General features: G+C 66.6%; 51 protein-coding genes and 1 tRNA gene (1 of these 52 running past the window's edge). 35 read left to right on the top strand and 17 right to left on the bottom strand.

The window, feature by feature from the left end:
- Positions 1–377: 377 nt before the first annotated feature.
- The 8 genes from rpmJ (at position 378) to QH196_RS09610 (ending at position 6,271) form a co-directional block, all read left to right on the top strand.
- Positions 378–491 (top strand): 50S ribosomal protein L36, encoded by a 114-nt coding sequence (gene rpmJ, locus QH196_RS09575; protein ID WP_025347279.1) that lies wholly within the window; start codon positions 378–380, stop codon positions 489–491.
- A gap of 188 nt (positions 492–679) precedes the next feature.
- Positions 680–1,051, top strand: coding sequence for a 30S ribosomal protein S13 (gene rpsM, locus QH196_RS09580; protein ID WP_062977203.1), 372 nt, complete (start codon positions 680–682; stop codon positions 1,049–1,051).
- Positions 1,052–1,061: 10 nt separating this feature from the next.
- Positions 1,062–1,475 (top strand): 30S ribosomal protein S11, encoded by a 414-nt coding sequence (gene rpsK, locus QH196_RS09585; protein WP_033244291.1) that lies wholly within the window; start codon positions 1,062–1,064, stop codon positions 1,473–1,475.
- A 22-nt stretch (positions 1,476–1,497) separates the two neighbouring features.
- Positions 1,498–2,103, top strand: a complete 606-nt coding sequence (gene rpsD, locus QH196_RS09590; protein WP_280415409.1) for a 30S ribosomal protein S4 — start codon at positions 1,498–1,500, stop codon at positions 2,101–2,103.
- A 99-nt stretch (positions 2,104–2,202) separates the two neighbouring features.
- Positions 2,203–3,261: a DNA-directed RNA polymerase subunit alpha gene (locus QH196_RS09595; RefSeq protein ID WP_033244293.1), complete on the top strand. Its 1,059-nt coding sequence runs from the start codon at positions 2,203–2,205 to the stop codon at positions 3,259–3,261.
- A gap of 51 nt (positions 3,262–3,312) precedes the next feature.
- Positions 3,313–3,807 (top strand): 50S ribosomal protein L17, encoded by a 495-nt coding sequence (gene rplQ, locus QH196_RS09600; protein ID WP_280415410.1) that lies wholly within the window; start codon positions 3,313–3,315, stop codon positions 3,805–3,807.
- A 337-nt stretch (positions 3,808–4,144) separates the two neighbouring features.
- Positions 4,145–4,993, top strand: a complete 849-nt coding sequence (gene truA, locus QH196_RS09605; RefSeq protein WP_280415452.1) for a tRNA pseudouridine(38-40) synthase TruA — start codon at positions 4,145–4,147, stop codon at positions 4,991–4,993.
- Between the two features lie 450 nt (positions 4,994–5,443).
- Complete coding sequence (locus QH196_RS09610; protein WP_280415411.1) at positions 5,444–6,271, top strand: LLM class F420-dependent oxidoreductase; 828 nt, start codon at positions 5,444–5,446, stop codon at positions 6,269–6,271.
- A gap of 29 nt (positions 6,272–6,300) precedes the next feature.
- Here the strand turns inward: QH196_RS09610 and QH196_RS09615 are convergent, their stop codons facing one another.
- Together QH196_RS09615 and QH196_RS09620 are read right to left on the bottom strand one after the other, a co-directional pair.
- Positions 6,301–7,173 (bottom strand): hypothetical protein, encoded by an 873-nt coding sequence (locus QH196_RS09615; protein ID WP_280415412.1) that lies wholly within the window; start codon positions 7,171–7,173, stop codon positions 6,301–6,303.
- 142 nt (positions 7,174–7,315) lie between these two features.
- Positions 7,316–7,651 carry a metal-sensitive transcriptional regulator gene (locus QH196_RS09620; RefSeq protein WP_280415413.1) on the bottom strand — a complete coding sequence of 112 codons (336 nt, stop codon included), beginning with the start codon at positions 7,649–7,651 and terminating at the stop codon, positions 7,316–7,318.
- Between the two features lie 117 nt (positions 7,652–7,768).
- Here QH196_RS09620 and QH196_RS09625 point away from each other — a divergent pair, with 117 nt between their 5' ends.
- From QH196_RS09625 to QH196_RS09635, 3 genes are all read left to right on the top strand, one after another.
- On the top strand, positions 7,769–8,578 hold the full coding sequence (locus QH196_RS09625) for an S-methyl-5'-thioadenosine phosphorylase (RefSeq protein WP_280415414.1): 810 nt from the start codon (positions 7,769–7,771) through the stop codon (positions 8,576–8,578).
- A 53-nt stretch (positions 8,579–8,631) separates the two neighbouring features.
- Positions 8,632–9,165: an NADPH-dependent FMN reductase gene (locus QH196_RS09630; protein WP_280415453.1), complete on the top strand. Its 534-nt coding sequence runs from the start codon at positions 8,632–8,634 to the stop codon at positions 9,163–9,165.
- A 144-nt stretch (positions 9,166–9,309) separates the two neighbouring features.
- Positions 9,310–10,110, top strand: coding sequence for a hypothetical protein (locus QH196_RS09635; protein WP_280415415.1), 801 nt, complete (start codon positions 9,310–9,312; stop codon positions 10,108–10,110).
- Positions 10,111–10,136: 26 nt separating this feature from the next.
- Here QH196_RS09635 and eccE read toward each other — a convergent pair whose 3' ends face one another.
- A complete protein-coding gene (eccE, locus tag QH196_RS09640) occupies positions 10,137–11,819 on the bottom strand; it encodes a type VII secretion protein EccE (protein ID WP_280415416.1) in 1,683 nt (560 codons plus the stop codon).
- A 111-nt stretch (positions 11,820–11,930) separates the two neighbouring features.
- Between eccE and eccB the strand changes: the two genes are divergently transcribed.
- Positions 11,931–13,397 (top strand): type VII secretion protein EccB, encoded by a 1,467-nt coding sequence (gene eccB, locus QH196_RS09645; RefSeq protein WP_280415417.1) that lies wholly within the window; start codon positions 11,931–11,933, stop codon positions 13,395–13,397.
- 345 nt (positions 13,398–13,742) lie between these two features.
- On the opposite strand, the gene mycP is transcribed toward eccB, so the two are convergent.
- A complete protein-coding gene (gene mycP, locus QH196_RS09650; protein WP_280415418.1) occupies positions 13,743–15,149 on the bottom strand; it encodes a type VII secretion-associated serine protease mycosin in 1,407 nt (468 codons plus the stop codon).
- On the bottom strand, positions 15,146–16,612 hold the full coding sequence (gene eccD, locus QH196_RS09655; protein WP_280415419.1) for a type VII secretion integral membrane protein EccD: 1,467 nt from the start codon (positions 16,610–16,612) through the stop codon (positions 15,146–15,148). Before eccD ends, mycP begins: the two co-directional genes overlap by 4 nt.
- Positions 16,613–16,781: 169 nt before the next feature.
- Between eccD and eccCa the strand changes: the two genes are divergently transcribed.
- The 4 genes from eccCa to QH196_RS09675 all read left to right on the top strand — a co-directional run bounded on the left by eccCa (position 16,782) and on the right by QH196_RS09675 (position 23,052).
- The gene (gene eccCa, locus QH196_RS09660; RefSeq protein WP_280415420.1) at positions 16,782–20,813 is read left to right on the top strand and encodes a type VII secretion protein EccCa; all 4,032 of its coding nucleotides are present in this window, start codon (positions 16,782–16,784) and stop codon (positions 20,811–20,813) included.
- The gene (locus tag QH196_RS09665) at positions 20,813–22,246 is read left to right on the top strand and encodes a type VII secretion-associated protein (RefSeq protein WP_280415421.1); all 1,434 of its coding nucleotides are present in this window, start codon (positions 20,813–20,815) and stop codon (positions 22,244–22,246) included. The genes eccCa and QH196_RS09665 overlap by 1 nt, the downstream gene beginning before the upstream one ends.
- Before the next feature lie 132 nt (positions 22,247–22,378).
- The gene (locus QH196_RS09670) at positions 22,379–22,714 is read left to right on the top strand and encodes a WXG100 family type VII secretion target (protein ID WP_280415422.1); all 336 of its coding nucleotides are present in this window, start codon (positions 22,379–22,381) and stop codon (positions 22,712–22,714) included.
- 32 nt (positions 22,715–22,746) lie between these two features.
- Positions 22,747–23,052 carry a WXG100 family type VII secretion target gene (locus tag QH196_RS09675; protein ID WP_280415423.1) on the top strand — a complete coding sequence of 102 codons (306 nt, stop codon included), beginning with the start codon at positions 22,747–22,749 and terminating at the stop codon, positions 23,050–23,052.
- 121 nt (positions 23,053–23,173) lie between these two features.
- Here the strand turns inward: QH196_RS09675 and QH196_RS09680 are convergent, their stop codons facing one another.
- The 5 genes from QH196_RS09680 to QH196_RS09700 form a co-directional block, all read right to left on the bottom strand.
- Positions 23,174–24,394, bottom strand: coding sequence for a DUF7373 family lipoprotein (locus QH196_RS09680; protein WP_280415424.1), 1,221 nt, complete (start codon positions 24,392–24,394; stop codon positions 23,174–23,176).
- A gap of 76 nt (positions 24,395–24,470) precedes the next feature.
- Entirely contained in the window at positions 24,471–25,634 is a 1,164-nt protein-coding gene (locus QH196_RS09685) for a DUF7373 family lipoprotein (protein ID WP_280415425.1), read from the bottom strand.
- Between the two features lie 18 nt (positions 25,635–25,652).
- Positions 25,653–27,215 (bottom strand): serine/threonine-protein kinase, encoded by a 1,563-nt coding sequence (locus QH196_RS09690; RefSeq protein ID WP_280415426.1) that lies wholly within the window; start codon positions 27,213–27,215, stop codon positions 25,653–25,655.
- Between the two features lie 27 nt (positions 27,216–27,242).
- Positions 27,243–28,469 carry a DUF7373 family lipoprotein gene (locus QH196_RS09695; protein ID WP_280415427.1) on the bottom strand — a complete coding sequence of 409 codons (1,227 nt, stop codon included), beginning with the start codon at positions 28,467–28,469 and terminating at the stop codon, positions 27,243–27,245.
- 8 nt (positions 28,470–28,477) lie between these two features.
- Positions 28,478–29,668, bottom strand: coding sequence for a DUF7373 family lipoprotein (locus tag QH196_RS09700; RefSeq protein WP_280415428.1), 1,191 nt, complete (start codon positions 29,666–29,668; stop codon positions 28,478–28,480).
- A 281-nt stretch (positions 29,669–29,949) separates the two neighbouring features.
- On the opposite strand from QH196_RS09700, the gene QH196_RS09705 reads away from it, so the two are divergent.
- From QH196_RS09705 to QH196_RS09745, 9 genes are all read left to right on the top strand, one after another.
- Positions 29,950–30,684 carry a lytic transglycosylase domain-containing protein gene (locus QH196_RS09705; protein WP_280415454.1) on the top strand — a complete coding sequence of 245 codons (735 nt, stop codon included), beginning with the start codon at positions 29,950–29,952 and terminating at the stop codon, positions 30,682–30,684.
- A 477-nt stretch (positions 30,685–31,161) separates the two neighbouring features.
- The gene (gene eno / locus QH196_RS09710; RefSeq protein WP_280415429.1) at positions 31,162–32,445 is read left to right on the top strand and encodes a phosphopyruvate hydratase; all 1,284 of its coding nucleotides are present in this window, start codon (positions 31,162–31,164) and stop codon (positions 32,443–32,445) included.
- An 8-nt stretch (positions 32,446–32,453) separates the two neighbouring features.
- Positions 32,454–33,047, top strand: coding sequence for an FtsB family cell division protein (locus tag QH196_RS09715; protein ID WP_280415430.1), 594 nt, complete (start codon positions 32,454–32,456; stop codon positions 33,045–33,047).
- Positions 33,044–33,565 carry a DUF501 domain-containing protein gene (locus tag QH196_RS09720; protein ID WP_280415431.1) on the top strand — a complete coding sequence of 174 codons (522 nt, stop codon included), beginning with the start codon at positions 33,044–33,046 and terminating at the stop codon, positions 33,563–33,565. The genes QH196_RS09715 and QH196_RS09720 overlap by 4 nt, the downstream gene beginning before the upstream one ends.
- A gap of 52 nt (positions 33,566–33,617) precedes the next feature.
- Complete coding sequence (locus tag QH196_RS09725; RefSeq protein ID WP_280415432.1) at positions 33,618–34,565, top strand: Ppx/GppA phosphatase family protein; 948 nt, start codon at positions 33,618–33,620, stop codon at positions 34,563–34,565.
- Positions 34,566–34,646: 81 nt separating this feature from the next.
- Complete coding sequence (locus QH196_RS09730) at positions 34,647–36,107, top strand: peptide MFS transporter (protein ID WP_280415433.1); 1,461 nt, start codon at positions 34,647–34,649, stop codon at positions 36,105–36,107.
- Between the two features lie 37 nt (positions 36,108–36,144).
- Positions 36,145–37,623 carry an amino acid permease gene (locus QH196_RS09735; protein ID WP_280415434.1) on the top strand — a complete coding sequence of 493 codons (1,479 nt, stop codon included), beginning with the start codon at positions 36,145–36,147 and terminating at the stop codon, positions 37,621–37,623.
- Positions 37,623–38,183 carry a hypothetical protein gene (locus QH196_RS09740; RefSeq protein ID WP_280415435.1) on the top strand — a complete coding sequence of 187 codons (561 nt, stop codon included), beginning with the start codon at positions 37,623–37,625 and terminating at the stop codon, positions 38,181–38,183. The genes QH196_RS09735 and QH196_RS09740 overlap by 1 nt, the downstream gene beginning before the upstream one ends.
- Before the next feature lie 58 nt (positions 38,184–38,241).
- A tRNA-Leu gene (locus tag QH196_RS09745) sits at positions 38,242–38,315 on the top strand.
- A 129-nt stretch (positions 38,316–38,444) separates the two neighbouring features.
- On the opposite strand, the gene QH196_RS09750 is transcribed toward QH196_RS09745, so the two are convergent.
- Complete coding sequence (locus QH196_RS09750; RefSeq protein WP_280415436.1) at positions 38,445–39,056, bottom strand: TetR/AcrR family transcriptional regulator; 612 nt, start codon at positions 39,054–39,056, stop codon at positions 38,445–38,447.
- A gap of 90 nt (positions 39,057–39,146) precedes the next feature.
- On the opposite strand from QH196_RS09750, the gene QH196_RS09755 reads away from it, so the two are divergent.
- Both QH196_RS09755 and QH196_RS09760 read left to right on the top strand, forming a co-directional pair.
- Positions 39,147–39,602, top strand: coding sequence for a nuclear transport factor 2 family protein (locus tag QH196_RS09755; RefSeq protein WP_280415437.1), 456 nt, complete (start codon positions 39,147–39,149; stop codon positions 39,600–39,602).
- The gene (locus QH196_RS09760; RefSeq protein WP_280415438.1) at positions 39,599–40,444 is read left to right on the top strand and encodes an NAD(P)H-binding protein; all 846 of its coding nucleotides are present in this window, start codon (positions 39,599–39,601) and stop codon (positions 40,442–40,444) included. Before QH196_RS09755 ends, QH196_RS09760 begins: the two co-directional genes overlap by 4 nt.
- A 40-nt stretch (positions 40,445–40,484) precedes the next feature.
- On the opposite strand, the gene QH196_RS09765 is transcribed toward QH196_RS09760, so the two are convergent.
- Positions 40,485–41,402: an SDR family NAD(P)-dependent oxidoreductase gene (locus QH196_RS09765; protein ID WP_348538058.1), complete on the bottom strand. Its 918-nt coding sequence runs from the start codon at positions 41,400–41,402 to the stop codon at positions 40,485–40,487.
- Between the two features lie 9 nt (positions 41,403–41,411).
- Here QH196_RS09765 and QH196_RS09770 point away from each other — a divergent pair, with 9 nt between their 5' ends.
- Positions 41,412–42,329: a D-isomer specific 2-hydroxyacid dehydrogenase family protein gene (locus tag QH196_RS09770; protein WP_432279463.1), complete on the top strand. Its 918-nt coding sequence runs from the start codon at positions 41,412–41,414 to the stop codon at positions 42,327–42,329.
- A gap of 156 nt (positions 42,330–42,485) precedes the next feature.
- Positions 42,486–43,034: a DUF6069 family protein gene (locus QH196_RS09775; protein ID WP_033244317.1), complete on the top strand. Its 549-nt coding sequence runs from the start codon at positions 42,486–42,488 to the stop codon at positions 43,032–43,034.
- Positions 43,035–43,104: 70 nt separating this feature from the next.
- Here the strand turns inward: QH196_RS09775 and QH196_RS09780 are convergent, their stop codons facing one another.
- Both QH196_RS09780 and QH196_RS09785 read right to left on the bottom strand, forming a co-directional pair.
- Complete coding sequence (locus QH196_RS09780) at positions 43,105–45,366, bottom strand: hypothetical protein (RefSeq protein WP_280415439.1); 2,262 nt, start codon at positions 45,364–45,366, stop codon at positions 43,105–43,107.
- 124 nt (positions 45,367–45,490) lie between these two features.
- Positions 45,491–46,516, bottom strand: a complete 1,026-nt coding sequence (locus QH196_RS09785) for an NADP-dependent oxidoreductase (RefSeq protein ID WP_280415440.1) — start codon at positions 46,514–46,516, stop codon at positions 45,491–45,493.
- A 172-nt stretch (positions 46,517–46,688) separates the two neighbouring features.
- Between QH196_RS09785 and QH196_RS09790 the strand changes: the two genes are divergently transcribed.
- Positions 46,689–47,711, top strand: coding sequence for a sulfite exporter TauE/SafE family protein (locus QH196_RS09790; RefSeq protein ID WP_280415441.1), 1,023 nt, complete (start codon positions 46,689–46,691; stop codon positions 47,709–47,711).
- 179 nt (positions 47,712–47,890) lie between these two features.
- On the opposite strand, the gene QH196_RS09795 is transcribed toward QH196_RS09790, so the two are convergent.
- Positions 47,891–49,438: an MFS transporter gene (locus QH196_RS09795; protein ID WP_280415457.1), complete on the bottom strand. Its 1,548-nt coding sequence runs from the start codon at positions 49,436–49,438 to the stop codon at positions 47,891–47,893.
- A gap of 219 nt (positions 49,439–49,657) precedes the next feature.
- On the opposite strand from QH196_RS09795, the gene QH196_RS09800 reads away from it, so the two are divergent.
- Positions 49,658–50,914, top strand: a complete 1,257-nt coding sequence (locus QH196_RS09800) for a serine hydrolase (RefSeq protein WP_280415442.1) — start codon at positions 49,658–49,660, stop codon at positions 50,912–50,914.
- A 141-nt stretch (positions 50,915–51,055) separates the two neighbouring features.
- Here QH196_RS09800 and QH196_RS09805 read toward each other — a convergent pair whose 3' ends face one another.
- On the bottom strand, positions 51,056–52,066 hold the full coding sequence (locus tag QH196_RS09805; RefSeq protein WP_280415443.1) for an SDR family NAD(P)-dependent oxidoreductase: 1,011 nt from the start codon (positions 52,064–52,066) through the stop codon (positions 51,056–51,058).
- Between the two features lie 135 nt (positions 52,067–52,201).
- Between QH196_RS09805 and QH196_RS09810 the strand changes: the two genes are divergently transcribed.
- From QH196_RS09810 to QH196_RS09825, 4 genes are all read left to right on the top strand, one after another.
- On the top strand, positions 52,202–52,654 hold the full coding sequence (locus tag QH196_RS09810; RefSeq protein WP_280415444.1) for a hypothetical protein: 453 nt from the start codon (positions 52,202–52,204) through the stop codon (positions 52,652–52,654).
- Positions 52,655–52,662: 8 nt separating this feature from the next.
- Positions 52,663–56,085, top strand: coding sequence for an error-prone DNA polymerase (locus QH196_RS09815; RefSeq protein ID WP_280415445.1), 3,423 nt, complete (start codon positions 52,663–52,665; stop codon positions 56,083–56,085).
- A gap of 66 nt (positions 56,086–56,151) precedes the next feature.
- The gene (locus QH196_RS09820) at positions 56,152–57,240 is read left to right on the top strand and encodes a DUF4349 domain-containing protein (RefSeq protein WP_280415446.1); all 1,089 of its coding nucleotides are present in this window, start codon (positions 56,152–56,154) and stop codon (positions 57,238–57,240) included.
- A 6-nt stretch (positions 57,241–57,246) separates the two neighbouring features.
- Positions 57,247–57,474, top strand: coding sequence for a DUF167 domain-containing protein (locus tag QH196_RS09825; protein ID WP_280415447.1), 228 nt, complete (start codon positions 57,247–57,249; stop codon positions 57,472–57,474).
- A gap of 103 nt (positions 57,475–57,577) precedes the next feature.
- Here QH196_RS09825 and QH196_RS09830 read toward each other — a convergent pair whose 3' ends face one another.
- Positions 57,578–57,671: the end of a tRNA (cytidine(34)-2'-O)-methyltransferase gene (locus QH196_RS09830; RefSeq protein ID WP_280415448.1), read on the bottom strand. The gene runs 371 nt beyond the window's last position; only the last 94 of its 465 coding nucleotides appear in the window; the start codon falls outside the window, past its right edge; it ends in the stop codon at positions 57,578–57,580.

A 57,671-nucleotide genomic window follows, 5' to 3' on the forward strand; every position in this document is an offset into this window, starting at 1 on the left:
TGGTGGTAGCGATCCGGTCCAGGGCCGCGATACCGGGATCTCGCCGGATCGAAACCCGTAAGGCGGCGGCCGTCAGTCGCCGGTTCGGTGGGCTTCGATCGCGCCGGCGGCGCGGTGGTGGGTGGCGTGGTGGGTCGCCTCAACCAAAAAATTTCTGGGGGGGGTCGGGGGGCGCGGGGCGCGCGCCCCCATTCCCCTAATCTTGGTGTTTTTGGGGGGGCCCAACCCCCCCCACCCCGCCCGGATGGCTTCGCCCCCGGACCCCCGCCCGGATGGCAACCGGCGCCAGGCGGTGACAAAAGACTTCCCCGGCCGGTTGGCCGGGGAAAAACTGTGTTCACACCCCGGTGTGGACCGCAACGAAAGATTGGACGGACGTGAAGGTTCAGCCGAGCGTCAAGAAGATCTGCGAGAAGTGCAAGGTGATCCGGCGTAACGGCCGGGTCATGGTGATCTGCGACAACCTGCGGCACAAGCAGCGGCAGGGCTGACGCCGGCGCCGAGCACCGAACGCGGTTCGGATTGGCACACAGAAGAACTCCCAGCGCCAGCCGCACACTGAGGTTTTCCGGAATTTTCCGGAGGGTGTGCGTGCCTACCCCCGGTACGGAGGCCGGGGCCCCACCAGACGAGGGGACGGACAGGGAGCAGACCTCCGCAACAGTGAAGGAACTGCCAGATGGCACGTCTCATGGGCGTCGATCTCCCGCGCGAGAAGCGCATGGAGATCGCACTGACCTACATCTACGGCATCGGTCGTACCCGCTCCAAGGAGATCTTGGCGGCCACGGGCGTCAGCCCGGACCTGCGCTCGAAGGATCTCACCGACGAGCAGGTCACGCAGCTGCGTGACTACATCGAGGGCTCGTCGCTCAAGGTCGAAGGTGACCTCCGCCGCGAGGTCCAGGCCGATATCCGTCGCAAGATCGAGATCGGCTGCTACCAGGGCCTGCGTCACCGCCGTGGCCTCCCTGTGCACGGCCAGCGCACCAAGACCAACGCGCGCACCCGCAAGGGCCCGAAGCGCACCGTCGCCGGCAAGAAGAAGTAGGGGATAACAGATGCCTCCGAAGTCCCGGGCCTCCGGCCCGAAGAAGAGCCAGAAGTCGCGTCGCAGGGAAAAGAAGAACGTTCCCCACGGCCACGCGCATATCAAGAGCACGTTCAACAACACGATCGTGTCCATCACCGACCCCACGGGCAACGTCATCTCCTGGGCGTCCTCGGGTCACGTCGGGTTCAAGGGTTCGCGCAAGTCGACCCCGTTCGCCGCGCAGCTGGCCGCCGAGAACGCGGCCCGCAAGGCGCAGGAGAACGGCGTCAAGAAGGTCGACGTGTTCGTCAAGGGCCCCGGTTCGGGCCGCGAGACCGCGATCCGTTCGCTGCAGGCCGCCGGCCTGGAGGTCGGAACGATCTCCGATGTCACTCCGCAGCCGCACAACGGTTGCCGTCCGCCCAAGCGGCGTCGCGTCTAAGCGGGAAGGAAGGTAGAGCACAATGGCCCGTTACACCGGACCCATCACCCGCAAATCGCGTCGCCTGCGCGTCGACCTGATCGGCGGTGACCAGGCTTTCGAGCGTCGCCCCTACCCGCCCGGCCAGCACGGCCGCGCGCGGATCAAGGAGAGCGAATACCTGCTGCAGCTGCAGGAGAAGCAGAAGGCCCGCTTCTCCTACGGCGTTATGGAAAAGCAGTTCCGCCGGTACTACGAAGAGGCCAACCGCCTCAAGGGCAAGACCGGTGACAACCTGCTGCGTCTGCTGGAGACCCGGCTGGACAACGTCGTGTACCGCGCCGGTCTGGCCCGGACCCGTCGTCAGGCCCGCCAGCTGGTCAGCCACGGCCACTTCCTGGTGAACAACAAGAAGGTCAACGTTCCTTCTTTCCAGGTCACCCAGTACGACATCATCGATGTCAAGGAGAAGTCGCTGGCGACCCTGCCGTTCCAGGTGGCCCGTGAGACCCTCGGTGACCGTCCGGTCCCCGGCTGGCTCCAGGTCGTCCCGGGCCGGCTGCGGATCCTGGTGCACTCCATGCCGGAGCGCGCCCAGATCGATGTGCCGCTGCAGGAACAGCTGATCGTCGAGTACTACTCGAAGTAATCAGCTGTGCTGCTGGTGCGGGCCGGGCTGCTATCCGGCCCGCACAACCCCTAAACGAGGCGTCAAATAGCGGGCGCCCAACACAGGAGGATTGATCCCATGCTGATTTCCCAGCGTCCGACCCTGACCGAAGAGGTCATCGCCGACAACCGGTCGAAGTTCACCATCGAACCGCTCGAGCCGGGTTTCGGGTACACCCTCGGTAACTCGCTGCGGCGCACCCTGCTGTCCTCGATCCCGGGGGCCGCGGTGACCAGCATCCGCATCGACGGCGTTCTGCACGAGTTCACCACCGTGCCCGGTGTGAAGGAGGATGTCACCGACATCATCCTGAATCTCAAGGGCCTGGTCGTGTCCTCCGAAGAGGACGAGCCGGTCACCATGTACCTGCGCAAGCAGGGCCCGGGGACCGTTACCGCCGATGACATCGTGCCGCCGTCGGGTGTGGTCGTGCACAACCCGGATATGCATATCGCCACCCTGAACGACAAGGGCAAGCTCGAGATCGAGCTGGTCGTCGAGCGTGGTCGCGGTTATGTCCCGGCGGTGCAGAACAAGGCGACCGGTGCGGAAATCGGCCGGATCCCGGTGGATTCGATCTACTCGCCGGTGCTCAAGGTGACCTACAAGGTCGAGGCCACCCGTGTCGAGCAGCGCACCGACTTCGACCGGCTCATCCTCGACGTGGAGACCAAGAACTCCATCAGCGCGCGGGACGCGCTCGCCTCGGCGGGCAAGACCCTGGTCGAACTGTTCGGCCTGGCCCGTGAACTGAACGTCGAAGCCGAAGGTATCGAGATCGGCCCCTCCCCGGCCGAGGCGGATCACATCGCCTCCTTCGGGCTGCCGATCGAGGATCTGGATCTCACCGTCCGGTCCTACAACTGCCTGAAGCGCGAGGGTGTGCACACCGTCGGCGAGCTGGTCGCGCGGACCGAATCGGATCTGCTGGATATCCGCAACTTCGGCCAGAAGTCCATCGACGAGGTCAAGGTCAAGCTGCACGCGCTGGGCCTGTCCCTCAAGGACAGCCCCGCGTCCTTCGACCCGTCCAGCGTGGTCGGCTACGACGCGGCCACCGGCACCTGGTCCGACAGCGGCACTTTCAGCGACGACAACGGCGGCGAGCAGGACTACGCCGAAACCGAACAGCTCTAGGCCTTCGCGGGGCGGGCGCCCCGGAACGGTCTTTACCAAGGAGAACCCACAATGCCCAAGCCCAAGAAGGGTGCTCGCTTCGGCGGGTCGGCGTCGCACCAGAAGGCGATCTTCGCCAATCTGGCCACCGCGCTCTTCGAGCACGGTCGGATCACGACCACCGAGGCCAAGGCCAAGGCGCTGCGCCCCTACGCCGAAAAACTGGTCACCAAGGCCAAGGCCGGTACGCTGGCCGACCGCCGCGAGGTGCTCAAGGTGATCCGGAACAAGGACGTCGTGCACGATCTCTTCGCCGAGATCGGTCCGTCGTTCGAGGGCCGCAACGGCGGCTACACCCGGATCATCAAGACCCTGCCGCGTAAGGGTGACAACGCCCCCATGGCGATCATCGAGCTGGTCCGGGAACAGACCGTGACCAACGAGGCCGATCGTGCCCGCCGGGTGGCCGCGTCGAAGAAGACCGAGGAGCAGGCTCCTGAAGCCGAGGCCACCGAGGCTCCGGCCGAGGAAGCCGCGGCCGAGGAGAAGGCCGACGACAAGGCGTAATTCGTCTGCCGTGGATACGTACCGCGCGTCCACGGTTCGTCGATGAGCCCGCCGCCCCGTAACGGGCGGCGGGCTCGTCCCGTTTCCGGAGGATGATCTGGTGCGCGAACACGAGCCGGAACCGCAGGCTCGCCCCCGAACCACGGCCACCGGCCGCAAGGCTGCGATCGGTGACGCGGTTGCGGCCGGCGCCGCAGACCACACCGATACACCGGTGCTCGGTCGCGCCGGTGAGCGGCCGGTAGCCGACTCCACCGATCCGTCGTCGGCGGCCGATGAGCCCGCACGGCCCAGGCCGGTGCATGACCGCGTGCGGGCGCGTGCCGGTGCCGATCCGGTGACGACGGAAAGGTGGGAAGAGGCCGCAACAGGTGTGGTGCGGTTCCGGTTGGATATCTCCTACGACGGCACGGATTTCACCGGGTGGGCACGGCAGCCCGGACTGCGGACCGTGCAGGGTGAGCTCGAGGAATCACTGGGCAAGGTGCTGCGGGAGCCCGTCCAGTTGACGGTGGCCGGGCGGACCGACTCCGGTGTGCACGCCGAAGGGCAGGTCGCGCATTTCGATACCGCGGCGGACGTGGACGCGGACAAGCTGATCCACCGGATGGCGAAATTCCTGCCCCGGGACGTGCGGATCACCGGAATCCGCCCGGTATCCGCCGAATTCGACGCCCGGTTCTCGGCGATCCGCCGCCACTACGTCTACCGCCTCACCACCGCGCCCTACGGTGCCGACCCACTGTCCGCGCGCAGTGTGGTCGGGTGCCGACCGGTCGACCTGGAAGCGATGCGCGCCGCGTCCCGCGCTCTTCTCGGCCTGCACGATTTCGCCGCCTTCTGCCGGCGCCGGGAAGGCGCCACCACGATCCGGGAGTTGCAGCGCTACCAGTGGGTGCGCGACGGCCACCGGCTCGACGCCTACGTGAGCGCGGACGCCTTCTGCTGGTCGATGGTGCGCAGCCTGGTGGGTGCGGTCCTCGCGGTGGGAGAGGGGCGGCGCACGCCGGAATGGGTCGCCGGGTTGCTGGAGGAACGGCAGCGTTCGAGTTCGGTAACGGTGGCGCCCGCGCACGGGCTCAGCCTGGTCGCGGTCGACTACCCGGCGGAATCCGAGCTCGCGGCCCGCAACGCGCAGACCCGGGAAGTCCGCTCGATTGCACCGGGTGGCTGCTGCGGGGGCTGATCGGCATAGCCCTCCGATAGGCATGGCCATCGCGCTTGTCAGGAGGGTAGGCGTACACCCCGGGCACAGTTGCCGCAAAGCGAGACGGCAGGCGGCCGGTCAGTCGGAGTCACTACCGGAGGAGCTGTGATGCGGCCCCCGGCCGCGGCCCGGTGTGGCCCGGTGCGGTGGTGTGTGCCCTGATCGGTATGGCTCGGTGCAGTGTGGGTGTGCACCGGTATGGTGCGGTCCGGCGTCGTGCGGCACGGCTGATTCGGGGAGTTTCGATGCCGGGATCCCCGGCGCGCCTGCAGTTGCCGGAGCGCGTGAAAACGGTATCGCGACAGTAGGATTCGGGTACTCGATGACGTCTATCGGTGGAGGACGGGCGGCGGGCGACGTCAGGGCGGTGGGAAACGGCGATAGGGTCGGTGACGGAATTGTCCGGTCGACGACAAGGTTGCGGTAGACATGACGATTGATCTCGGACGTTACGGCGTATGGCGTTACTACAAACTGTTCACCCCGGAAGCAGCGGCCGAGCTGGAGGGCCTCGGCTACGGGGCGCTGTGGCTGGGTGGCTCGCCGACCCCCGATCTGCCGGTGGTGGAGGACCTGCTCGCGGCGACCGAAACGCTGAAGGTGGGCACCAGCATCGTCAATATCTGGACCGCGCCCGCCGGTGCGGTCGCCGAATCCTTCCACCGGATCGAGCAGCGGTTCCCGGGCCGCTTCGTGCTCGGTATCGGCTGCGGTCATCCCGAAGCCGATAAACCCTACCGATCCCCGTACGAGGCCCTGGTCGAGTACCTGGACGAACTGGACGCCGCGAAGGTACCGGTTTCCGGTCGCATGCTCGCCGCGCTCGGCCCCAAGGTGCTGAAACTGGCTGCCGATCGCACCGCCGGCGCCCTGCCCTACCTCACCACACCGGAACACACAGCGCAGGCGCGGACGATCGTCGGCGACGCGCTTCTGGTTCCCGAGCAGAAATTGGTCCTCGACACCGACCCGGTACGTGCCCACGCTACCGGTCGCACCGTCGTCGAGATGTACCTCGGGTTGCGTAACTACACCACCAACCTCCAGCGGCTGGGATACACCGACGAAGATATCGCGAAGCCGGGGAGCGACCGCCTGCTCGACGTGCTGGCCGTCCACGGGAGCACCGAACAGATCGCCGAACAGGTGCGCGCGCATATCGAAGCGGGCGCCGACCACCTGGCGCTGCAGGCGCTGGGCGAGGACTACCTCGCCACCCTGCGCGCCCTTGCCCCGTTGCTCCAGGACGGCAGCTAGCGCCGCCGCCGCGCACGGCCACCCGATCCCTACCGCTGCTGGTGTCCGAGGTCACTCACATCGATGATTCCGACCAGGAACTCCGGCGGGACCATTCCGGGCGCGCTGCGTATATCGGTGTGCTGGACAAGGTCTTGCACGGGCACGTCCATGACGATCGCAGTTGATCCCGGGCCGCTGAACCGAGGATCTTCGTTTCCGTCGAACCGTGCGTCTTCGGCCCGCGAGAATATCCGGGACGTGCCGTTCAGCACACCCTGCTGCCGGTAGCAAAGGCCGTTGTCGATGATCCCGGTGATCGCCGCAGGGCTTCTCGTGATGTGTACAACCCGTCCGTAGCCCGTCGGCAGGGCAGGCAGGGAATCCAGAGTGGTGGCGTACCGGTCGAGTTCGCCGGGCCGCAGAGATCTTTCCGACGGTATGGGCAGCAAGGAGTCCTCTGCCGGCCCTGATGGCTGATCACGTAGGTCGGTCCATCCGGGCAGGTCAGGGCCGAGACGGGAGCTGTTCGCCCGGTCGGAACGGGTGCCGTCATCGTTGCCGACGTCGTCCCAGACCAGTTCATCGTCGTCGAGATCGGCTGCCGTGACACCATGCCGTCCCGGTAGCTCGCGCGCCTGCCGGTCCGACTCGGCCGCTATCGCATGCCGTATCGGCGACAGCGGGTCGCCCCGGGTGTTCGTCGTGGCTGTGGGACCAAGAGTTTTTTCCTTCGGCGCAAACGCACTTTCGGCGAGTTGTTCAACCGCACCGTCCTCCGCCCGGTTGAGGTGTTGTGGTGCACGGACGAGTCCGTTGGAGAATTTGCCGTAGTTTTTCGCTATGGGCGGGCCGGCCGTGATGAGGGCGTCACATACCCTTTTCAAAGCCGCCCATAGTTCCCGGGGAAGGTCGTTCGCCATTCGACCAGCTCGTATCCTCTGAAGATCGGTTCCTTATTTCCGACGTTGCGGCAGCTCGATGCCTTGCCGAGGTAAGGGTGCCACGGTGTGGGGATGGCGGGCCGTAACTGGACCTGTGGGTCAGTTCGTCCGGGTGGTCGGTTCAGGAGCGGACGAGGCGGGCGATGGCGTCGGTGGCTTCTTTGATCTTGGCCTCGGCCTCCGGCCCCCCGGCGACCGCCGCATCGACCACGCAGTGACTTATATGGTCCTCGAGCAGCCCCATCGCGACAGCCTGCAGCGCCTTGGTCATCGCGGAGACCTGCGTGAGGATATCGATGCAGTACTTCTCCTCCTCGACCATCCGCTGCAGGCCCCGTGACTGGCCCTCGATCCGGCGTAACCGCTTCAGATAGTCTTCTTTGCTGGTGATGTAGCCGTGGTGGGCGTGCCCAGGGGTGGCCGCCGTATCGGTGGTGGGGGTGGGATCGGAACTCACCGGTATCTCCTCTGTGCCGGCCGGAAGACCGTGTATACCCCCATAGGGTACATCTACCGGCGAATTCTGTCAGGTGCCGCCGTGCGTTCGCGGGCCGGGCGCGCGAGAATCGACACTATGACATCCCACGATCGGCCTGCGCTGGCGGTTATCGGCGGTAGCGGATTCTACGACTTTTTCGACGGCGCCATGGAACCGGTTACGGTACGCACCCCGTACGGGGACCCGAGCGCACCGATAACGGTCGGCACCGTCGAGGGGCGTCCGGTCGCATTCCTGCCCCGCCACGGCACTCGGCACGAGTACTCCCCGCACACGGTGCCCTATCAGGCGAATATGTGGGCGCTGCGTTCGCTGGGTGTACGGCGGATCTTCGCCCCGTGCGCGGTCGGCAGCCTGCGCCCGGACTGGGGGCCGGGCACCGTGGTGATCCCGGACCAGCTGGTCGACCGGACCTCCGGCCGGGCCCAGACCTATTTCGATGCCAACGGCATCCACGTATCGTTCGCCGACCCGTACTGCCCCGACCTGCGCGCGGTCGCGGTGAAATCCGCCGACAGCGCCGTCCACGTGCAACCACACGGAACCATGGCCGTGATCCAGGGCCCGCGTTTCTCCACCCGCGCCGAAAGCCGGTGGTATGCGGCGCAGGGCTGGGAACTGGTCAATATGACCGGCTATCCCGAAGCCGTCCTCGCCCGCGAGCTGGAAATGTGTTACGCCGCCCTGGCCCTGGTCACAGATCTCGATGCCGGGCTCACCGAAGGCGACGGGGTGCATGCGGCGGATGTCTTCGCCGAATTCGAACGCAATATCGGGCCCTTCAAGAAGCTCGTCCACGACGCGGTCGCTGCCATCGCCGATACCGGCACTTGCGAACACTGCCGGGTACACGCGGGCGTCGCACTCCCGTTCGAGCTGCCGTGAACCGAGTAGGGGGACAGCCACCTGCCGTGGACGGTCCGCTCCGCTTGGAGGTGATGGTCGCCAGTATCCGGCCGCAACGTTTCGCGCCCGTGGTCGCCGACTGGTTCGTCCGCACGGCCCGCGCCCGGCCCGAGTTCGATACCGGGGTCATCGATCTGCTCCATGCACCGCTTCCGCCGGACCTGTCCGAATCGCCGGAAACCGAGGATTTCCGGCAACGACTCGCCGCCGCCGACGCCTTCGTCGCGGTGACCTCGGAGTACAACCACGGCTACCCGGCCTCCCTGAAAACCGCGCTCGACAGCGTCAAACACGAGTGGCGGGCCAAACCGATCGGATTCGTCTCCTACGGCGGTTTATCGGGTGGCCTGCGGGCGGTGGAGCAGCTGCGCCAGGTCGTCGCGGAAATCCATATGGTCTCGGTCCGGGAGACGGTGAGCTTCCACCGCGCACGTAAACAGTTCGACGCCGACGGAAATACCGGCGACGGTGCCGCCATCGACGCGGCCGAGCGGATGCTCTCTCAGCTGGTCTGGTGGGGGAGGGCCCTGTCCGCGGCTCGGGCGAGCGGCCCGTATCCGGGGTGAAGGCGAGCGACCCGCATCCGGGATGAACCGGTCCACGAGTGCCGTCGGATCGGTATTGCCGCAGTCTCGATGCGTGCCGCCGCCGGGTTTCCTGTGCGAGTTGTCGCAGCAGAGTGCGATGATGGCGTGCGGGAGGAGGATTCGATGAAATCGGCAGATTCACCGGAGCCGCAGCGGCCGGTATCGATCGGGGAATGGGTGGCGCGGGCCGTCGCGGTGGTGCTGCTCGTTCCGGTGCGGCTCGTCTGGGAGGGACTGAAGCTGTGCGGGCGGGCCATCGTGGCGGCGGGTGTCTTCATCCAGGAAAGGTTGCTGGTACCGGCGAGCCGGTTCGTCTGGTACTGGCTGATCCGGCCGCCGTGGCTGTTCCTGAAGGATGTGGTGTGGGGCTGGGCCTTACAGCATGTGCTGTGGGGAATGGTGCTCACGCCGCTGGGTGCGTTCGTGCTGGACTGGGTGCTGCGCCCGCTCCGGTATGCCGTAGAGCAATGGCTCTGGCGGCGCGCAATACGACCCGTGCTCGTCATGGTGTGGCGGTGGGTGCTCCGCCCGGTGCTGTATGCGATCGCGGCAACCGCCGAATGGATCTGGCGGTGGCTGCTGCGGCCGGTGCTGTACGCGGGGGCGGTCGCCGGCCGGTGGTTGTGGCAGTGGTGCGTCGTATGGCCGCTGCGCATGGTGCAGCGATGGCTGCTGCGGCCGTTCGGGATTCTGCTCGCGGCCGTCGCCACATACGGCTGGCGGGTCGCCACCGCGGTGGTACGCGTGCTGGTCGTCGTGCCGTGTGTATTCGTCTACCGCTATGCGTTGCGCCCGGTACTGCGGGCACTGGCGGTGGCCGGTGAGGTGGTTGTGGTGCGCCCGATCGCCTGGGTGCACCGGCGGGTGGTGGCGCCGATGAACCGGATCGTGGCCGACCTGTGGAAGACCGTATTCGGCCGCTGAAACCCGGTGCCGCGGTGCGGCTTTCCTCAGCGGCGCTGCGGCTGGCGTGCGGGCGCCGGCCGGGGCCGGTCCGCCGGCTGGCGGGTACGGGGTTCGCCGATATAGGTGTGCTCGCGCGGGATCGAGACCAGGTTCAACGGGATCTGAGTGGTCGCGGTGCGCAGAACCACCCGGCTGCCGATCGCGCCGGGCTGCTGGATCGACAGATCCGGTTTGGTGGCGGGCCAACCCATCGGGTCGCCGGTGACGTAGATCGTGGTGATACCGGCGTGCGGGGCCGGTGCCATCACACCGTCGACGACCGTCGCGGTGAACCCGGCATCGGACTGGTGGGTTTCCACCGCCAGCATCAGGCGTTCGGGGTTTCCGATCGTCTCGATCAGCTGATACCAGGCATGCGGCCGGTTCGTACGGACCAGGACCCGCTCGCCGACAGCCAGCGCGCGGAAGACCAGCTGCTGGGCCAGATACAGTTCGCCGGCGACGTACACCGCCGAGATACCGGCACCGATGATGCGCAGCGCCACCCCGTTACCCTCGTCGTCCGAGCCGATCAGCTGACCGCAACCCGACGACGGCAGGGCGAGCGCGTCCAGGACCTCGACAGGGTATTCGGCGGTCGGCACCACATCTTCCAGATCGGGGATACCGATCGGCAGATGCGCGAGCAGGCTGTCACGATGCCGGCCGTTCACCGACACCATGCCCTTCGATTTCGTCTTCTCCGGCATCTCCCGCAGCGTCGACCGCCAGGCCGCCCCCACATACACGGTGTCCGCGGTCGTCCCCGGGCGCAACCGCACCGCCACCGTGGTACCGCGCGACTCCGCGACCCACAACTGCGAGAGGATCTCCGACCCCAGCTGTTTCGGGTCGATCGCCGCCCCGATGTTCACGCTGTTGCCGAGTTCGGCGTAACGCCACCGATGGGTGAGATCGCGCGCATCCTCACCGTGGATGACCTGCCGCACAGCCGACCGGATCTCCGAAGCGGTCAGCAGGCGCGACGCGCAGCCCGCGTCTTCCAGCGTGCGCACGATCCGCTGGGTCGCGATGGTCACCGACCGTGCGGCTCCCTCGTCGCCACCGCCCCGCCGGGACGCGGCGCCGGGGCAGTCGACCATATCGAAACCGATCGCCAGCCAGACGGTGCGATGCGCCGTGGCGGGCAGTGGGCCCAGCAGCGATTCGTAGATGGCACCCGCCGGTGTGCCGGAGCGGCTGCGGTGGCCGTGACTGATGATGTCGATACCGCTGAGCAGGATGTCGTGCTGGGCGAGGCAGGTCGCCAGTTCGGCCATCGGCAGCAGATGCGAGGCGTGGACCGCGGTGCGGTCGATCCGGGTCAAGCCACCGGGTGGGGGCAGTACCTCGACGACGGCGACAACTCGGCTCTCGTCCCAGTACAGGCCCAGGGAACGATCGTCGGGGCCACGGAAATCGTCGCTGTCGCCGATCCGGTATTCCCGGTGCGCGCGGTAGTTCCACCAGGTGGCGATCCAATCCAGCAGTACCCGGCGGCCGATCGGGATCAACGGGATCAACCCGGTGACCACCGCGACTCCGAGGGCGATCCACGGACTCGGTCCAACCAGCAGCACGACGGTCGCCGCGCCGAGCGCGAGTACCTGCGCGATGAGCAGATTCGGCATCGAAATACGCCCGAACAGCAGGTTGCGCCTGCGTCCCGATGTGGCTGGCACGGCCATAAGAGTCCCCCAGGTACCCGGTGTCGGCCGATTATCGGGCGGCCGAGCTGAACTACGTCCCCGGGAACTGTACTGTGTTCCGCGAGCACGAGCACAGTTCGGGGGAAGACGATGCCTTCAAAGCCCACAACTCGGTGGCAGATCAGCGGCTACAACTTTCTGGTTCGCCGGATGGAGCATGCACTGGTGCGACGTGACGTGCGAATGCTGCACGATCCCATGCGTTCCCAGGTGCGTGCCTATGTGGTGGGCCTGGTCCTGGCCGTGGTGGTGCTGGCGGGGTGCGGTGTGCTGGCGCTGCTCCGCCCGCAGGACAAGGTCGGCGACAACAAGCTCCTCATCGGTAAGGAATCCGGCGCCGTCTACGTGGTGCTCAACGATGTGGTGCATCCGGCGCTGAATCTGGCCTCGGCCCGGCTGGCCGCCGGTGATGCCCCCAAGGCGGTGATCGTCAAGGAATCGGAGGTCGGCAAGAAGGCGCGCGGGCCGCTGATCGGTATCCCCGGTGCGCCCGGCGCGATCCACTTCGATTCCGAAGGCAAAGGCCGGCAGTGGACCATCTGTGACGTGCTGAAGAACGACGGCAGCCAGGACCGCACGACCTCGGTGCTCGCGGGCGGTCTGGAACTGGGCGCGAAGGCCTCGGCCGTGGAACCCGGTAAAGCGCTGCTCGTGCAGGGGGAGAAGCACACCTACCTGGTGTACGACAACAAACGCGCCCGGGTCGATATGAACGATCGCCCGGTCACCGACGCCTTGAACATCACCGGTGCCACGCCGCGCCCGGTGAGTGAGGGCCTGATCAACGCGATCCCCGAGGTACTGCCGCTCATCGCTCCGCCGATCGCCGATCCCGGTGGTGTCCCCGATTACGAGATCGGCGATCACCGGATCGGTGAGGTGGTGCAGGTGGGCACTTCGCAGGAGTTCTATGTGGTGCTCGCCGACGGTCTGCAGCAGGTTTCGCCGCTGACCGCGGACATCATCCGCAACGCCAACCCGCAGACCTCCAGCGAATTCATCATCGACCAGGCCCAGCGCACCCGCGCCGCGGTTTCCTCGGCGCTGCAGGTCCAGACCTACCCGGCGACGGCGCCGAGCATCCTCGAGGCCATGGACCGGCCGGTGAGCTGCCTGTCCTGGAAACCGGTCCCGGAGGCAGGCGAGAACACCGGCACCCGAGCCGAACTGCAGCTGATCACCGGAGTGAGCCTGCCGATGAAGGACAGCGCCAAACTGGTTCCGCTCGCGCAGGCCGACGGTTCGGGTCAGAACGTCGACTCGACCTATATCGCCCCGGGCACCGGCGCCTACGTCCAGACCACCGGTATCGAACCGGACAGCAGGCGTAAGGACAGCATCTTCTATATCGCCGACACCGGTGTGCGGTTCGGGATCAAGAACGCCGACGCCGTGAAGGCACTCGGTATGCCGGACAAGGCCGAACCCGCGCCCTGGCCGATTGTGGGGCTGCTGGCGTCCGGGCCGACCCTGGGCCGGGAAGAGGCGCTGGTCGCACACGACGGTGTCGCACCGGATCCCGAGCCGGCGGACCAGCCGGTCGCTTCCACGAAATAGTCCGCGCTCCGGCTCCCCGGACGAGCAGGGGAGCCGGAGCTGCACCTACCCGCTCGGTCGGGCGAGCCTGCCGAGTTCGGCCCTCGGCCCGGTCGGCGATCTGTTCCCGAGTCGGCCGGTGAGATGCCGATCGGGCCGGCGCACCTGACGATTTGCGACCCGGACCAACCGCCGCCGGGTATCCCGGGGCCAGCTTGCACAGTCCTTCCTCGGTGACTCACCTCGTCACATCGATGCCGGGCCGGCAGAGCGGAATCGGCCCTGGCGCACATCCTTTCACCGACCCGGACTCCGAACCGAAGATGTGGAAGGGGCGGATGGTCCCGGACGCTGTACCGGACGGTTTCAGGCGTCGTCTTCGCCGACTCCGAACCGGCGCCGCGTGGGGAACGACGCCAGGTAGCCGATGATCAGGCTGCCGCCGATGATTCCGCTGCCGATCAGCGCCACATTGCGGGCCGTATGGTCCGGTGGGTCGGGGGGTGCCGGTACCGCCAGTTGTTTGCTCATCGGCGGATTCGGTTCTTTGGGCCGGAGTTCGCCGGTGACCTCGTTGGTCAGGGCGGCGACCGGGTCGACCGCGCCGTAGCCCACGTACGGATTCCAGCCTTCGGCCGGGGCGTGCGCGGTGGCCTGGATCCGTTTCATCACGTCCACGGCCGAAAGTTCCGGGAAGCGTGAGCGAACCAGTGCGACCACACCGGAAACATACGGAGCAGCGAAGCTGGTTCCGTTGATGCTCTGCTGGCCTTGGGCGCCGACAGTGCCGTTGATGACTCCGGTGCCGACCGCATCCAGTGACACGACGTTCTCTCCGGGAGCGGCGACGCTCAACCACGGTCCGGGAACGGTGAATTCGGAGGGTGCACCGTCGGCATTGATGGAGCCGACCGAGAGCACCAGATCGTCATAGCGGGCCGGCGTGACATTGACGGTTGTTTTGCTCCACGGATCCGCAGCGGGATCGAGTGGATCCAGAATGTTGGTGTTGCCCTTGCAGTTGTCGTTGTCGGTATTACCGGCGGAGGTGACGACCACGGCGTTCTTCGTGTGCACCGCGTAGTGCAGTGCCGCGCCCAGCGAACCGTCGGAGATGGGGCTGGAACTGCAGGCGACCTCGGAGATGTTGATCACTGTGGCGCCCATATCCGCAGCGCGCCGGATGGCCTGTGCCATGGTCGCGACATTGCCGTATCCCTCTCGGGAGAGGTCCTCGGGGGATTTGGTGGCATTACTGCCCGCCTTCACGTATTTATCGCTCGTCTGGCGAATCGCCAGGATGGTAGACGCGGGTGCCACACCGGAAAAGCCTTGACCCGGAACTTGACTGGCGGCGATGATGCCGGCCACCAGGGTGCCGTGCGCATCGCAATCCTCGGTGCCGTCGCCGCTGTTCGATACGAAATCCCCGCCGGCGCGCAGGCCCGGCAGCCGCGGATGGCGGGCGACGCCGGTATCGATCACCGCCACCACCTGACCTTCTCCTTTGGAGAACTGCCACGCGTGCGGGAGGTCCAGCGCCGCCTGCGCGGCGGGCACGGTCGGGCCCTCGCCACCGGCCACCGTGCTGGTGCACGGGGCATTGGCCTTGCGTTCGGTCGGTTCACTCGGTTTCGCCGGATCACCGGAAGGCAGCCGGCCCGGGTCCACCGCCGGTGGCCGGTCGGCGTAGGCGATCGGTTGCGCGAACCCCAGCGATGCGCTCACCCCCAGGACCGCGGCCACGGCCGCGGTGCGGATCCCCCGGCTCACAGTCCGCGGACGAGGGAGTAGAAGTCGGCCACCCAGAACACGAGCGGCAGCACCGCGGCCACGAACCCGTATTCGATCAGTTCGGCCGCGCGCCGCATCGGCGGTGTCGCCGACTGGTTGGGGACGATGATGCCCAGGATCAGGGCGGCGATCACCATCACCAGCGCCGCCCCGAACGCCGCCAGCGGCAGATCGGCCACGAATGCCATGGCCGCCAGCATGACCAGCAGGATGGCGGCACCGGCGACGATCAGGATGACGGCCTGCTCCGCGCCGGCGTAGGTGCGGCTGCGGAACATGAGAACTGCCGCGCAGACGAGCGCGAGGGCGATGCCCTGCCAGTAGAAGCCGCCGTAGTCGGGATCGGTGGCCACCAGGGCGCCGACGACCGTCACCAGTGCGGTCGCGGTGACCAGTCCGCTCAGATAGATGCGCGCCCGCATGGATTTCGCGTGCAGGATATCGAGGGTGGGCAGGGCACGATGATCGTCGGGATCGTCTTCGGTGGGGTCGATGGGGGTCCCCGGGGCCGGAACCGGCGGCAGCGGTAGTTTCGCCAGCGCCATCGAGATCCGCGGGGCCAGCGACAACGCGCCCAGCCCGACCGCCGCCACCACGGCGCCGACCGCCTCGAGCCGCTGCGCGGTGAGCAGCCCGACCAGCGCCGAGGGCACCAGGAAGATCGCGACGGTACCGGCGCCGATGAATACCCCGAGCCCGACACCGGTTACTCGCCAGGCCAGGATCGCGGTGGCCCCGAACAGTGTGGACCCGAGCAGCAGATGCGCCCAGCCGTAGTGGTCCGGGACGATGAGCATGCCGCCGGTGAAGGCCAGTGGCAGGGCGCAGGCGCCGAGTACCAGCGCCGTTTTCGAATCCCCGTAGACGCGGCTCAGGATCATCGCCGCCGCCACCAGCAGTACGGTCACACCCAGCGCGATCGCGCCGGTGATCCAGCCCGGCATCGCCTCGGGCGCGGCAAGCAGGCCCGTACAACCGGCCAGCATGGCGAGAACGGCCAGGATCGAGCCGGTGGTCCGCGCGGTCTTCGGGTTCCAGCCGCGGAAATGTTCGGCGTCGGCGACGGCAACGTTGTACATGATGTCGTCGAACAGGGGAGTGGGCGCGGTGTTCGCGGAGCTCTCCAGCATCAGCAACTCACCGTCGCGGATGCCCTGTTCGCCCAGGCTCAACGAGTTCGACAGTGGTGGCTGACCGATCCGCGCCAGCACCCAATCGGCCGGTTCGAACCGTTCGCCCTGATTGTCGAACTCATTGGTGCGGCTGTGCGCGGCGACCATATCGACGACGCTGGGAATGACCAGGGCCACGGGCACATCTACCGGGATGGCCATATCGACCTGTGTGTGTTTGGCCAGAATGGTGACCCTGGTGAGATCCGGTGCGCGGACTATACCCCGCGAGGAATCTTCCTCCATATGGTCGAGTCGCGCATGCGTCACGCTTCCCCCAAGTTGTTCGCTACCCTGCCGTTTTCACATTCTCCCAGCAGGCGGCGCGGGTTGCGTGCCCCCGTCGCGGCCAGCAGAATGCAGGTCGAACTGTACGACATGTTCGCGCCTGCCTCTACACTGAGCCCGAACATCGCATTGCCAAGGGGGATCTCGCTCGATGACCACGGTTCGGTTTCAGCGGCGTGCGCGCCGGGAGGTTCCACGAACCCCGGGTGGCGAAGTGACACTGCAACCGCCCCCCGAGATTCCCCGGGTAACGCCCGGAAACCTGCTGATGAAGCTCATGCCGGTGGTGATGATCATCGGCATGGTCGGGATGATGGCGTTGATGTTCACGCAGGGCGGCGGTATCGCGTCCAACCCGATGTCGCTGATGTTCCCGATGATGATGATGGTCTCGATGATCGGCATGTTCGCCGGTCAGGGGAACGGCAAAGGCGCCAAGGCGGCCGAGGCCAACGAGGACCGCAAGGATTATCTGCGTTATCTCGACCAGGTCCGCAAGGATGTCGACGTAACCGCCACCGAACAGCGGGCGGCGGTCGAATGGAGCCACCCCGAACCCGGTCTGGTCTGGATGCTCGCGGGCACCTCCCGGATGTGGGAACGCCGTCCCAGCGACAAGGACTTCTGTCATGTGCGCATCGGGATCGGTGGCCAGCGGCTGGCCACCCGCCTGGTAGCGCCGGAGACCGGCCCGGTGGAGGAACTCGAACCCATCGCCGCGGTATCGCTGCGACGTTTCGTCCGGGCCCATTCCACGGTCCCGGATCTGCCGACCGCGGTCGCGGTGAAGGGTTTTGCCACCATCGCGCTCGACGGCGACCGCGCCCAGGCCCGCGATATGGTGCGCGCGATGCTGGTCCAGCTGGCGATGTTCCACGGCCCCGACCAGGTGCTCACCGCGGTGGTCTGCGGACCCGACACCAGCGCGGAATGGGAATGGACCAAATGGCTGCCGCATACCCAGCATCCGGATGCCCAGGACGGTATCGGCAGCCAGCGCATGTTCTACGGCTCGATCCGGGAGATGATGGCCGGTTTGGCGCCGGTCCTGGCCAACCGCGTCCGCTACTCCCGTAACCAGCCCACCAACTCGGCCATGGTGCATGTGGTGATCCTGGTGGACGGGGGCCTGCTCGAAGCCGAGGAGGATCAGCTGCGCGAGGCCGGGTACGAAGGCGTCACCGTTATCGACCTCTGCGGCTACGCCCCACGGCTCGCCGTCTCCCGCGGGATCACCCTGACCATCCGCAACGGCGAATGCCTGGGTCGCGGTGCCACCGGTAACCAGGAACGTTTCGCGATGATCGACCGGCTCAGTCCGGAGCAGGCTCAGCAGGTGGCCCGCCGGCTGGCCCCCTACCGGGCCGCGACCCAGCGCAGCAGCGATGTCGAGGTCACCGAGGGCGAAACCATCGACACCTGGGCCCAGCTCATGGGCCTCGGCGACCTCGGTTCCTTCAACCCGGAGAGCGCCTGGCGTCCCCGCTACGGCCGGGAACGCCTGCGGGTGCCGTTCGGTGTCGGCGCCGACGGGCTGCCGGTCGTTCTCGATATCAAGGAAGCCGCCGAATCGGGTATGGGCCCGCACGGCCTGTGTATCGGTGCCACCGGTTCCGGTAAATCGGAGTTCCTGCGCACCCTGGTGCTGAGCCTGCTCGCCACCCATTCGCCCGATCAGCTGAACCTGGTCCTGGTCGACTTCAAGGGTGGTGCGACCTTCCTCGGCCTCGACCAGGTCCCACATGTCGCGGCCGTGATCACCAACCTCGAAGAAGAGGCCGACCTCGTCGACCGTATGCGCGACGCCCTGGCCGGTGAGATGAACCGCCGGCAGGAAGTGCTGCGTCAGGCCGGTAACTTCGCCAATGTTTCCGACTACGAGAAGGCCCGTGCCGCCGGCGCCGACCTGGATCCGCTGCCCGCGCTGTTCGTGGTGCTCGACGAATTCTCCGAACTGCTCACCCAGCACCCGGATTTCGCCGAACTGTTCGTGATGATCGGTCGTCTGGGCCGCTCGTTGCATGTGCACCTCCTGCTCGCCTCTCAGCGGCTGGAAGAAGGCAAACTCAAGGGCCTCGAATCCCACCTGTCCTACCGGATCGGCCTGAAAACCTTCTCCGCCAACGAATCCCGTCAGGTACTGGGCGTTCCCGATGCGTACAACCTGCCCGGCGTCCCCGGCGGCGGTTATCTGAAATCCGATTCGGGCGAGATCCAGCGTTTCCAGGCCTCCTACGTTTCGGGCCCGTATGTGGGTGGCGGCCCGCAGCGCGATATCTCGGTCGCCACCAGCGCCGGTGAAATCGATATCACCGCGCGGCCGTTCCTGGCCAAACATGTCGAATTCCGTGCCGCGGACCGCGTTCCGCTGGCCCCGGAGCCGGTCGACGAGCCGGAACCCCTGGTCGAGGACGGCGAACAGATCTCCAACCTGGGCATGATCGCCGCCCGGATCCGCGGGCACGGCCGCCCCGCGCACGCCATCTGGCTGCCGCCGCTCGACGCCGCCCCGCCGCTCGACGAGCTCAACGAGCGTTCGATCCTCACCGGCGAATACAACGCCGTCGCAAGCCTGCGCGCACCCATCGGCATCGTCGACCGCCCCTACGACCAGCGGCGTGATCCGCTGGTCGTGGACCTGTCCGGTGCCCGCGGCAATGTCGCCGTGGTCGGCGGTCCGCAGTCCGGTAAATCGACGATGCTGCGTGCGCTGATCATGTCGATGTCGATGACCCACACCGCCGAACAGGTGCAGTTCTACTGCCTCGACTTCGGCGGCGGCACCCTCGCCAGCCTCGAGGGCCTACCCCATGTCGGTTCGGTCGCGGCCCGCCTGGACCAGGACAAGGTCCGCCGCACAGTTGCGGAGATGACCACCATCGTGCGCAACCGTGAACTGCGGTTCCGCCAGCTCGGCATCGAATCGATGTCGGAATTCCGCCGCCTGCGTGCCAGCGACCCTTCCAGCAGCCAGGCCGCCGCCGGCGCCCACGAGGACCCCTTCGGCGACGCCTTCCTGGTGATCGACGGTTACGGCTCCATCCGCCAGGATTTCGAGCCCCTGGAACAGGCCATCATGAACCTCGCCGTCCAGGGCCTCTCCTACGGTGTGCACGTGGTGATCGCCCTGTCCCGCTGGATGGAGGCCCGCCCCCAGCTCAAGGACCAGATCGGCACCCGCCTCGAACTACGTCTCGGCGATCCGGCCGACTCCGAATTCGGCCGCAAGGTCGCGGCGCTCGTGCCGCAGGGCCGCCCGGGACGCGGTATGACCCCGGAGAGCCTACATATGATCACCGCGCTCCCGCGGGTCGACGGTTCCTCCGATCCGGACGACATCAGCCGCGGTGTGGCCGACGCCGTCGCCCGCCTGCAGCAGGCGACGCCGGGACGCCCGGCGCCCCAGGTCCGGATGCTGCCCGAACAGCTCGACCGCGAGCAGTTCGTGCGCGCAATCGGTCCGTGGCAGGGTCCGCCGGACCGGCGCAATGCCGCGATCCCGATCGGTATCAACGAATCCGAGCTGGCCCCGGTATTCCTCAACTTCGACGAGAATCCGCATTTCCTCATCTTCGGCGACACCGAATGCGGGAAGTCGACCCTGCTGCGCAATATCGTCAGCGGGATCATCGAATCCAACGCGCAGAACCAGGCCGCACTCATCCTGGTCGATTTCCGCCGCACCATGCTGGGTGCGTTCCCGCAGGAGAGGCTGGCCGCCTACGCGACCGGCGCCGAGGGCCTCAAGACCAATATGCGCGACCTCGCCGGGCTCCTGCAGACGCGTCTGCCCGGCCCGAACATCACGCCGCAGGAATTGCGGGACCGTTCCTGGTGGTCCGGCCCCGACCTCTACGTGGTCGTCGACGACTACGACCTGGTGTCCAGCGGCTCCGCCGGTAACCCGATCGCGCAGATCGTGGACTACCTCGCCCACGCCAAGGACATCGGCCTGCATCTGATCATCGCGCGGCGTTCCGGTGGCGCGGGCCGGGCGATGTACGAAGCGGTGATCTCGCGAATGCGGGATCTGGCCACACCGGGCCTGGTCATGAGTGGTAGCCGAGAAGAAGGCAACCTGATGGGCAATGTGCGTCCGAGCGCAATGCCGCCCGGCCGGGGGACCCTGGCCGGCCGGTCCGGCGCCGAGCTCATCCAGACCTCGTGGATGCCGGGCCTGTAATGCCCGCCGTCGAGATCGCGCTGACCGAAACCCGGTTGTGGGCATGGAGTGCGAACACCCACGCCGACTTCGTGCCCTCGGTCGTCCCGGGCAGCGACGGTCGTACTCTCGTGGTCGGCGAGCCGCTGGCACCGCCGTCCATCGCGGTATCGCCGGCCCAGCTCATCACCGCCGACCGCATCGCCTACGACCCCGGTATGCCGAAACCGGTGGACGCGCTGGCCACCGTTTTCGGCCACACCCTCACCCAACTGCGTATCAATTCACCCTGCGAGCGTTTGACGGTCGTGCACCCCAGCGAATGGGATCCGCACCGCCTGACCGTCCTGCATTCCGCGGCCACCCGGCATGCCGGCCACGTAGAGCTACAGCCGGCGGCTCTCCGTGCCGTAATCGCCACACAGCGGATCCGGGACGTGCGCACCGTGGTCCTGGAATTCGGGCCGTTGTCGACCACCGCATCGACGGTGGTGCCGAGTGACAGTGGCCCGCGGCTCGAATTCTGTGAGCACGAACCACTTCTCGCCGCAGTCGAGATCAGCGCCGACGAACACGGCCGCACCTCCTTCCGTTCGATGATCGAACGCCTTATCCACGGCTGCCAGGTCGATTCCGTGGTCATCGTCGGCCGGACGGACGCCGATTTCCTCAATCTCGTCGCCGAGGTGATCGGCGAACTGTGCCGCGCCGAACTACTCGTTCTCGGCGGAGCCGACCTGGTGCGGGCCCGCAACACCGACCCCATCGACCAGCGGCCCAGCCTCCCACCGGCCGCCGCCGACGCCGAATGGCTGCAACCATTGCGCGAACGAGCGGCTGCCACCAGGCCACCCCGCTCGAAAACCCCGCTCTATGTCGGCGCTGCCGCGGTAACGGCGCTCGCGGTGTTGGTAGCCGGCGGAGTCTTCCTCGGTATGTCCACAGGAGGAGATTCCGAAGCGGTAGCCTCCACCCCGACGACCACCAGCGGCCCCGTCGACTCGCAAGAACCCGAACCCGGCTCCGGCTCCATGACCGTAGGGCCCATCGCGTTCACCGTTCCCGATGGCTGGCGGGTCACCAACCCCGCCACCGCATCGACCGACCGCGTGGTCCTGGAGCCGACCGAGGGGCTGAAGGCGCGCATCACGGTCATCCAGGAACAGCTGCAGGTCCCCGGTGCCGGCTACGAACAGGTCGCCGCCGACCTCGAAGCCAAAAGAGCCTCGGCCGCAGCGGGTTTGTACTCGCCGATCCGCCGCGACGTGGTCTTCGGCGGCCGCTCCGGACTCGCCTATTCCGAGCATCCGGAGGGCGGATCCACCGTTGACTGGCATGTTATCGTCGAGCACAGCATCCAGATCAGCATCGGATGCCAGTATCAGACAGGGGGGCAGGACTCGATTACACCTATCTGTGAAGACCTCGCATCCTCGCTGGACATCACCCGATGACACCGGCCGGGATTTTTTCCGAAATTCGTTGGAACCGATTGGGTGGGCACTCCGTCCAATCATCATGAAGGCAAGTTCGGACCGTTTGCGGACGCAGGGGGTCCGGATCCGAACTCGTAACGAGGAGGAATCATGTCGGTAGTTGCCGATTTGGCCGCAATGGAGACTGCTGCCAAGCACGTCGAAACCGTGAACGGGCAGATGCAGACCGAGATCGCCAGGGTCCGTGACATTGTCGCCGGTTCGCAAGGCAACTGGAAAGGCGCGGCCGCCGGTGCCTTCATGAAGATCATGGCGGATTACGACCAGAAGGCGCGCCAGCTGAACGATGTGCTCGCCGAGATCGCGGTTCAGATTCGCGAGAACGGGCGGGGCTACGACGCACAGGAACAGGCAAACTTGGCCGCTATGAATGCTGCAGGTGCCTCGGGTGATCTCGGTGGCGTTGCTTCCAGCCTGAATATCTGAACCTAGTCCCACATCAGTCTCGAGGAGTTTCCATGTCAGAAGTGAAGTATTCGTCAGAGCAGTTGCATGCTATGTCGGATGACCTGCTCGCCGCGAAGGGCCGGTTGGCCGAAGCGCACCAAGAGCTGCAGGGGTATGTCAACGGCCTGGTTTCCACCTGGGAATCCGGTGCCCGGGATGCCTATCTCCAGAAGCAGCAGCGGTGGAACGATGCCATCGAAAGCCCTGATCAAACCACCGGATTGCTGCCGATCATCCAGGCTGTTTCGAAGGTGGTCAAAGACGGTGCCGTCGATATGGCGACAACCGATGCGCAGAACGCTGCCAAGTGGATGTGACGTATTCTTGTCGATAGAACTGTGCCCCAGGTGCAACTGCCCTGGGGCACAGTTCTATCCCGTCATGTGGATTACTGCATGGTGTGTAGCTGAGTTTTCCTTCTGGACTGTTCCGGCGCTGTCAACGGCTATTCACGAGAATCGCGTACTGGGCGGCAGTTGTCTGGTGAAGTTCCGGTGAAGGGAGGTCGCCCAACCCAAAAGCATCCACCAGTGCGACGTAACGGTCGTAGACGGCCACGCAATAGAATCTCTCGAATAAACCGAACGTGTAGCTACGCTGGACGCAGCGGGCATCGGCCAGTCCGGCCGGCCCGCGAATCTCTTCATCGTATCTGCCCGGACGAGCAAGGGCCGCTTGTAGTGCGAACGCCTGTTCGTTTGTGCCGGTGCGATAGACAATGCCCCCGTTTCGCGCGACCAGGTCGACCCCGTAAGCGGTGTAGTCCGGGAACGGCTCGGCGTCGTACTCGAAGTGAATATGAGCCTCCGGCGGGTAGACGCCCTGGAACGCGCCATACATCCCGTTGCCACCGTGTTCTTCCGGCAGAACCATATTCATGATCCCCTCGGGATTGAGCGGAAGATCCAGGATGTCGTCGGCCGGGGTAGGAGTCAGGTCTGCCATGGCGTCCAGTTGGATATCCAGAAGCCGCTTCATCCTGTTTCCCATTTCACCGAACTGGTCCGGCGGCGCAGAAAATGATCCCACTATGACGTACGGTCCTTTGACGGCAAAAACATTTCCGCGGTCGCGAGTGGGTGGGGCTCCCGCGTGGATGTCGGTGTATCCCGGAACCGGCACATTCTCTCGGCCGGGGTGCAACACATCCAATTCGGCGTCGAACTCGTTTGCTGCTGTACGCGCGTAATGGTCGTTCCCGAACCGCAGAACGGCAACCGCCGTGCTCTTTTCAGTTCGGGAACTACCGTTACTCCGTTGGGTTCCCGCACCTGCTACGAGATAGTTCCTGCTCGCGATTGCTGCGAATGTATCCGGAAAGATGGATCCGAACGTCAAGGCGCCGTCCATGATCAGTGACGTGTCGCTCAGATACCGTAGATCCGGGTCCATCTTGTGTGGTGACGCCAAGTAGGCCAGCATGCGTCTCGCCTCGATGGCGTAGATATCGGCCGTCACCACCAGGTCTGGATCGAATGCAGACGGTTCGGTGGGGGCCAGACCATAGTCTAGTTCCGCCAGGTCTACCTGCGTCATCCCAGGAACTGCTCGTCCGGCGACAGCATCACCGCATCCGGTGGTGACTGCTGCGGCAACGATGCCGACAATCGCGAGTTTCAGCCCGATCCAGGGACGTGCACTTTTACCTGCGGCGTTCAATTATCCCCCTGTGTACTCGTGAACAATGTTGCACTGTGTGGTGCCACAGCACGCGGCCTTCCATCGCCCCGTGCCGTTACCCGTCTGCTTTGTCGAGGAGAAGGTACTGCGCCGCCACTTGTTGGTGTAGATCCTGAATTTGATTCGAGTCGCCGACTACAACGGTGTACCGGCCGGTCGTGAAAATGCAGGAGTATGAACTGGTCTCCTCGGGATTTTCCGAACAGGACGCCGCCGGCAAACCTGGCGGCGAATCGACCGGTTGAAGCGCGGAGTCTTGTTGCGATACGAAGAAGGCCTTCAAACGATCGGCTGCGGCGGGATCCCCTGCTCGATAAATTGTGGTCGCGCCGAATACCGTGAGATCGACATGAGCGTCTTCGAACGCTCGCTTTGCCAGGTCCGGTCGTTGCAGGAAATTCAGCGCGACGTCGGGATCCATCACTGCTTCCGCAGTGGGCTCGGGGCCCACCAGTGTGTACTGAAGTAATCCGTCCCGGTCGACCGGTAACTCGTCGATCCTGTCGGGCGGTGTCGGCTCGTAGCTTTGCAGAGCGCTGAACTGCCTGTCCAAGACATGTTTGAAGAGTTCGGCCAAAGCGGCGGGATCCGGGGGGATGTCAACGCCGGATCCGACCCATGCCTGGACCATGAACGATCCCTGGGCGACCCATACCGATATACCGCCGTACTTGCTGACCTGTCCGAAAGCGCCCGGATAGCCGGGGACAGCGATCGGTCCGATCGGCGGATACTTTCCGCGCAAATTGGCATCCGACAGGTATTTCGCGGCATGTTCTGCCTGTTGCGGTTCTGCGAACCGCAACACTGTCAACTCGACCACCCTTCCGTGGACACTGTTTTCTCGGCGCTGCCCGACCGTTTTCCACCCTGCTATGAAACCGGGCACTTGCGCCGAGAAGTCGAATTCAGTGTATTTCGGGGGATTCTTCTGTGTGATTATCTTGCGCACTGAAGAGCCCACTTGATTGAAAACGAACCCGGGCTCGCTCTCCATGATCATTGGAACGGAGGCGCCGAGTCGGAGTGCTTCCTGAATATCGATATTCTCAGGAGTGCGTACTTCCTCGGCAGATCGCGGGTCCGTGGGGTAGTTGCCCGGCTGGAGCGCGCCTGTGTCGACAGCGGAGGGGTTGTTGGAACCATCGCCGCAGCCGGTTCCTGTGAACAGTGCAACGCAAACCGGTAGCACTATTGACAGGCGTTTCAACGTTTGCATATCGTCCTCCCCGATAGGTCAGATGACCTTCGATATGTCTGGAACCAACTCGCTGACCAGAGTGCCGGGCGATTGGTCGGTCCATACCTGTAACGCTTGTACGGTTGTAACATCATCTACTACAACGATTTTTGCGGACGAATTCAGGAATGCGGTCGGTAGACCGCCGAGACCGCCGTTTCCGGCGGCATTGTCGGTTCGGCCGACAATTATCACATCCAGAAGGTCGGGCAGGTCCAATGCACTCGGCGCCAGCTCGCGTGGTGACTGCTCGTTTCGGAGCGGCAGGTATTCGTCGCTGTACCTGAAGCCGATATCACGGAGAAAGTTCGCCTGGGGCGAGCCGTCGAGGGCGGCCGAGAACATCGAGTTCCCGTAGTTGAAGACTGCAATGGTCTTCCCCGCGAACTCAGGGTGTTCCGAACGGACCTGGGCGAGGTCGGGGCCAGTGGACGGTCCGGAACTACCCCCGGAGGCCGCGTATATACCGCCGGCGATCGCGAGGACCGCGACAATTACCGACGCCGTCGCGATAAGCAACTTCCGCCGCATAGGAGCTCTGCTGTTGCCGTGGTTCGAGGCGGAATATTCTGATCCCTCGCGTGGCTGGGTGATGATGGAGGCTTGGTCGCGCTGGGTAACGGCTGTAGCTGTCTGTGGGTGCGTGCCGGTGTAGGTGGAAGGCGCTCCGTGGCCCGTTGTCCGGTAGTCGCCGTCGGGTGCGACGTACCGGCTCCGTCCGTAGAGTGCGGCTTCCGCATCGGCAACAAAATCGCGGCAGCTACCGTAGCGGTGTGCTGGATTCTTCGCGAGCACTTTCGCGAAGACATGATCGAGTGCGGGCGGCAAGTCACGCCGAACCGCGGAAATTTGCGGCGGGGTCTCGTTCAGGTGGCCCATCATCACCATCGCCGGCACCGTCGACGGGTATGGGTTCTGTCCGGTCAGCAACCTGTAGAACGAGCAACCGAGGCTGTAGATATCGGAGCGGTAGTCGATTTGCTGTCCGAGTAGTTGCTCCGGCGAGGCATAGGCGATCGTAGCCATGAACTTGCCGGTCGCGGTGAGATCCTGGCCGTCTTCTACCGACTTGGCGACGCCGAAATCCGTGAGCAGTACCCGCTCTTCATCGTCGTCGGGCGAATTCGACAGCAGGAAGTTGGCCGGCTTGATATCCCGGTGCAGCAGGCGCCGCCGGTGCGCATAGTCGAGCCCCTTGCCCACCTCGGAGATGATCCGCAAGGCGCGCTGGACAGTCATTACAGCGGGGCCTCGCTGAGCCTCCTCGGAAGCGTCGGTGCCCGGCACGAACTTCATCGCGATCCACAGCAGGCCATGCTCTTCACCGCGGTTGTACACAGGGACGATATTGGGATGGTCCAAGCCGGCGGCGAGGCTGCCCTCACGTTCGAAACGTGCACGGAACTCGGGGTCATTCGTCAGTTCCTCGCTGAGGACCTTGATGGCGTCCTGGCGCGGCAGGCTCGGATGCTGCCCGAGGTATACCGAGCCCATACCGCCGCTGCCGAGTATGCGTTCTATTCGGTAGCCGCCGATAACGGCGCCGGGCGGCAGTGCCATTTGCTTCTCCTCCTCGAGGCCACTCGTCTATCGGCTGTTGGCCAGGATGGCGTATTGAGCGGCGGTGGTCTTGTAGAGTTCGGGTGAGGGCAGGTCACCGGCCCCTGAAGTGTCCACCATCGTTACGTAGTTCTCGAAAACAGTCACGCAATAGAAACCTTCGATGAAACCGAAGCTGTAATCGCGTTGGATGCAACGTGAATCGGCGATCCCCGGTGGTCCGGGGATTTCCTCGTCATACTTTCCCGGACGGGCCAGCGCTGATTGCAGTGCGAAAGCTTGTGCGACACTACCCGTGCGGTAGACCACTGCCCCATTTCGAGCTACGAGGTCTACGCCGTAGCTGGAGTAATCGCCAACGGACTCCGCGTCATACTCGAAATGTTGGTGAGCTTCGGGTGGGTAAGCGCCGAGCAGTTCATCGTACAGGCCGAATCCGCCACTGTACTTCTCCGGAAGCGTGAGATTCATGATGCCATCGGGATTGATGGGCAGGTCCAGGATATCGTCGGCCGGTGTCGGAGTCAGGTCTTTCATCGCCTCGAACTGCCAGTCCAGGAGTTGTTGCAGCCTGACTGACATATCGCCGAATTGATCTGCCGGCGTTGTCACCGAAACGGCGATTACGTAGGGCCCTTTGACGGCGATCGCTTGCCCGCGGTCATGATTCGGACCGACTCCCGCGAGGACACCTGGGTGCCCGGGCACGTCAGTCTTTTGGCGGCCCGGATACAGCACATTCAGTTCGGCGTCGAACTCGTTCGATGCAGTCCGTGCGGATGTTTCGTTGCCGAACCTCAGCACGGCGACAGTACCGGTTTTCTTCCTGCGTTCGCTTTTGTTTTCGCGCGCTGTTGCCGCTCCGGCGACAAGGTGGTTCCGCTCTGCTATCGGCTCGAACGAATCCGGAAAGAAATTGCCGAAAGCCAGCGAGCCCTGTGTTATGACCGTTGTATCGCCCAGGTAGCGAAGTTCGGGATCGATTTCGTAGGGCGAGGCCAAATAGGCCAGCATACGACGCCCCTCGATATCGTAGATCTCAGTGGTCAGCATCATTGCATCCAGCTCGAATTCGGTCGGCTCGCTCGGAGCCGGCCCGAAGTCCAGTTCGGTGAGATCGACCGGTGTCATACCGGGGCTTGCGTGACCGGATAGCGTTTCACCGCACGCGGCTGTCGTTACGGCGATTACGACAGCGACAAGTGCGGTGGTCCATGCTCTGTGGCGGCGCCGCCCCTTGGTGCCTGTGGTCACGAACCCCCCTAGTTGCCCGTGAGTAGGGCGTACTGAGCGGAGGTCTTCTGATGCAGATCTTGGATCTGCGCTCCCTCGACCTGAGCGAAGTACTTACCTGTATGTAGAACACAGAAGCTCGAAAGCCGTTCGTATTCTTCGGTCTTCCTGCGATAGCATTCCGCCTCACCTTCGGTGATCCCGGCGGGCGCGTCGAGTGGCTCCGCCTCGGCCGACTCCGTATCCGGTGGACGCAGAAGGTCCCATAGTGCTTCGGCGCCCTGGACCGAGGCACTGCGCATCACAACAGTCTCGGCGAGCGCGATCGCGGTGACCTGACCCTTGTCCAGGAATTCGAGACTGGTCAATCCGTCGACTGCATGCAGTGCTCCGCGCCCACGGAAGGTGCTGGATGGCCCAACCATGGTCGTGAGCTGCTCGTTTCTCGGCAGCGCCACGCGCAACACCCCGTCCGGGTCCAGTGCGATATTCTCGAGTTGATCTGCAGGAGTGGGCTCGAAATCGTCGAGTAATGGCATCTGCACATCGAGTAGAGACTCTGTCCGCCGAACCATGTCCGGTAGGCCGGATTTTCCGGAGTAGTCGTCGTATTTGACGAAGACTACGTATCGGTCATGACTGGTCCAGCTGCCGAGAGACGCAGTACCGGGCCGCCAGTGCGCTTTCGAATGTGGATACTTTGCCAGTTGTACGGGCCGGTTGTCGGCGTTATAGGTGAAGTCGTCGCGCTCGAGCCCTGCGGCAACGGCTTCAGCGGAGGCCGCGTCGGGGAACATCAACACAGCGACACTCATTTGCTGCGTGGTGCCGATTTCACCTTCTGTCCCCCAGGCGTGGACCCAACCGGCTATGAGGTCCGACGCAACCTCGTCGAAGGTGTCGTTGATGACCAGTGACTGCATATCCCGGCGGTCCATGACGACCGGTCCGCCGGTCCCCAAGAGGCGTTTGACGTATATGGGGTCGGCTTCGAAGGGTATGGCAACGTAGTCGCCCAATCGCTGGCCTTCGCGGTATCGGGCCGCCTCATCGTCCGCCGCAGTGCCGTAGTCGATCGGTTCGGTCGGGTAGTTGCCGACGCTCAGCCCGGAAAGGTCGGGTTTCGCCCGTACCGCTTCCCCCGCAACCACAGTTCCACACCCCGCAACCCCGGCCAGCAGTGCGCTCGATGCCAGTACACCGAGGATTCTGCGCAGCACGACAGGTCCCGTTCGGTGCATGGCGCCCCCCTTACGTTTGCGATCTCGCGGAATCGTACTGCACGTTCTGCAGCGGAAGCGTGATAAGTCCCGGCGTATGAAGGATGACCAGCTTTGATGTAGTCGGTTGACCGGCAAGGTGTTCCGCGGAAGTTGCGCCGATCGGCGCTTGAACCGTAATGGGCCTTCGCCTACCCGAGATGGCCGATAGCACAACCGGCCGGGTAGGACTCCGGACACAATCAGCGCGCTACCCGTCCGCCGGCCCGCCGATCTGGATGATGGATGGTGTGCGTTCCCGCAGGTACGGCGTTATCGCCGCTTCGATCGTCGCGTTGTTTCTCACCGGGTGTGGGGTGGGCGAGGAACTCGTGCCCATTCCCGAGGGGACCCCACCCGGCCCCGGGGTGCCGGTTCCGGTGATCGATATCGATGCCCCCGGCCGGACCGCGGCGTTGTTGAACGGGTGGGCGTCGGAGCATGCGGATCGGCTGGAGATGCCGGTGGCGGCGTTGGAGGCGTATGGGTATGCGGCGGCGGTGATGGGGAGGTCGCGGCCCGAGTGTGGGGTCGCTTGGACGACGCTGGCGGGGATCGGAAGTGTGGAAAGTGATCACGGCCGGCATCGTGGTGCCGAGGTGGGGGTGGATGGGATGGTGCAGCCGGGGATCATCGGGATTGCGCTGGACGGGTCGCCGGGAGTGGCCGAGATCCGGGATACCGATGGTGGGCGGTTCGATGGGGATACGGTTTACGATCGGGCGGTCGGGCCGATGCAGTTCATCCCGGAGACCTGGCGGAAGTGGGGAGTGGACGCCAATGGGGACGGGGTGGCCGATCCGCACAGTATCGATGATGCGGCGTTGACGGCTGCCCGTTACTTGTGTGTCAGCGGTGGGGATCTGCTGAGTGCGGAAGGGTGGAGCCGGGCGCTGTTCACCTATAACCGGTCGCAGAGCTATATGGAGGAGGTCCGTGACCGGGCGGCGGCCTACAGTGTCGGCCGCCGCGTGTGAGGGGAATGCGGCCCCTGCTCTCTGAACTCGGCGCATGGCTGTTGGGGCCCGGCGAGACCTCCACTGGGAGTGGCGGCGAACCTGCAGCGACCGCGTTCAGCCGAGGTCGCCGTGGAAACCGTCGCCCCGGCGAGGAACAGGCCGCGTCAGCTCGTCCCTGCGCCGTCGAGGTGTGTGCGGTGCGTGCGCAGAGTCCCGCCCACCGGCCGCCGACTACGGGCCCTTGGCAAGGCTGCTCGCGGACCGACCTCGCTCGGGCGTGCTGTGGCTCATGGGCGGCGCGCGCGTGACCTCGTGACACTGTTCGGCACGGCGGGGTTGGGCGCGTGGCGGTGTACCGGATGGGCAGCAGCTTCCGGGGAGCTCGGCGTGGTGCGGGGCGGCAGATGGACTGGCTCCGAGCGGGCCTACTAGGCTCGCGACTGCACGGCTCTTTCCTGATCACACCGTGCCGACAGCCGAAGGAGTGTTGTTTTCGTGGCCATCATCGAACAGGTCGGAGCTCGCGAGATCCTGGATTCGCGCGGTAACCCCACCGTCGAAGTCGAGATCGCCCTCGACGACGGCACCCTGACCCGGGCCGCGGTGCCGTCGGGTGCGTCCACCGGTGAGCACGAGGCCGTGGAACTGCGGGACGGCGGGGAGCGCTACCTCGGCAAGGGGGTGCAGAAGGCGGTCGAGGGTGTTCTGGACGAGATCGCGCCGGCGGTGATCGGGTTGGATGCCGTCGAGCAGCGGACCGTCGACCAGGCGCTACTGGATCTGGACGGCACCCCGGACAAGTCCCGGCTGGGCGCGAACGCGCTGCTGGGTGTGTCGCTGGCGGTGGCGCGGGCGGCGGCGGAATCGTCGGGGCTGGAACTTTTCCGTTATCTGGGCGGGCCGAACGCGCATGTGCTGCCGGTGCCGATGATGAACATCCTCAACGGTGGCGCGCACGCCGATACCGGGGTGGATGTGCAGGAATTCATGGTGGCGCCGATCGGGGCGCCGACGTTCAAGGAATCGCTGCGCTGGGGCGCAGAGGTCTATCACGCGCTGAAAGCGGTGCTGAAGGAGAAGGGGCTGGCCACCGGGCTGGGCGACGAGGGCGGGTTCGCCCCGGACGTCGCCGGTACCCGGGAGGCGCTGGACCTGATCAGCGTCGCGATCGGGAAGACCGGGCTGAAGCTGGGCCGGGATGTGGCGCTGGCGCTGGATGTCGCGGCGACCGAGTTCTACTCCAACGGTGCCTACCAGTTCGAGGGCTCGGCACGTAGTGCCACCGAGATGGCGAAGTTCTACACCGAGCTGCGCGCGGCGTACCCGCTGGTGTCGATCGAGGACCCGCTGTCGGAGGACGACTGGGACGGCTGGGTGGCCCTCACCGACGAGATCGGCGACAAGGTGCAGCTGGTCGGCGACGACCTGTTCGTCACCAACCCGGAACGGCTCGAGGACGGTATCGCCAAGGGCGCCGCGAATGCGCTGCTGGTGAAGGTGAACCAGATCGGCACGCTCACCGAGACCCTGGACGCCGTCGACCTCGCGCACCGCAACGGGTACAAGACGATGATGTCGCACCGGTCGGGTGAAACCGAGGACACCACCATCGCTGATCTGGCCGTCGCCGTCGGCAGCGGGCAGATCAAGACGGGTGCGCCGGCGCGTAGCGAGCGGGTGGCGAAGTACAACCAGCTGCTGCGGATCGAGGACGCGCTCGGCGATTCGGCCCGGTACGCCGGCGATGTCGCCTTCCCCCGGTTCACCTTCGAGGACTGAGCACGACGATGGCGGAGCGGCGTGCGCGCGGGACCAGCCCGGCCGGGCGGGGTAACCGGCGTACGTCGCGTGCGCCGTCCCGGCGGCCTGCCGCCGAAGTGCACGGCGGTGCCGAACGGGTGCGGCGCACCACCCGCCGGTCTCGCAGTCGCGCCGCGGGGGCCCGGGACTGGTCGGAACGGACCATCCTCGGGCTTTCCGCCGGTAAGGCGATCATTCTGGCGATGGTGGTGTGTGCGCTGGCCATGACGCTGGCGGTGCCCATGCGTACCTATTTCACGCAACGCTCCGAAGCCGCCCAGCTGGCGGCCGAACGCCGGACGCTCGAGGCCGATATCGCCGTCCTGAAGGACCGCCGGGCACAACAGGAGGATCCGGCCTATATCCGGTCCGAGGCGCGGGACCGGTTACGGCTGGTGATGCCGGGGGAGACCCCTTATATCGTGCAGGTCCCGGGTATCGAGGTACCCGCCATCCCCGACCCGCAGGCGCCGCGCGACGTTCCCGACCCGTGGTACACCGACCTGTGGCGCAGTATTTCCGAACAACCACCCGTCGAAGAATCGGCCCCACCCGCGCCGCAGCCGGAAGGAAACAGGTGAGCACACCCGACGACCGAGATCTGCAGATCGTCGCCGAACAACTGGGCCGCGCCCCGCGCGGGGTGCTCGCCATCGCCTACCGGACACCCGACGGTCTGCCCGCGGTGGTGAAGACCGCGCCGAAACTGCCCGACGGGACTCCCTTCCCGACGCTGTATTACCTGACCGATCCGCGGCTCACCGCCGAAGCCAGCCGGTTGGAGTCCGCGGGCGTGATGAAGGGAATGAGCGAACGCCTGGGCCACGATCCCGAGCTGGCCGCCGCCTACCGGGCCGCGCACGAGAGTTATCTGGCCGAGCGCGACGAGATCGAGCCACTGGGCACCGATTTCAGTGGCGGCGGTATGCCGGACCGGGTGAAATGCCTGCACGTGCTGATCGCGCACGCGCTGGCCAAGGGTCCGGGGGTGAATCCGCTCGGTGACGAAGCGGTGGCGCTGGCCGCCGAGAACGGTTTACGGGGGACCGCGGTCCCGGCGGACTGGCCGCACTACCCACCGCCGGAAGACGAATCATGAGGCGAGACGCCGACCGCCGCGGACCGCATGGACCAGCTTCGAAGGAGTCGCCGTGACCGACAGGGTGGCCGCCGTGGATTGCGGCACCAATTCGATCCGCCTGCTGATCGCCGATATCGGCGCCGACGGCACGCTGACCGATGTGCATCGGGAGATGCGGATCGTGCGGCTCGGCAAGGGCGTGGACGCGACCGGCCGGCTCGACCCGGCGGCGATCGAACGCACCCGGGTTGCGCTGGCCGACTACGCGACACTGATGGCCGAGCACGAGGTGCGGCGGGTGCGGATGGTCGCCACCTCCGCGACCCGCGATGCGGCGAACCGGGAAGATTTCTTCGCGATGACCCGCGCCGAACTGGGTCGCGTGGTGCCGGGTGCCGAGGCCGAGGTGATCACCGGCGACGAGGAGGCGCGGCTGTCGTTCGCGGGCGCGGTGGGTGAGTTGCGGCCGGAGGACGGGCCTTTTGTGGTGGTCGATCTGGGTGGCGGCTCCACCGAGCTGGTGGTGGGGGACAGTACCGGTGTGCGGGCGGCGTTCTCGGCCGATATCGGCTGTGTGCGGGTCACCGAACGGTGCCTGCACGGGAATCCACCGACGGCCGACCAGGTGGCCGCGGCCCGCGATTTCGCGTCCGGGCGGCTCACCGAGGCCTTCGCCCATGTACCGGTGGACGGTGCGCATACCTGGGTAGGGGTGGCCGGCACGATGACCACACTTGCCGCGGTGGCCCTGGACCTGCCCGAATACGATTCCGCGAAAACGCATCTCGCGCGGATCGAACTGCCGGAACTGAACGCGGTCTGCGATCGGCTGATCGGGATGGATCACGACGAACGGGCCGCGCTGGGTCCCATGCATCCCGGGCGGGTGGATGTCATCGGCGGCGGCGCCGTGATCACCGAGGTGCTGGCGGCCGAGCTGGCCGAGCGGGCCGGTATCCGGGCACTGGTCGTCAGCGAACACGACATTCTGGACGGTATCGCCCAGTCGATCGCCTGACCCGGGCGCACGCGCCGACGTGCGATATCGGTTCGGTGCGGTATGCCACGCGGCGGGTGTGGTTCATGGCACAGTCGGAGAATGTCGGAAGCACCTTCCACGGCGGTCCCCGGCCGGACCTTTTTCGGGCACCCGATCGGCCTGGTCAATCTGTTCGGTGTGGAGCTGTGGGAGCGGTTCTCCTTCTACGGCATGCTCACGATCCTGGGCTATTACCTGTACTACGAGACCACCGACGGCGGGCTCGGGCTCGACCAGGACGCGGCTGTCGGGCTGGTAGGTGCTTACGGCGGTCTCGTCTATCTGTGTACGGTGCTCGGCGGATGGGTGTCCGACCGGTTGATCGGGATGGAACGGACCGTCTTCTACGGCGGGGTCGTGGTGATGGCCGGGCATATCGCCCTCGCCCTGATTCCCGGACTGGCCGGAGTCGGCATCGGCCTGGTGCTGGTCGCCTTGGGGAGTGGCGCGCTGAAATCGAATGCGTCGGCGCTGCTGGGCACCCTGTACCCGAAAGGTGACGCGCGGGTCGACGGCGGGTTCACGCTGTTCTATCTGGGAATCAACCTGGGCGCCTTCGTCGGGCCGCTGCTCACCGGGCTCCTGCAGGAGGAGTGGGGTTTCCACGCCGGCTTCGGGGCGGCCGCGGTCGGGATGGCGCTCGGGCTGATCCAGTATGTGGTATTCCGGCGCAATCTCGGAACCGCCGGCCGCGACGTACCGGATCCGCTGCCGCGCCGCGCGTTCGGCCCGCTGGCGGGGCTGCTGCTCGTCGCGATTCTGGTGATCGTGGGTGTGCTGGTGACCGGCCTGGTCACGATCGGCAATCTCCCGGATGTCACCACGGCGCTGATCGTGGTGGCCGCCCTCGTCTACTTCGCCGTACTGCTCACCCACCGCCGGGTCACCGCGGTCGAACGCAGCCGTGTATGGGCGTTCGTGCCGCTGTTCGTGGCGAATGTCGTGTTCTGGGCGCTGTTCCAGCAGATCTTCACCGTGCTGGCGGTGTATTCCGACGAACGGATGAACTGGAATATCTTCGGCTGGACGGCACCGTCGAACTGGATCGGCTCGGTGGAACCGGTGTGGATCATCACGCTGTCGCCGCTGTTCGCGTTGCTGTGGACGAAACTGGGCAGGCGGGCACCGAGCACGCCCCGCAAATTCGCGTTCGGTGTGATCGGGATGGGGGCGGCATTCCTGCTCTTCGTGCCGATGGCGGGGAGCACCGGTAAGGCGGTGCCGGCGCTGGCGGTGCTTTTCATCATGGCCGTGTTCGCCGTCTCGGAGCTGCTGATCTCGCCGATCGGGCTGGCGGTCACCACTCAGCTGGCGCCCGAACATTTCCGCGCACAGATGATGGCGCTCTACTTTCTGTCGGTAGCACTGGGCACCACGCTTTCCGGCGTACTGGCCCGGTTCTACTCGGCAGACGCCGAATTCGCCTACTTCGGGATCACCGGGCTGGTCGCCATCGCGGCCGGTGTCGTGATTGCGGCGTTGTCGTCGTGGATAACCCGATATATGTCGGGCGTGCACTAGCGTTTCCGATACTCGCGCCAGAGACGAGGAGACTGCCGTGACGACCCCGAAGAGCCGCAGTTCGCTGTTCCGCACCAAATCGGTGGAGCAGTCGATCCGCGACACCGACGAACCCGGCGCGAAACTCCGCAAGGAGCTCACCGCATGGGACCTCGCGATCTTCGGTGTCGCCGTTGTCATCGGCGCCGGTATCTTCACGCTCACCGCCCGCACCGCGGGCAATGTCGCCGGGCCGTCGGTCTCGCTGGCGTTCGTATTCGCCGCCGTCGCGTGCGGGCTCACGGCGCTGTGTTACGCCGAGTTCGCCTCGACCGTGCCGGTGGCCGGTAGTGCGTACACGTTCTCCTACGCGACCTTCGGCGAGCTCGCCGCCTGGATCATCGGCTGGGATCTGCTGCTGGAGTTCGCACTCGCCGCCGCCGTGGTTTCCAAGGGGTGGTCGCAGTATCTCGGTCAGGTCTTCGATCACGGCGCCGCGGTCGTCGATATCGGCGGGGTGACCTTCGATTGGGGGGCGGTACTGCTGATCGCGGTCCTGACCACGCTGCTCGCGCTCGGCACCAAATTGTCCTCGCGTGTTTCGGCGGTGGCCGTGGCGATCAAGATCGGGGTCATCCTGCTGGTGATCATCGTCGGCCTGACCTTCTTCGACTCCGCCAACCTGACCCCCTTCATCCCGGAATCGGTACCCGTCGAGGAAAGCTCCGGGCTGACCCAGTCGCTGTTCTCCTGGGTGACCGGTGGCGGCAACAGCAGCTTCGGCTGGTACGGCCTGCTCGCTGCGGCGAGCCTGGTGTTCTTCGCATTCATCGGCTTCGATGTGGTCGCGACGGCGGCGGAGGAGACGAAGAACCCGCAGCGCGACCTGCCCCGCGGGATCATCGGGTCGCTGATCATCGTGACCGTCCTGTACGTGGCCGTGACGGTGGTGCTGACAGGGATGGTGCCCTACACCGAGCTCGCCGGTGACAATGCCACCCTGGCCACCGCCTTCGAAGTGCACGGAGTCACCTGGGCCCACCGGATCATCGCTATCGGCGCGCTGGCCGGTCTCACGACCGTCGTCATGGTGTTGCTGCTCGGCCAGACCCGGGTGCTGTTCGCCATGTCCCGGGACGGGCTCACCCCGCGGTGGTTCGCCAAAACCGGTTCGCGCGGTACTCCGGTACGGATCACGGTGACCGTCGGGGTCGTCTGCGCGATCCTGGGCGGGTTCGTGGACTTCGGCACGCTCGAGGAAATGGTCAATATCGGGACCCTGTTCGCGTTCCTGCTGGTCGCCATCGGCGTGGTGGTCCTGCGCCGCACCCGCCCCGATCTGCCACGTGGATTCCGCGTGCCCTTCGTGCCCTGGGTGCCGATACTTGCGGTGCTGGCCTGCCTGTGGCTGATGGTGAATCTTTCCGTGGAAACCTGGCTGCGTTTCGCAGTCTGGATGCTGCTCGGTTTGGTGATGTACTTCGCATACGGCCGGCGGCATTCGCTGCTCGGCAAGTCCGCTTCCGAACAGGGGTGATGGCGATGCGTCTACCGTGGCGGTGGTTCCGGCGCCGGGACGAACCGAAGTTCTACGAGCCACAGCGAACCGATGCCTCGGGTACCGAGCTGGTGGTGGAGTGGATCGATGCGGTCACCACCGGTCTGGCCACGGCCCCGCCCGGACCACCGGAGGCGGCCCCGGCCCGGGTCTGTGACGGGATGTTCACCGCCGCCACGATCGTCGCGGTGCTCATCGACAAGATCGCCGACCGCACCGAGTACCGGGTCGCGAACAACCGCTGTATGGCCTCGGCGGTGGATTTCATGAAGGTGCTCGGTGAGGACACCCTGCGCCGCTACCGTATCGACGGGGTGCAGCCGGTGGGCTGGGAGAACCTGGGTCCGGAGATGGACGAGGCGCTGATCGCCCGCCGGCTGGGCCGGCTGGGCGAGGCGCTGCAACTGGCCTTACTGGCAGTGACAACAGATTACGATTTGTCCGACGAGGTTCGCGAGGCGGCGGAGGAATCGGGTTTGCTGGCGGCGGACGTATTGGTCGAGGCCTGTCAGGCGATTCAGACAGATCCCACCATGTGACTCACTTGCGCCGGGTATTCCGGTACGGGTGTACGAGTCGGTAGTGTGTGGTCCGCACGCCCCCATAGCCCAATTGGCAGAGGCAGCGGACTTAAAATCCGCACAGTGTGGGTTCGAGTCCCACTGGGGGCACCGTGGCGCCGCGGGTGGGGCGCCATGCTCTGGATCGCGCGCGGTGTCCGATTGCCGAGCGATCCGCAGGGCGTCCGCAGTGGTCCTTTCGTGAGATATCGGGAGGCGCCGGTGTAGATCGCGCCACGGTCAGGCGATTTCGGTGGGGCGGGCGGCGAGGGCGCGCAGGATGTAGTCGGCGAGTTGTTCGAGGTAGCCGGGTTCGGCGGGGGCGCGGCGGATGATCAGTCGCCAGTAGATCGGGGCGGCGGCGAGATCGAGGGCCAAGTCCAGATCGAGGTCGGGGGGTAGTTCGCCACGGTTGACGGCGCGGTGGAATGTTGCCGCGCCCAATGCGCGCCGGGGGGAGCACAGGGAATCGGTGACCGGGGCGAGGTCCGGGTTGCGTAGCGCCTCGGCGGTGAGGTCGGTCAGCAGGGTGGCGAAGCGGGGATCGGACAGCCAGTCCTGCACCGCGCGCAGGGTTTCCAGTAGATCGCCGCGCAGCGAGCCGGTATCGGGGGGTTCGGTCGACGGCAGACTGATTTTCGACAGGACTGCCGTCACCATCTCCTGTTTCGACGGCCACCGGCGATACAGCGCGCTCTTGCTCACCCCGGCGTCCTTGGCGACCGCCTCCATCGCCAGTCGGCTGTAGCCCTGTGCGGCGAGTTCGCGCAGTACCGCGTCTTCGATCGCCGAGGTGATCCGGTGTTGCAGGACGGCGGCGCCGGTGGGAGTTCGTCCGGGTCGTTCGGTCATGCGATGAGTTTACGGCTGGACGGTACCGTCTCGTCCTTCTATAGTGTGGACGGGACGGTACCGTATCGTCCGTTTATGGAAGGTGAGTTCATGGCCGAGTCATCCCGCACCGCCGGCGATCTCTACGCCGAATCCCTGCGGCTGCTGCTGGCGAAAGATATGTCCGGGTATGCCGGACTCTGGGCCGTCGACGGCGTGATGGAGTTTCCGTTCGCCGCCCCCGGCTATCCCGCACGACTCGAGGGTCGCGCCGCCATCGCGAACTATCTCCGCGGCTACCCGGACCTACTGGACGCCCGAGAGATCACGGCACACACCCTGCACCAGTCGACCGACCCGGCGACCGTCGTGGCCGAGTTCGAGGCCGCGGGCCGGGTTGTCGCCACCGGCCGGCCCTATCGGATGCGATATGTCGCGGTCCTCACCGCACACGACGGCGAGATCGTGTCCTACCGCGACTACTGGAGCCCGCTGGCCGCCGCCGAGTTCATGGGCGGGCTCGACGAGCTCACCAGCGCTTTTGTCGGCGAAAGCGCGAACCGATGAGTGAATCGTCCACCACATTGGTGATCGGGGGCACCGGGACGACCGGTAGCCGGGTGGTCGCACGTCTACGCGCCCACGCCGCCGGCGTACGTATCGCAACCCGGTCGGCCGCGGGCGGTGGTCCGGAACTCGTTCGCTTCGACTGGGGCGAGCCGGAAACATTCGCCGCCGCCGTCGAGGGGGTAGACCGGATCTACCTGATCGCGCCTCCGGGCGACGTCGATCCTGTCCCGCGTGTGGGGAAGCTCCTGGAAACCGCGGTCCGGGCCGGGATCCGGCGGGTGGTCGTGCTCGGTTCGTCCGCACTACCGGACAGCGACTCCGGGCCCGGTGCCCTGGCCCCGTTGATCCGGACGATGATGCCCGAATGGGCCGTGCTCCGGCCGTCCTGGTTCATGCAGAACTTTGCCGGTCAGCTCGCGGCGGGTATCCGGGAACGGGGCGAGATCGTGACGGCGACAGGCGACGGTCGAATCGGTTTCGTCGATGCCGCCGATATCGCGGCGGTGGCCGCCCGGGCGCTGCTCGACCCCGCACCGCACAATGCCGACCATGTGATCACCGGTCCCGCGGCACTGAGCTACGCCGACGCCGCCGGGATGATCTCCGCCGCCACCGGCCGGGTGGTGCGGCACCGGAATGTGAGCACCGACGAGATGGCCGCCCGGTTCACCGAGATGGGCCTGCCGCCGGATTATGCGGCCTTCCTCGCCGGTCTCGACGAGAAGATCCGGCACGGCGCGGAAAACCGTGTCACGACCACTGTCGCCGAGGTGACAGGGCGCCCGGCACGGTCGTTCGCCGACTTCGCCGACACGCACCGCGCGGCCTTCGCTCCCTGACCACATCGCGAAGCTGGGCGGGTCTGTCGGCGCGTGGTGACTAGGGCTGCGGGGTGGATTCGGGCTGCTTCTTGTACACCCCGCGACCCACCTGCAGGTAGGAGAGGCGGTCGGCCGCGCGGGTGCTGAACCGGCGGACGACATCGAAGACGTGGGCGTCTTTGCCGATGACGACCCGGCCCTTCCCCTTCATCGTCGCATCGACCATCCGGCGCGCGACTTTCTCGGGCTTCGCCGCGAAACCTTCGGCCAGCTTCTCCGGTGCGCCCATCTCCTTGGAGACCTGCCGCACGAGATCGGTCCACACTGTCCCGGGGAGCACCGTGGTGACGGTGACCTTCGAGCTGCCGCGCAGATCCTGCGCCATCCCGTAGCTGAACAGCGCGAGTGCGGCCTTCGAGGCGCCGTACACCGCGGAGCCCGGGAAGGGGGCGATCGCCGACAGGCTCGAGGTGTTCATGATGACGCCCTCCGGCCGATCCTCGAGGTGCGGGAGGAAGGCGCGCGACATCCACACCGCGCCGAAGAAGTTCACGCGCATCAACGTTTCGATCCGGTCGTCGCTGATATCGGCGAGGGTCTGCAGGTTCTGCGGGATACCCGCGATATTGAACACGCCGTCCACCTGCCCGTGTGCAGCGATCACGGTCTCCGGGAACGCGGCCACCGCGTCACGGTCGGCGATATCGAGCCGGTAGGCGGTGAAGCGGCCGGGGTCCGAGGCCAGTGCTGCGGTGCGGGCCAGGGCCTGCTCGTCGAGGTCGGCGCCGGCCACGGTCGCGCCGCGGCCGATCAACTCCAGTGCGACGCATCGCCCGATTCCGTTTCCGGCTCCGGTGACTACGAAGACGTTTCCCGCGACCTGCATGCTCGATCTCCCGTTATGTTCGCTGGACAGCTGTCCGAACGTATCAGGCGAATCGCGCACGGTGTCGTCGTCATCCTGTGCATCGGGCATAGTCGGTGTGTGCGAGCGCCTCGAATACATCTGGGTCCTGACCATGAGACCGCCCTGGCCGCCGGGATCGAACGCGGCGGTGGCGTCCTGGTCCCGCTCGCCGACGCGGACGCGGTGGTCTGGGCGCAGGGCCCGGATACGTTTCCCGCCGAGCTCCCGGAGTCGGTCCGCTGGGTGCAGCTGCCCTCGGCCGGCGTCGAATCGTGGCTGGCGGCCGGACTCGTCGACCACCGGCGGGTCTGGACCTCCGCGGCCGGCGCGTACGCGGGCAATGTCGCCGAGCACGCGACACTGCTGTTGCTCGCCGGAGTGCGCGGGCTCGCCGAACAGGCGCGGGCGGCCTCCTGGCGCAAGGCGGAGTTCGATGCCCGCGTCGGCACCCTGCGCGGCGCGACGGTGGCGATCGTCGGCTGTGGCGGTATCGGCCGCGCGATGATCCCGTTGCTCACCGCGTTCGGCGCCCAGGTCCTGGCGGTGACCCGATCCGGTATCCCGGTGCCCGGTGCCGCGGAAACAGTGGATGCAACCCGGACCGCCGAAATATGGTCACGCGCCGACCATTTCGTTATCGCGGCCCCCTCGACCGCGGATACCGCGCACCTCGTGGACGCGGGCACACTGGCCCGGATGAAGCCGACGGCGTGGATAGTGAACGTGGCCCGGGGTGCCCTGATCGATACCGAGGCGCTGGTGCGCGCGCTGGGCGACAACACGATCGGCGGTGCGGCGCTCGACGTCACCGACCCCGAGCCGCTGCCCGCCGGCCACCCGCTGTGGACATTGCCCAACGCGCTGATCACACCGCATATCGCCAATCCCGCGACCGGGCTCACCAGGGCACTGGCAGAGCATGTGCGAGTCAATGTCGAACGCTTCGCGGCCGCGGAGCAGCTGCTCGCGGTGATCGACACCGAGCGCGGCTACTGAGAGTTCCCCTGACTCGGAGTTCGCGATCGCACACGCGCCGTTCGCAGTGGTGGCGGGCGGATCGGTGCGGGTGCACGAACGCGCCGCCGCGATTTCCGGCGACATGCCTGCCCGATTCGGGTGGGAGCGCGGGCCCGGGCGGGGTAGTTTCTGCCTATGACGGATCCGTCGTACAACTATGGACGGCAGGACCCTTACCGACAGGGTCACCAACAACAGCCGGGGTACCCGCAGCAACCGGGGTACTCCGAGCCGCCGGGTTATGCGGAGCCGGCGGAGCCGAAAATCAACCTGGGCCGGTTGTGGGCAGGCGGGCTCGGCACCGCCGTGGTGGTGGCGCTGGTCATCGTGGTCGCCATCATGCTGGTACGCGGCATCCTGAACATCGCGGTCCTGGCCCCGGAGGGCGCGGGTGCCTACGGAACGGTCTCCACCACCTCGTACGCGATAGCCGGCGCCGCCGCCGCGATCGCCGCCACCGGCCTGCTGAACCTGCTCCTGGCGCTGATGCCGAATCCGCTGCAGTTCTTCTACTGGATCACGGGGCTGGTCACGGCGCTGGCGGTCCTGCTGCCGTTCACCCTGGTGGCCGGGCTCGACGCCAAGATCGCCACCGCCGTGATCAACCTGATCGCGGGCCTGTGCATCATCACGCTGCTGGGGTCGATCGGGGCGGGCGCGATCGACCGGCGTCAGCAGTACTGAACCGGAGCTGCCCCGCTGCATCGAGCGAGGTACCCGCGCGGGCACGTCGACGAGCCGGCTCCGGACCATTTCACACGCGGGCGAATGATTCGGTCTTTTCCGCCGGTGCCGGAGCAAGCGGTTCGGGTTCCGGCGGCAAGTTTCCGGTACGGGGCCGTGAACGGTGGCGAACGTAGAGCAGGTGCAGCACGCCGATACCGATGAGGCCCAGCGCGAAGGTGGCGATTCCCAGCGGCATACCCGGCGGCCGCCACGTGACCTCGAGTTCGGCGTTCTCGGTGCCCGCCGGTATCTCCACCGAGACGAATATTTCGTCGAGGGCACCGGAGTCGTGCTCGCGCCCGTCGATCGTGGCCCGGTAGCCCGGCCAGGCCAGGCGCGCGAACGTGATACGCCCGCCATGCTCCGACGAGACCCGCACGGTACTGGTGTTCTCGGTTTCCGAGACCGAGACCGCGTCGACACCTTCGGTATGGGCGATTCGGCCGGCCGTCGTCGAGACGGGGCCGGTATCGCGCTCCAGGACCCAGATCCATTTGTCGTTCGGCGGATAGTCCACCCAGTGCCAGCCGGGTGGGGGCGGGTTGTCGCGGGCATCCGGATACACCAGCCGCATCAGGGTGATCCGGTCCACCTTCATCAGGTCGACCAGGGGTTCACCGGTCTGCGGTTCCGGGGCGAAGATCTTGTCCAACGCCTCCGGGCAAGTGCTGCCTTCCCAGCGCATACAGGTGCGTTCCGAGAACGCGCGGTGCCCGATAGGGGTGTAGCCGTTGACGTAGTCGAGTCCGAGGTCCGCGGCATACAGGCCCACCACCAGCGAACTGTAGACGCCGGTGAGGTCCTTGGCGTCGCCCGGGAAGATCGAACTGTTGCCGAGTTGCAGTGTTGTGCCGTCGAAGTCCGGGAACAGCGCCTGCGCCGCGGAGCGACGTTCGGGCAGGTTCCACGACATCGGGTGTGGATACGAGCTGTCCACCTGGTAGTACGCGATCGGGGCGAAGGTGACCAGCAGCGCCGTACACGCCGCTTTCCGGCCCCATTTCGCGAACACCACCACGACCGCGATCCCCAGTACCAGCACGACCGCGGCGGCCCCGATATGCGTCCAGATGCGGTCCCGCGGAGCCGAGGACACCGACCGCACCAGCAGCGCCGGCACCAGCACCCCGGCCACTCCGAACCGCGTTCGCCAATTGGTGAGGGTCCCGTGGCGGCTCAGCAGGACACAGCACAGCACGAGCAGCCCCAGGGCGAGCATCGGCAGAACCCGCGCCGGCCACCGCAGTGGACCGAAGGCGGCCGGACCTGCGGTCCACATCAGCGCAATACCGGCGAAGATCACCGCCCCGGCGGACTGCCGCAAGGTCTGCCCGGCCGCCTTCCAATCGATGAATGCCAGCGCCGGAATCAGGAACCAGGCGATATATACGATCGGCATCGGCTGGATCAGGCCGAACCACGAATTGAACGACGGGAGTGTGCTGGGCAGGCTCGCATTCAGCGATTCCGACCACGGCACGGTCATGAAACCGTCGTTGTTGATCATGTCGTCGGCGGTCCGCCAGGTCACTTCGGCCGAGAGTATCGAGGGCAGGTAGGTCATGAGCCCCGCTGCCCCGGCGCAGCCGGCGGCCAGCAGTAGTCGCACCGACGGCCATGGTGTGCGCTGATACACCCACTCCCCGGCGGCCACGGCGACGATCATGAACGCGGATTCGACACCGGGCCAGACATATCCGAGAGTGATTGCGAAGAACAGGAATACGAACACCGGGACCGGGCCGCCGCGGCCGCGTGCGTAGCGCACCCCGGACGCCCACGCATGCGTCAGCCACGCCGTACCGGCGAGACCGAGCACCCAGCTCGCCTGGTCCAGGAACAGCAGCCATCCCGAAAAGCAGAACGCGACACCCGCCACCGCCGCCCACGCCGGGTGCGCCCGGTACGCCAGGCACACCCGGAACACGCCGAGCGCGAGAACGATCGAATACGCGAGCTTGACCAGGGTGGCCAGCACGACGAGGTTGTCGAACGACGGCGCCAGCAAAGCGACCAGCAGCTGCGGCGGGTTGAACACACTGGCCTGGCCTTCGACCAGGAAGTTCCCGGACATCCACTGTTCCGGTGCGATACCCGGGAATTCGCCTTCGCGCAGGCGCCGCCCGACGTCGAGCCAGAGGGGAACGTACTGGGCCTCGGTGTCGTCGGTGTAGAAGTGCCGGGAGTTGGCGAACAGTACCGCGGCATACCCGGCGAGCACCCCGAGAACGGTCGCGGCGGCCCAGCACAACGTCGTCTTTCGTTCAGCTCGTAAACCGAAGTCAGGCACGGTTCAGTGACATTACAGTCCACGCGGCCGGTAAAAGTGGTGTGGGTCTCATAAATCGGCGTACGGCTATCGAAGGTCCCGCGAATCGGCTGCCGGATAAACGGATCCGGCCACAGCGCCGGCACTATTCGACCGGCCGCACCCGGACCAGCTGTTTGCCCAGGTTCGCCCCGTCGAACAGCCGTTGCAACGCGGCCGGGGCATTCTCCAGGCCGTCGACGATATCCTCGGCCCAGCGCAGTTCGCCCGTGGCGACCCAGCCGGCCAGCCGCGTCAGTGCGGACGGGAAGAGCGCGGCGTGGTCGAAGAACAGGAAGCCCTCCATGCGGGCGCGACGGAAGGCCAGCTGCATATAGTTCGCCGGGCCGGTTCCGTAACCGTCGGCGGTGTAACCGGAGGAGAGGGAACCGCACAGGGCGATCCGGGCGTGCACAGCCAGGTTGTCCAGTGCCTGTTCCAGCAGCGCACCGCCGATATTGTCGAACACCGCGGTGAGACCGTCCGGCGCGAAATCGCGTAACCCGGCCCGGATATCGTCGGTGCGATAGTTCAGGCAGGCGTCGAACCGTGCGGTATCGCGCACCCAGCCGGTCTTGTGGTCCGATCCGGCGGTACCGATCACCCGTGCGCCCGCCAGCCGGGCGATCTGCCCGGCGAGGGATCCGACGCTGCCGGCAGCGCCGGTGACCAGTACCGCGTCGGTTTCGGCGACCCGTAGTACTTCCGTTACCCCGATATAGGCGGTGAGTCCGCTGACTCCGAAAACCGTGAGCGTATGGCGGGGTTCGATACCCGGCGGTACCGGATTGACGCCGAACAGGCCGCCGGTGCGGGCGATCGCGTACTCCTGCCAGCCGAGTTCGCCGTAGACCCACTGGCCCTCCGGCAGCTCCGGGTTGCGCGATTCGACCACGCGACCCACCCCGCTGCCGCGCATCACCGCACCGATATCCACCGGGTGGATGTAGGTCGGTCCGGGGTTGAGCCAGGTGCGCTGGGTTGCGTCGATACCGAGCCAGAACACTTCGATCAGCGCCTCACCGTCGGCCGGGATCGGCCGGGGGACGGTCTCGGTGGTGAAGGTGGTAGTGGTGATTCCGGCGGCAGGCCGGTCCCGGAGGATTATCCGGCGGCAGGTTCGGGCAGGCACCGGCCAGGTTTACCAGGAGTGGGAGAGCTCGCCGAACGATTATTTCGGCGAGCCCCGTGAACTGCGGTTATATCGTTGCGGAGGGGTTGTGTTCACGGTGATTGCAACCGGTGTCACGGCGGCTCCGGCGCCGTAACCTCGATCTCCGGTCCAGGTTCGGGAGCACACCGTCATGATCAAGTTACTTGTTTTCACCCTCGTGGGTATCGGCGCGCAGATCGTCGACGGCACGCTCGGGATGGCCTTCGGCGTCACCGCGACGACACTGCTCGTGCTCAGCGGTACGGGTGCCGCGCATGCGAGCGCGGCGGTGCATTTCGCGGAGGTCGCGACCACGCTGGCGTCGGGTATCTCGCACTGGCGGTTCGGCAATGTCGACTGGAGGATGGTGCTGCGGCTGGGCGTGCCCGGCGGTGTCGGCGCCTTCCTCGGCGCGACCGTGCTCTCCCGGATCTCCACCGAGGCCGCCGAACCGGTGACCGCGGGAATCCTGCTGGCGATCGGCGTCTTCCTGGTGATCCGGTTCTCGTCCCGGCCGCCGCTGGAGATCGCCGCTTCGGAGAAGGCCGCGCATTCCGCGAAATTCCTGGCCCCCCTCGGCTTGTTCGGCGGTTTCATCGATGCGAGCGGCGGTGGCGGCTGGGGCCCGGTCACCACCAGTACGCTGCTGACCACCGGACGGGCCGCGCCTCGCCGGGTGATCGGTACGGTGAGTGCCTCGGAGTTCATCGTCTCGGCGTCGGCCAGTGTGGGTTTCCTGCTCGGCCTCGGCTCGGATTTCTTCGACAATCTGCTGATCATCGCCGGTCTGGCGCTGGGTGGTGTGCTGGCCGCTCCGCTCGCGGCGTGGCTGGTGAGCCGGGTGGCTCCGGCGGTGCTCGGTACCGGTGTCGGCGGTGTGCTGGTGCTGACGAACGTGCGCACCCTGTTCAAAGCCTTCGAGATCGAGGGCGCCCCGCGCACGATCGCCTACGTGGTGATCGTGGTGGTGGCGATCGCGCTCACCGGTTACGCGTGGCAGAAATCCCGGGCGGCGCGAACCACGGAGCCGACCGCGGACCCGGCAGCCGGTGAATCAGGCCGGGGGAGCGGCGATGTGGACCCCGCGAGCAGCGGTGCCGTACCGGTGCATACCGTATCCCGGTCGCCAGGCAACGAAGAAAGCCCCGATTCGGCGGAGGTGCCGGTCCGGTAGGACTCCGCGAGACCAGCTGTTGGGTCCGCATCCGCGTCCGGGCAGACGAACCGGAAGCGGACGCCGCACTCTGTGTGGTTTCGCCACGGTCTACAGGTGGTGGTGCCGGTCGGTCCGCGGATTCGGACGGGTCCGGTCCGCGGCCGCGGGGCAGGGCGGCCCGGGGCCCGCCGCCGGGTTCATCGATTCGTGAGTACCTGGGCGTCCGCGGCCGGGTCGCTGGTCTTGCGGATCCGGCCGGGCGCCCACGCCCCCAGTACGAACGCCATCACCACGGTCAGGGCCCCGAGGGCCAGCGAAGCCTGCTGGGCTCCGTGCACGAAGGCTTCCTTGGCGAAATCCGCCAGCGGTGCCGCGACCGGCCCCGCCTGCTCGGTGACTTCGAGAGCCGCGGCGAGTGAATCGCCGACCGGCCCGCGTGCCTGCTCGGGCAGGCTGGGCAGGGCCGGCGCGATCCGGTCGGAGTAGCCGACGGCCAGGATGCTGCCGGATACCGCGATCCCGATGGCCGCACCGACCTCCCGGGATGCGTCGTTGACCGCCGACGCGACCCCGTGCTTCTCCGGCGGCGTGCCGTTGATGATGGCGGCGGTCGCGGGCGCAGTGCACAGGCCGAGTCCGGTGCTGAGGATCAGCAGCGGCCACAGGACGTCGATATAGGTGCTGTCCACGGTGGTGCGGGAGACCAGGAGCAGCGCGATACCGACGCACAGCAGTCCGATGAGTGTCGGCAGTCGCAGGCCGAAACGTTCGGCCAGCCGGGGCGCGAAGATCGAGATACCGATGAGGGGCGCAATCATCGGCGCCATCGCCAGCGCCGACATGAGCGGTGAATACCCGAAGATCAACTGCATGTACTGGACGAACAGCAGGAAGTAACCGAACGCCACCAGGAACTGCACTCCGACGCTCACCGCTCCGCTGCCGAAACCGCGGTCGGCGAACAGCCGGACATCCAGCAGCGGATGCGGAACCCGGAGCTCCACCGTCGCGAATCCCACCGCGGCCAGGACCCCGGCGCCGAACAGCCCGAGAACCAGCGGATCTGCCCACCCACGTACGGGTGCTTCGATCGCACCGACCACGACGGCTCCGACGGCGACGGACGAGGTGATCCCGCCCCAGAAGTCCAGCGGCGGGCGTAGTTCGTCCACCGATTCGGGCACGGTGCAACCGGCGATCGCGAGGACGGCACCGGCGATGGTCATCGCAAGGAAGATCGCCTGCCACGACCAGACCTGTAGCAGCAGGCCGGAGCCGAGAATGCCGATAACGGCGCCGCCACTGACCACACCGGCCCACAGTCCGACCGCGACCCCGCGCTTCTCGGCGGGAAAACCACCGGTCAGCAGCGACAGGGTGGACGGCATGACGAGCGCCGCGCCGATCCCGGCGACTGCGCGGGAGCCGATGATCCAGTTCGGTGCGTCCAGGAACAGCGGTATCGCGGAGGCGATCGCGAAAACGACCAGCCCGAGCACCATCATGATGCGGCGGCCGTACCGGTCCCCGAGTGCGCCGGAGAACAGGACCAGACAGGCCAGCGCGAGGGTGTAACCGTCGACCACCCAGGTGAGCTGCTGCTGGCTGGCGCCGGTATCGGCGGCGATCTCCGGCAGCGCCGTATACAGCGCGGCCATCGCGGCGATCACCAGCGCGACGGCCAGGGAGGACAGTGTCAGCAGCCAGATGTGTGCCCGGGACAGGCCCGTATTCGCGGACGTCATGCTCACCTCTCGACGGGAGGAAACAAGCGGTTGCTTCTTTCATGATCAGAGCACAGTTACCGGTAACCACCTTCGGTGATCTCCGTCACGATAGTGTTCGGGCTGGTCATCGTGTCGTCCGCGGGTTGCTGGGCCGGAAAGGGCGAGCGACCCGGCGGCGCCCGCGACGGTACGAATTCGGCCCCTTCCGTCGTGTCCAGCGTGGCTACCCTGGGGCAGGTGAAGGCAGATTCCGCGCTCCTGGTTCCGGTCGCCGCTCAGTTGGACGACATCACCTGTATCGGCCCGGAAGCGGACCCCGCCGACGTGGGCCTGGACCCCGCGGGGATCGCCGCGATCTGGGAGTCGGTACGCGACTGGTATCGCCTGGGTGGCACACCGGCGATTCAGGTATGCCTGCGCCGGAACGGGAAGGTCGTGCTGAACCGGGCGATCGGCCACGGCTGGGGTAACGCACCGGGCGACGGCCCGGACGCGCAGCGTATTCCGGTCACCACGGAATCGCCGTTCTGCGGTTTCTCCACCGCGAAGGGCGTTTCCGCGGCGGTGCTGTTCCTGCTCATCGAACAGGGGGCGTTCGGCTACGACGACCGGGTCGGCGACTACATCCCCGAATTCGCGGCGAACGGTAAGGCCGCGATCACCATCGGCCAGGTGCTCGCCCATTCCGCCGGCGTGCCGTTCGTGACCCCGCCCTTCCGCGGCCACGAAATGACCTTCGACGAAGATCTCGCGCTTCGCGGGCTGGCCGCGCTGAAACCCAGTTATCCACCGGGCCGGTTCCGCGTCTACCACGCTCTCACCAGTGGTTTGATCCAGCGGTTGCTTGTTCAGCGGGCCACCGGTAAACGGATCCGGGACCATCTGTCCGAACGGATACTGGACCCGCTGGGGTTCCGCTGGACGAATCTGGGCGTGCGGCCCGAAGACGTGGATCTGGTGGTACCGAGTGTGAAAACCGGCCCGCCGCCGTCGCGGCTGTCCGCGTTCGTCGCGGGTAAGGCACTCGGCGGCGGATTCGCGAAGGATGCGGTGAACCGGGAATCCCATCGGGCGTTCCTCACCGCCGAACTGCCGTCGGGAAATCTCGTGACAACCGCCGCCGAACTCGCACGCTTCTACGAGATCCTGGCGCGCGGCGGTGAACTCGACGGGGTCCGGGTCATGCGTCCCGAAACCGTGCGCGAGATGGTGCGCCCCGCGCCGCGGGTGCCCGGTATCGCCGGGCGGGTGAGCCGCGGTGGATACGAATTGGGCGGGCGCCGTTCGAAATTCGGCCGCGATACCACGGCGCATTTCGGGCGCAGCGGGTTCACCACCCAGTACGGCTGGGCGGACCCGGAACGTGGGCTCGCCGGTGGGATCCTGACCAGCGGTAAATCGTCGGTCGACGGGGACCGGCCGTGGAAGCTCGTGGCGCAGGTATCCGCCGCGTGCCCGCCGTTACCACCGGATCGGCGAGTCTTCGACCTCTGAGTACTGCAGACCCGGAAACACAGTGTCGCTGTCACCAGCGAGACCACCGCCGCCGAGAACAGCGGGGTCCGCACCGGCTCCGGAACCGGCGTCGAGTACCGCCGGTTCTCCGCTGCTGACAGTCGGTGACAGGCGCCGAGGTCACCAGTGCGTTCCGGGAACCCAGCGGGCGGCGCGGCGCAACACCGTTCCGGTGCCTCGTGCCGCTCGTGCCCGTGCGCGAGGTAGCGGACCGGAGGGGCGCGGGCGCGCGGGGAGTTCGTCGTCTTCGGGGATACCCGTCTCCACGTCGCGCACCATGGTGAGTCGCGACTGGGGCAGGGGTTCGGCCTGTTCGCCGCGGGCGGCGGGGGAATCGGGAATCATCCGGTAGTAGCGGTGCAGGACGAGATCGCGGATGCGCGGGGCGAACAGCGCGCCGTATTCACCGAGGGTGCCGACCGGGACGTCGATACGGCGCGGGCGTTCGGTCAGGGCCCGGACAATGGTCGCGGCTGCCCACTCCGGTGATTCGGCCGGGCCCTGGTTACCGGTGGGGGCGATCATCGGGGTACGGACCAGCGGCATGTGGATGGTGGTGAAGGTGACGCCGTCGGCCATGGTCTCCACCGCGGCCACCTCGGTGAACTTGTCCAGCGCGGCCTTGCTGGCCAGGTAGGCGGAATACCGCGGGGTGGCCACTTGCACGCCGGCGCTGCTGATGTTGACGATATGGCCGAATTGTCGTTCCCGCATCTGCGGGAGCAGGGCCAGCGTGAGCCGGAGCGCGCCGAAGTAGTTGACCGCCATGGTGCGTTCGTAATCGTGTAACCGGTCGGTGGAGCGGTGGATGGCCCGGCGGATGGAGCGCCCGGCGTTGTTGACGAGCATGTCCACATGGCCGTGTTCGGCGATGATTTTCGCCAGGGTCGCCTCGACGGACGCGGAATCGGTGATATCGCACGGGTATCCGTGGGCGGCGCCGCCGCCGGCCCTGATCTCGTCCACCACCGCGGCGAGTTCGTCCTCGCGGCGGGCGAGTAGCAGCACCACCGCGCCTTTCTTCGCCACCGCCGTCGCCGCCGCCCGGCCGATCCCGGACGAGGCGCCGGTGATGAGGACGTGGCGCCCGGTGAGGTCACGTTTGCCGCGGCGGGTTCCGTTTGCGCTCATCAGCCAGCCCCTCTGTGCAGGTCTATCCCGGCCGAACTTACTCCAAAGTAAGAAAGCGCGCCAGGGTCGAATCTGTTCGAAAACAAGTTCGAATACCACTCTGATTGTTCGAACATATGTGCGATACTTGGGTTCATGACGGACGATCGGATGGCGGATATCTATGCCGCGGTGCGGCTCGGCGGCGTGAATCGAGAGGCGGCGCGACAGACGCTGCAGAAGCTGTGGGATCAACTCGGTACGGACGGGGAACCGCTGCACCGGAGCGTGGTCGCCCATCACCTGGCCGATCTCCAGGACACGGCCGAGGAGGCGCTGCTCTGGGACACCCGGGCGCTCGACTCGGCATTCGTGCCCGGCATCCCGCTCGACGACGGGCTGCTCGGGTTCCTGCCCTCGCTGTATCTGAGCCTGGCCGACAGCCACCGGCTGGTCGGCGACTTCGATGTGGCCCGGATGCAGCTGGCCCTGGCCCGCGGGCATGCGAGCGTCCTCGCCGACGACGCCTATGGGCGGGTGATCCGGGCCGGGGTGGATCATGTCGCGACCTTGCTGGCCGCCGAATCCACCGCCCGGGTGGCCTGCTGAGGTGGCGTATGGGATGGAGTAACGGGCCACCCAGCTGGGCGGAGCTGGAACGGGTGCTGTCCGGTCGCGCGAAGCCGGGGCCGCCCCCCGGCGACGGTGGCGACGCTCCGGGGTGGAGCCGCAGTCGCGGTGAGTACCGGGCCGGACCGCTGGTCCGGCCACCCGGCCCGGTGGTCCCCTACGCGGAACTGCATACGCATTCGGCGTTCAGTTTCCTCGACGGCGCCTCGCCGCCGGAGGAGATGGTCGCCGAGGCTGCGCGGCTGGGCCTGTCGGCGATCGCGCTCACCGACCACAACGGTTACTACGGGGTGGTGCGGTTCGCCGAGGCCGCGGCCGAATACGGTATGCCCACGGTGTACGGGGCGGAACTCACCCTCGTGGAAACCGTTGTACCGCCTTCCGATTCGGTGACCCGCGCCGGTTCCGTGCGGCCGGGCAGTATCGATCCGGTACTTCGCAGTGGCGCCGATTCAGCACGCAACGCATCCACCGGTCCGGTGGACACGAACTCTCCGCCCCGTACCGGCGCCCCCGATCCGGAAGGGGAACACCTGCTGGTGCTGGCGCGCGGGCAGGAAGGTTATCGGCGGCTGTCCCGGGAACTCGCGGCGGCGCATATGGCAGCGGGGGAGAAGGGGATCCTGCGTTACGACCTCGACGCGCTCACCGCGGCGGCCGGCGGGCACTGGCAGATACTCACCGGCTGCCGTAAGGGGCGCGTGCGGCGGGCGCTGGAACACGACCTCGCGGACGGCGGGCAACCGCTGCGCACCGAAGCGGCCCTGCGTGACCTGTGCGAGCGTTTCGGCGCCGACCGGGTCGCGGTGGAACTCACCCGCTACGGACTACCGGGCGACGACGAGCGCAACAACGCACTCGCCGCGGTGGCGGAACGGGCGGGGATCCCCGTGGTGGCAACCACCGCCGCCCATTTCGCGACCCCCGGCCGCGGCCGCCGCGCCGCCGCGCTCGCCGCCATCCGGGCCCGGCGCAGCCTCGACGACCTCGCCGGCTGGCTCGCCCCCGCCGGTGGCACCCATCTGCGTTCGGGCGCGGAAATGGCCGGCCTGTTCGAGGAATTCCCGGCTGCGGTATCGAATTCGGTACTCATCGCGCAAGAGTGCGCATTCGATCTGAAGTTGATCGCGCCGCAGCTGCCGCCGTTCGATGTGCCCGCCGGTCACGACGAGAACTCCTGGCTGCGGGAACTCACCCTGCGTGGCGCCGCCGACCGGTACGGGCCGCCCTCCCGGAACCCGGCCGCCTACCGGCAGCTCGAACACGAGCTCGCCGTGATCGAGCGACTCGGTTTCCCGGGCTATTTCCTGGTGGTACACGATATCGTCAGGTTCTGTCACGAGCACGACATCCTGTGCCAGGGGCGGGGTTCGGCCGCCAATTCCGCGGTCTGCTTCGCCATCGGGATCACCAACGTCGATCCGGTGGCCAACAAGCTGTTGTTCGAACGATTCCTCTCCCCGGAACGGGACGGGCCGCCCGATATCGATGTGGATATCGAATCGGATCGCCGCGAGGAAGCGATCCAATACGTGTACCGCAGATACGGCCGGGAGTATGCGGCGCAGGTGGCGAACGTGATCACCTACCGCGGGAAATCCGCGGTGCGTGACGCCGCCCGCGCGCTCGGTTTCGCACCCGGCCAGCAGGACGCCTGGAGCCGGCAGGTGAGCCGGTGGACCGGAGTGGGCGCGGAAACCGGTACCGATATCCCCGCGCCGGTACTGGAACTGGCCGCCGATATCGAAGGCCTCCCGCGGCATCTGGGAATCCATTCCGGCGGAATGGTGATCTGCGACCGCCCCATCGCCGATGTATGCCCGGTGGAATGGGCCCGGATGGCTGGGCGCAGTGTGCTGCAATGGGACAAAGACGATTGTGCGACAGCCGGTTTGGTGAAATTCGATCTCCTCGGGCTGGGGATGCTTTCCGCGCTGCACTACATGATCGACCTGGTGCGCGAGCATATCGGGGTGACGGTCGAACTGCATACCCTGGACCTCACCGAACCCGCCGTGTACGAAATGCTGTGCCGCGCGGATTCGGTCGGGGTTTTCCAAGTGGAATCTCGTGCGCAGATGGCGACCCTGCCACGATTGAAACCGGAGAAGTTCTTCGATCTGGTGGTCGAGGTCGCGCTGATCCGGCCCGGCCCCATCCAGGGCGGCTCGGTGCATCCCTATATTCGCCGTAAAAACAAGGTGGAGAAGGTCACCTTCGAGCACGAGGCGCTCCGGAACTCGCTCGAACGAACTCTCGGCGTACCACTGTTCCAGGAACAGTTGATGCAGATGGCGGTCGACGTCGCCGGATTCACCCCGGTGGAAGCCGACCAACTGCGCCGCGCCATGGGATCGAAACGCTCCCCGGAGAAGATGGAACGGTTACGCGACCGGCTGTACCAGGGAATGCGCGACCTGCACGGGATAACCGGCGAACTCGCCGACCGTATCTACGAGAAACTACTCGCCTTCGCGAATTTCGGTTTCCCGGAAAGTCATTCACAGAGTTTTGCGGCCCTGGTGTTCTACTCCGCCTGGTTCAAACTGCACTATCCCGCGGCGTTCTGCGCCGGATTGCTGCGGGCGCAGCCCATGGGGTTCTACTCCCCGCAGTCACTGGTCGCCGATGCCCGCCGGCACGGGGTCGCGGTCCACGGCCCGGATATCAATGCCAGCCTGGCCGAGGCCACGCTGGAACAGCAGGGCACCGAGGTGCGGCTGGGGCTGGCGGCGGTACGCGGTATCGGTTCGGATCTCGCCGGCAAAATAGTCGCGGCACGTGCGGAAAGCGGTCCCTACACGTCATTCCTCGACCTCACCGGACGCGTGGAAATGACCGTGCCGCAAGCCGAATCGCTGGCCACTGCGGGCGCGCTCGGATGTCTCGGGTACTCGCGCCGGGAAGCATTGTGGGCGGCCGGAGCGGCCGCGGGTGAACGCGCCGACCGGCTCCCCGGAACCGGCGCCTCGACCAGCACACCCGCCCTACCCGGTATGAGCGACCTCGAACACGCCGCCGCCGATGTCTGGGCCACCGGGGTCTCACCGAACAGCTATCCCACCCAATTCCTACGCCCCCGCCTCGACGCACTCGGCGTGATCCCGGCCGCCGGCCTGCTCGCGATTCCCGACGGAACCCGGGTCCTGGTCGGCGGCGCGGTCACCCACCGGCAGCGGCCCGCCACCGCCGGCGGGGTCACCTTCCTGAATCTGGAAGACGAAACCGGCATGGTGAACGTGGTGTGCTCGGCCGGTCTGTGGACGCGGTACCGCCGACTCGCCCAGGGGGCAACAGCGCTGCTCATCCGAGGGCGGGTACAGAACGCCGAAGGGGCAGTGAGCATCTACGCCGAACACCTCCGCCGCCTGGATATGCGTATCGCCTCCCGCTCCCGCGACTTCCGTTAGATCGGCGCGCCGGGTTTCGGCCGTTGTTCGGGTACCGGATCCCGGAACACGCATTACGCTGCCAGCATGCGAAGGCTCGGGGTGTTGTTCGTGGTCCTGTGCGGTTCGGTGTTGCTCACCGGATGCGGTGGCGGTTCCGACTCCGCCGAGGACGCGTCGTCATCGATGGAAGGCGGCGCCCCCGCCGCGACCCCGGGGTTCCGGATCCAGCAGTCGCCGGCCCGGGAACAGGCACCCGCACCGGACAACGGGCCGCAGGTCACCGACCGTAAGGAAGTCGTCACGGGGACGGTGGATCTCACCGCCGACGATCCGATCGCCGCCGCGCAAACCCTGACCGACCGCGTGATCCGGCTGGACGGGCGGATCGATCAGCGCACCGAGAACCCCGGCACCGAGGACAATGATCCGCACGCGAATCTGGTCATCCGGATCCCGGCCGCCGAAACCGACGCGTTCATCGACGGTCTCGGGGAGGTCGGCGAGGTCACCGAGATCAGCACCAACCGCGACGATGTCACCCTGCAGTGGCAGGATCTCGATGCCCGGATCACCGCCCTGCGTGCCTCGGTCGACCGGCTCCGCGATCTGATGGCCCGTGCCGCCAACACCGCCGACCTGATCGCCGCCGAGGAAGCCCTCGCCGACCGGCAGGCCGAACTCGACAGCCTCACCGGCCAGCGGCGCTACCTCGACGACCAGATCACCCTGTCCACGCTGACCATCGATATCGGCACCTCCGCGGACAAGAAGGGCGATACCGGCCCCGCAAACTTCTGGGACGGTGTGGTCGACGGGTGGAACTCGCTGGTCGACTGGTTGAAGAACGCCGTGGTGTTCGCCGGGCAGGCACTGCCGTGGCTGGGCTTCCTCGCCGTGCTCGGCGCGATCGTCGCGGCGGTCGTCCGGCTTTTCCGGGGGCGGCGCGGTAAACCCGGCACCCCCGCTGCGGTTGCACCCCGGGCGGGCACCGCAACGCCGGATGCCACCGCCGCATCGGCCGACCAGCCCGGTGCGGCCGGAAGACCCGTGGCATCGGTGGCCCAGCCCGGCGCGGCTGCCGACAAGTCCACTCGGTCTGCGGACCAGTCCGACCCTGCTGCGGACAAATCAGGTGGAGCTGGGGATCGGTCCGGTCGACCGGCCGGGGAGTAGGGCGGCTTGCCGGCCACCGTGCGCGCGCTGATCAAGCCGAACAGCCGCAAAGGTCCGCTCGTGGAAGAACTGCCCGACGGCACCCTGCAGCTATGGGTGCGGGCGCCGGCCGTCGAGGGGAAAGCGAACAAGGCCGCAGTCGAACTGCTCGCCGGCTATTTCGGCGTGCCCAAGAGCGCGGTACGCCTCACCGCGGGAGCCACGGCCCGGCACAAGAGATTCGAGATCGGCTGATCGGGAAGCCGCGCCCGGGGGGCTTCCGGTGCCTGTGCCGGAACGGGCAGTTGCCGCGGTGGCATCACGCGATCCTGGGGCCGTGCCGGAAGTACGGCCGAGGCTAGACCGCGTCCGGGAAACCGTGCTGGCGCCACGCCTCGTACACCCCGACTGCTGCCGCGTTGGCGAGGTTCATCGACCGGCGTCCCGGCAGC

Origin of the sequence: Nocardia carnea, from assembly GCF_029868325.1 — a bacterium.
In the GTDB taxonomy this organism is placed as follows: Bacteria; Actinomycetota; Actinomycetes; order Mycobacteriales; family Mycobacteriaceae; genus Nocardia; species Nocardia carnea_C.

Coding starts and splice junctions, on each gene's coding strand:
- rpsM (WP_062977203.1), top strand. CDS start 680: ATGGCACGTCTCATGGGCGTCGATCTCCCGCGCGAGAAGCGCATGGAG.
- rpsK (WP_033244291.1), top strand. CDS start 1,062: ATGCCTCCGAAGTCCCGGGCCTCCGGCCCGAAGAAGAGCCAGAAGTCG.
- rpsD (WP_280415409.1), top strand. CDS start 1,498: ATGGCCCGTTACACCGGACCCATCACCCGCAAATCGCGTCGCCTGCGC.
- QH196_RS09595 (WP_033244293.1), top strand. CDS start 2,203: ATGCTGATTTCCCAGCGTCCGACCCTGACCGAAGAGGTCATCGCCGAC.
- rplQ (WP_280415410.1), top strand. CDS start 3,313: ATGCCCAAGCCCAAGAAGGGTGCTCGCTTCGGCGGGTCGGCGTCGCAC.
- QH196_RS09610 (WP_280415411.1), top strand. CDS start 5,444: ATGACGATTGATCTCGGACGTTACGGCGTATGGCGTTACTACAAACTG.
- QH196_RS09615 (WP_280415412.1), bottom strand. CDS start 7,173: ATGGCGAACGACCTTCCCCGGGAACTATGGGCGGCTTTGAAAAGGGTA.
- QH196_RS09625 (WP_280415414.1), top strand. CDS start 7,769: ATGACATCCCACGATCGGCCTGCGCTGGCGGTTATCGGCGGTAGCGGA.
- QH196_RS09630 (WP_280415453.1), top strand. CDS start 8,632: ATGGTCGCCAGTATCCGGCCGCAACGTTTCGCGCCCGTGGTCGCCGAC.
- QH196_RS09635 (WP_280415415.1), top strand. CDS start 9,310: ATGAAATCGGCAGATTCACCGGAGCCGCAGCGGCCGGTATCGATCGGG.
- eccE (WP_280415416.1), bottom strand. CDS start 11,819: ATGGCCGTGCCAGCCACATCGGGACGCAGGCGCAACCTGCTGTTCGGG.
- eccB (WP_280415417.1), top strand. CDS start 11,931: ATGCCTTCAAAGCCCACAACTCGGTGGCAGATCAGCGGCTACAACTTT.
- eccCa (WP_280415420.1), top strand. CDS start 16,782: ATGACCACGGTTCGGTTTCAGCGGCGTGCGCGCCGGGAGGTTCCACGA.
- QH196_RS09665 (WP_280415421.1), top strand. CDS start 20,813: ATGCCCGCCGTCGAGATCGCGCTGACCGAAACCCGGTTGTGGGCATGG.
- QH196_RS09670 (WP_280415422.1), top strand. CDS start 22,379: ATGTCGGTAGTTGCCGATTTGGCCGCAATGGAGACTGCTGCCAAGCAC.
- QH196_RS09675 (WP_280415423.1), top strand. CDS start 22,747: ATGTCAGAAGTGAAGTATTCGTCAGAGCAGTTGCATGCTATGTCGGAT.
- QH196_RS09685 (WP_280415425.1), bottom strand. CDS start 25,634: ATGCAAACGTTGAAACGCCTGTCAATAGTGCTACCGGTTTGCGTTGCA.
- QH196_RS09690 (WP_280415426.1), bottom strand. CDS start 27,215: ATGGCACTGCCGCCCGGCGCCGTTATCGGCGGCTACCGAATAGAACGC.
- QH196_RS09705 (WP_280415454.1), top strand. CDS start 29,950: ATGGATGGTGTGCGTTCCCGCAGGTACGGCGTTATCGCCGCTTCGATC.
- QH196_RS09715 (WP_280415430.1), top strand. CDS start 32,454: ATGGCGGAGCGGCGTGCGCGCGGGACCAGCCCGGCCGGGCGGGGTAAC.
- QH196_RS09730 (WP_280415433.1), top strand. CDS start 34,647: ATGTCGGAAGCACCTTCCACGGCGGTCCCCGGCCGGACCTTTTTCGGG.
- QH196_RS09740 (WP_280415435.1), top strand. CDS start 37,623: ATGGCGATGCGTCTACCGTGGCGGTGGTTCCGGCGCCGGGACGAACCG.
- QH196_RS09750 (WP_280415436.1), bottom strand. CDS start 39,056: ATGACCGAACGACCCGGACGAACTCCCACCGGCGCCGCCGTCCTGCAA.
- QH196_RS09755 (WP_280415437.1), top strand. CDS start 39,147: ATGGCCGAGTCATCCCGCACCGCCGGCGATCTCTACGCCGAATCCCTG.
- QH196_RS09760 (WP_280415438.1), top strand. CDS start 39,599: ATGAGTGAATCGTCCACCACATTGGTGATCGGGGGCACCGGGACGACC.
- QH196_RS09765 (WP_348538058.1), bottom strand. CDS start 41,402: ATGCCCGATGCACAGGATGACGACGACACCGTGCGCGATTCGCCTGAT.
- QH196_RS09775 (WP_033244317.1), top strand. CDS start 42,486: ATGACGGATCCGTCGTACAACTATGGACGGCAGGACCCTTACCGACAG.
- QH196_RS09790 (WP_280415441.1), top strand. CDS start 46,689: ATGATCAAGTTACTTGTTTTCACCCTCGTGGGTATCGGCGCGCAGATC.
- QH196_RS09795 (WP_280415457.1), bottom strand. CDS start 49,438: ATGACGTCCGCGAATACGGGCCTGTCCCGGGCACACATCTGGCTGCTG.
- QH196_RS09805 (WP_280415443.1), bottom strand. CDS start 52,066: ATGAGCGCAAACGGAACCCGCCGCGGCAAACGTGACCTCACCGGGCGC.
- QH196_RS09810 (WP_280415444.1), top strand. CDS start 52,202: ATGACGGACGATCGGATGGCGGATATCTATGCCGCGGTGCGGCTCGGC.
- QH196_RS09815 (WP_280415445.1), top strand. CDS start 52,663: ATGGGATGGAGTAACGGGCCACCCAGCTGGGCGGAGCTGGAACGGGTG.
- QH196_RS09820 (WP_280415446.1), top strand. CDS start 56,152: ATGCGAAGGCTCGGGGTGTTGTTCGTGGTCCTGTGCGGTTCGGTGTTG.